Below are 57,671 nucleotides of genomic sequence, written 5' to 3' on the forward strand. Positions count from 1 at the left end.
GATTGGGGCTGGGCTTCTAATAAACTTTAACACTATAAAACTCACTGATGGTATAAAGCGATTTAATTTATAAACCATTGTTTTTTATTTATTTTTAAAAAGGAGGTTAAGAGTCCCCGGCTTTAGAGAAGTGAGCTAGTGATTAAGTAAATAGATCCTAATTACTGTTTTATTGTCTTCTCATTTACTCCTCATTTTCTTCTCTTTGTGCAAATGGTTTTAGTTAATTTTTCACAAAGAGGTTAAGAGACGCTCCGCTTTAGAGAAGTGATCTAATGATTTAAGAAGTAGACCGGTAATACCCCCATTTTTAATGGGTTCTCATTTACTCCTCTTTTTCTTCTCTTTGTACAATTGATCTTTTACTAAAAGCTGCGCTTTTAACGTGAGCAAGCTCTACGTCTACAATAAAGGCAATGCCGGGCTTTATTTGTGTTCTAGGTCGAATTCGGTGGTGTGGCCGTCGCCGTGGATAAGTTGATAGCGGGATAAGTCGCCGTTATCTAACGTTATTAGGCTTATTGCGGAGTCGCTTACTAAATACTTTTGGCCTTCACCTAGGGTTTGGTGTTTGTCTACTTCCATGTGCCAGCGTTTGGTGAAGAAGTTAAGCGGGCTTTTGGGGCCGTATAAAATAGAGTCCAGTTTGTCTAGTACATTTATTAACTTCCGCGGGAATTCGTTTTTTATCCCGCTTGCGGTGAGCTGCCATATTCTGTTTGGATGATCGCCAAAGCGCTTTTGCACCGAAAAACAAAACGAGTAATGAACATCGCCCGATAAAATAAGGGTTTCGTTTGGGGTGTCGGTGCGTCTAAAGGTGTCGAGTAGTTTTTTAGCCGAGCCTTCGTGGGCCATCCAGTTTTCTACATCAACCATCAGTGGCTGGCCGCATATATTAAAAGCCGCTTGAATGGCTTCTATTGATTTAACACCAAATACTGGAGCGGGCGATACTATAATGACTTTATCGTGACTGAGTAGGCTTTCTTCAAGCTCTGTAAGGCGTTCCCAATCGAGGAGGCCTGATGGCTCGTTAAAATTACTTTCGTTACGCCAGCGGTGTGTGCGGGTGTCGAGCACCACAACTTTAGGTGTTGTAGTTAACTCGTAATGCCAGTGGTTAAATTCGTTTAGGGGTTTATCAAACGCTTTAAATTGCCATTGGTTATTAGCGCTTAAGCTTTGTTTAAATGGCGGTATTAGCGTGCTTGTTTTTGTTAGCGCGTCGTTACCCATACCTTGAAACATCCAGTAACTAATAAGCCCATTATTAATTATACGTTTACTGCTTGGGTTTTGGTTAATGGCTTGCTCCCACCCTGCGGTGAGGTTCCAATCGTCGGTTACGTCGTGATCGTCAAACATCATTAACGTAGACACATTAGCAAATAATCTTTCTACTTCATTCAGCCCTTTAGCATAGCCAAGTAACGCCGATTTTTCGGCATTAAAAATACGCTGATGCTCTGGGTTTTGCCCGGTGTATTGCACGTTTTGTAAATCAACACATTGCCAGGCAGCGGCGCTTAAATTAAGTAAATAAAGCGCTATAAATTCTTCAAAGTGAATAAGGTGGTTAAATGCTTTTACGCTTGAAAAATGCGGCTCGTCTTTTTTAAGCCAATAACCCACACCCAGTTTTGAGCGCTTTTGCCACGGGGTTTTGGGTAAAAAATGGTGCCTGTTGTATAGCTGTTCATCAATTTTGTTAGGCAGAGGCAACGCCATAGGTTGCTCTTTATAAATACCTAGCTTTTCAATAAGCTGATGAATAACCAATAACATAGGCCCTGCTACATCGTCGGCGTAAACTTGGTCGCCGCTTAACAGCAATAATTGTGCGCCGGGCGTATTTTGGCTGCGCTGAGTGTTTTGCCATTGGCTTGAGGTGACTAGGCTGTCTTTTGCGGGATGATGCGCGTTTCGGCACGAGCCATGTAATATGCTATTTAGTTTATTGGGTATAACAAATGCTGGAGTTACTTGGTTGCTGTAAGCCCAAGCTGATAGGTCAACCTCATTGCCATTTATTATTAATTGATACGCTAGTAAAGTGTCGAGCGCAAAAGGTGTACTTGCCGGTTTTACAACTACAAAGTGTAAATAAAGGCGTTCGCCTAGTGTAATGGTTTGTTGCTCGCTGACACTTTGCGTATTGAGTATATTAATTTGGCTCTGTGCGGGGGTTGACGTTGCAAATACTATGCACACGCCTGTTTGCTCAGCGCGGCGCACCATTGGCCCCATAAGTAACATAGGAAGTTGCGCCGCGTGAGTTGTCATATTATTAGCCTTTAGCTGCTAATTTAAATAGCGAGTAAAAGTTATCGGTGGTGGCTTTAGCTAGCTCGTTAAAGCTAATGCCTTTTAACTCACTAATGTAATACGCAACATCTTGCACGTAAGCTGGCTGATTAGTTTGCCCACGGTGCGGTACGGGTGCTAAATACGGCGAATCGGTTTCTATTAGTAGTCGGTCGAGTGGGATTTTCTTTACCACGTCTTTAAGCTCTACTGCATTTTTAAACGTTACAATGCCTGAAATAGAAATATAAAAGCCCATATCGATGGCTTTTTTAGCCATGTCCCAGTCTTCTGTAAAACAATGCAGAACGCCGCCACAGTTTTCGGCATTGTGCTCGCGCATTAGGTTAATGGTGTCGGCACGGGCGTCGCGTGTATGAATAATTAGCGGCTTTTGTAGTTCGTTTGCTACGTCAATATGACCTACAAAACTGGCTTGCTGCACAGCATGTGTGTCTTTTGCGTAGTAGTAATCAAGCCCCGTTTCGCCTATGGCAACTACTTTATTGTGTGACGCTAAATCAATTAATTGCTGTTTGTTAAGTGCGTCTTTTTGATCGAGCGGATGTACGCCACACGAGGCCGATACATCGTCGTAGTGCTTAATTTTATCAAGCATACTTGGGAACTGGTCAAGCGTAACGCTTACACATAAAAAGTGTTCAACCTGTTTGGCGCGTGCTTGGTCTAGCACTTGGTCTAGGTTTAAATCGAGTTTATCAAAATCAAGACGGTCTAAATGGCAATGCGAATCTACAATCAAAATTGGGCCTGTTTTTTACTACATGGTGTAAGTTGGATTACCGGAGTTTAACATAGTCCCCAGTAGTTTTTCGATCTTGGCGTTTAGGTTTGTTTTGTCGTCTAAAAAGCTAATACCAATCCCTGGCGGGTTTGAGCTTTGTGCGCCCTGCGGGGTGATCCACGCAACCTTGCCAGTGACTATGTCGTCTTCTAGTGCGTCGGGAAGGGTTACACGTAACGCCAGCGAGTGCCCTACTTCGTAACGCATGTTAGTACGCACAAATAAGCCGCCTTTTTTTAAGTAAGGCATGTAACAGCGATATAACTCGTCTAGGTCGTCTATATCTACTAATAGCTCTTGCATGGTTAATCCTTTTATTTATTACGTAAAATGTACGCTAATCGCGATACGGCGAGCGGTAAATTAAGGCCGAGAATTTTGGTGTTATTTTGCAAAAATTCGCTGAGTGCTTGCTGCGCTTCTTGATACGCTTCAAAGCTCATACCTTGTAATAATTGCTGTTTTAATTGCTCGCTTAAAAATAAGGTAAATATACGAACCAGCTCCGGTTGTTTATTTATTATATCGACTAACGCTTTGAAATTATGGCTTTGTTTAAACTCAGTTGCAAACTTATAAAGGATATCTATATTTTGTAACTGGTTTTGCTCTTGCCACTGTTTTACTTGTAATGGCTGGCTATAAAAAAGCGGTAGCCAAGGGTAATTTTGTATTTGTAACGACTCAAGCCATTGCTGCGCTAGTTGTGTACTTGTTACCTTTACGTCGGTTTTAGCGCATCGGCTTAAAATAGTGGCTGGCAATTGCGCAGGTTGGCTTGTGGTTAATATTAAAAACCGGCTATTGCTTGGTTCTTCAAGCGTTTTTAACAAGGCGTTAGCCGCTGCCATGGTCATTTTTTCGCAGTTTTCTATTACCACTACTTTGTTGCCATTTTGCGCCGCTGAGTGGTTCATAAAATCGCTAATGGCGCGTATGTCGTCTACGCCAATGCTTTGGCCGTCTACCTGGGTTATGCGCTTGTCGGGGTGTGTACCCGCAAGGTTAAGGGAGCAGCTTTTACATTGCCCACATGGCGCTAAAATACTGTTTGGTGCGGCTGTTTGCTGGGTAATATTTTGGCATAACAAGGCATTGGCTAGCTCGTCACTTAAGGCAAACTTACCTACCCCCACAGGCCCACAAAACAATTGGGCATGATGAAAACGCTGACCACGAAAGCTTTGTGCTAAGTGTTGCTGTGTTTCATATAGCCAAGGTAGAGACATGTTATTTTAGCTCTTCAAAAAAAGTACGTAATACATTTGTGATATCGCGATGCACTTTATCAATTTCTTGATTGGCATCTACGGTTTTAATAGAGTTGTCGTCGCTTGCAAGCTCTAGGTAGCGCATGCGTGTACGCTGAAAAAACTCAATGGCCTCTTGCTCTATTCGATCAAGTTCACCTCGCCCTTTAGCACGTTCAAGGCCAATTACTGGGTCTATGTCGAGATAAATGGTTAAGTCGGGCTTTAGGCCTTTTAATACCATAGACGATAACGACGCTAGTGTATTTGAGCTAATACCGCGCCCGCCGCCTTGATACGCCTGCGACGATAAGTCGTGACGGTCGGCTAATATCCATTTACCTTTCTCAAGCGCAGGGTTTATTACGTTATGCATTAGCTGCGAACGTGCGGCGTACATAATAAGCAGCTCGGTTTCGAAGGCTATTTCTTCTTCGTGTTCGGCTTTTACTAATGTACGTAACGACTCGGCCAATGGCGTGCCGCCAGGTTCGCGTACGTTAATGTATTCTATTTGTTTTTTGTTTAAAAAGTCTTGGCAAAGTGAAATAGCGGTTGATTTACCCGCGCCTTCTAGGCCTTCTACTACTATAAATTTTGGTTTCATAAACACGTTAATTCTTTTTATTTAAAATATAGGTTTTAACTGCCGCGTTATGTTGTTTTAACGTGGTAGAAAATTGGTGGCTGCCATCGCCTTTTGCTACAAAGTAAACATAGTCGCTTTGTGGCGGGTTTACCGCAGCTAAAATAGCTTCTTTTGATGGCATAGCTATTGGCGTTGGCGGTAATCCATCAATACGGTAGGTATTGTATGGCGTGTGATTGCGTAAATCTTTGTATTTAATATCGCCGTCAAAGTTTTCACCCAGTCCATATATTACGGTTGGATCGGTTTGAAGGCGCATTTTTGTGTTTAACCGATTAACAAAAACCGAAGCAATTAACGGGCGCTCGCTGGCTACTGCGGTTTCTTTTTCAATAATTGAGGCCATTATTAGTGCCTCGTACGCGGTGTTGTAAGGTAAATTGTTAGCGCGTTTTTGCCATGCATCGCTTAGTGTTTGTTGCATGGTTTGTGCGGCGCGTTTTAATACACTGCTTGCGGTATCGTTATGCTGGTAGTGGTAAGTATCTGGAAATAACCAGCCTTCTAACAATGTATCTTCATTTATAATTTGCTTACCTAACTCGTCTAACTTTAGATCGTTATTTAAATTAGGCGCATTTTTAATATTTGCTAATACATCGCGCAGCGCTTGGCCTTCAATAATGGTAAAGCTAAAGCTGATTTGTTGACCTTGGTTTATTTTTTTATGTTATTAATAACACTGGTATTTGAAAGCTCGTAAAGCCCGGCTTTTAAATCGGTTAGTGTGGGGTCTAGCTTTGCAATAACTTGGTAACGCCAACAGCTTTCAACCCAGTTTTTTGCTTGCCATTGCTGGCATAATTTATTAAAACCGGTGCCCTTTTTTACCTCAAATTGCGTGCTTTCGCTTATATTTAGCGGGCTTTGTAGGGTTGCCTGCAATTGCTGATAGCCAATAGCTGTGCTAATGATCGCTAAAAAAGCGACTGATAAAATAACTTTTAACACTAAGCCTCCTTGGCTAATAAATTAGTTAGCAATGCGTTGCTGTGCGCTACATTAAAGCACTGTTGCTCTATGCGATTAACAGGTACTGCATGCATTAAGCTGTTGCATACAAATACAGCATCGGCCATGGTTAAATCGTTTACTGTAATGTGTTTAAACTCAACCGTTAATTTATCACATAACGCTTGCAGATAAACGCCCTTTATACCGCATTCATTGAGCTTTGGTGTAAATACTTTACCGTGTTTAATGGCAAATATATTAGCTGCTGAGGCTTCAATTACCTGGTTGTTGTAGTCGAGCACAAGTACGTCGTCGCAGTTTTGCGTTTGCATGGCTTTTTTAATGAGTACTTGTTCTAACCTATTTAGGGTTTTTAGCCCCGCAAGTAAAGGCTGCGCCGCTAATTTTATTGGGCTTATTCCAAGGCTAACACCCTGCTCTGCAAGCGCATTATAGTTTGCAGGGTATTCAAGCACGCTTACTACAATTGTTAAATTACATTCGCTCGGTAAGTTATATCCACGCCCGCCTTCACCGCGTGTTACGAGTATTTTTAACACGCCCGTTTGCTTTTGTTTTACTTGATTGTGTATGTGTTGCTCTAAAGGGCTAAAGTCGAGTTCAGGAAAGGCTAATCGCTCAGCACATTCAGCTAAGCGGGCTTTGTGGTAGTGCCAATATTCAACTTGCCCATTTACAATTTTTGCTGTTGTAAAAAAACCATCGCCATAGTTTAAGCCTCTGTCGGTTATGCTAACGGCGTTTGATTGGCTGGCATTTATGATTGTTTGCGTATTATTTATTATTTTTTGCATATAAAAAAAGCCCAGTTAAACAACTGAGCTCTTATAAAGTGGTTCGTTGTTAAAAAAGATTATACCTTTTTAAATAGCAACGAGCCATTAGTACCACCAAAGCCAAATGAGTTACACAGTGAATAATCTAGTTTTGCATCGCGTGCTGTATGCGCAATGTAATCTAGGTCACAGGCTTCATCTGGGTTATCAAGGTTGATAGTAGGCGACACTTTTTGATCTTTTAGCGACAATATCGACACGATTGATTCAACTGAGCCCGCTGCACCCAGTAAGTGACCCATCATCGATTTAGACGAGCCAACCATTACGTCTTTTGCAGCATCACCAAAAATAGATTTAACGGCGGCAGTTTCGGCTTTATCGCCAGCGTTGGTCGATGTACCGTGAGCGTTTATGTAGCCTACTTGCTCTGCATTTACTTGCGCATCTTTTAATGCGTTTTCCATTGCAAGGGCTGCGCCTGCACCGTCTTCTGGTGGAGATGTCATATGGAATGCATCGCCACTCATACCAAAACCAACTAGCTCGGCATAAATGTTTGCGCCACGTGCTTTTGCGTGTTCGTATTCTTCAACAACTACAACACCAGCACCATCAGAAAGTACAAAACCGTCACGGTCTTTATCCCACGGGCGCGACGCTGCTTGTGGGTCGTCGTTACGTGTTGATAATGCGCGTGCCGCGTTAAAGCCACCCATACCTATAGGTGTACACGCTTTTTCGGCACCGCCAGCAACCATTGCGTCGGCATCGCCGTAGGCAATCATACGTGCTGCATGGCCAATGTTATGTAAACCTGTCGTACACGCAGTTACAATTGAAATGTTAGGGCCACGTAGTCCGTACATTATTGATAAATGACCCGAGATCATATTAATAATGGTAGAAGGCACATAAAATGGAGATAGCTTACGTGGGCCACTGTTAAGTAACTTAACGTGGTTTTCTTCAATTAGCGTTAGGCCGCCAATACCAGAGCCAACAGCAACACCAATGCGCGTTGCGTTTTCTTCTGTGATTTCTAGGCCTGAATCTTTAAAGGCTTGAACACCCGCTGCTAAACCATATTGGATAAATAAATCCATTTTTTTTGCATCTTTTGGTGGCATATAAGCCGATGCATCAAAGTCGTTGATTAAACCAGCGAACTTTGTTCCAAATTTTGATGTGTCAAAGTGTGTTATTGTTTGTATACCACTTTTAGCATCTAATAAGCCTTGCCAGGTTGATTGAACATCATTGCCTAGCGGCGTCAACATTCCTAAGCCAGTTACGACGACACGACGTTTAGCCACGGTTTGCCTCCAATAAGGGATATTTATAATTTTATTAAAATTTTAACCATTTTAATTTTTAAATGGTTTTTTAATCCAATTAGATTCACAAGGGGATCATCATACCCAAGCAACCTCAAAGTGCGAGTCTCAAACTTGTTTGACAACACATAACGCAAACAAAATTAATGTTAGTTAAATTTGGGGAGTTAAGGTTTGATTTTTGAATCATGAACTTTGAGGTGGTTTGAATACATAGATTAAAGGCAGCGAATGCTGCCTTTAATATACAATTGATTACTCAGCGTGAGCTGTTACGTAATCGATTGCGCTTTGAACTGTAGTGATCTTTTCAGCTTCTTCATCTGGGATCTCAGTGTCAAACTCTTCTTCAAGAGCCATTACTAGTTCTACAGTATCAAGAGAATCTGCACCTAGGTCATCTACGAAAGAAGATTCGTTTTTAACTTCTTCTTCTTTAACACCTAGTTGTTCAATGATAATTTTTTTTACGCGTTCTTGGATATCGCTCATTCTTCTTTCCTTTATTAAAACGCCAATGCGTTATTTTCAGATTGCGGGGTAGTTTACGCCGCATAATTCTCTGATTCAATGATTTGACCGTAAATAATTGTCTGGTCAAACCTCTGAGTGTGTGTTTTCCCTGTTATCGCTTATTTTAATAGCAATTTCAAGTATGTTTAAAGCAAGTTCACAAATAATTCAATGTTTTTTAGTGAATTATGCCAACTTAATTTTACTTTTGTAATGGCTATATGGTTATTAAACCATATACATCGCGCCATTTACATGCAAAGTTTCACCTGATACATACGCAGCAGCGTCAGATGCTAAATAACACACTGCAGCTGCAATTTCGTCAGGCTGACCTAAACGACCCGCTGGCACATTGGCTAAAGTGGCTGCTTTTTGGTCATCGGTTAGCTCGTTGGTCATATCTGTTTGGATAAAACCCGGTGCAATTACGTTCACTGTAATACCGCGTGAGGCAACTTCGCGTGCTAATGATTTAGAAAAACCAATAACACCTGCTTTAGCCGCAGCGTAGTTAGCTTGCCCTGCATTACCCATAGTGCCTACTACCGAACCAATATTAATGATACGGCCGTTCTTTTTCTTCATCATTGGGCGTAACACTGCCTTAGACAAACGGAAAATAGAGCTTAGGTTGGTGTCGATAATATCGTCCCACTCGGCTTCTTTCATTCGCATAAGTAAATTGTCGCGCGTTATACCTGCGTTATTTACTAGTACGTCAATATCACCTAAGTCGGCTTTTATTGCTGCCAAAGTAGCCTCAATTGAAGCAGGATCGGTGACGTTTAATGCATAACCTTTACCGTTATCACCTAAATAGTCACTAATGTTAGCTGCACCTGACTCGCTTGTTGCTGTACCAGCAACTTTTGCGCCTTGTGCAACCAGCATAGTTGCAATTGCTTTACCAATACCACGGCTTGCGCCTGTAATTAGGACAACTTTGCCCTCTAAAGAAAATAAGTTAGACATTTTTTTACTCTTATTTAGCTGTATCAATTGAAGCGGCGTCGTTTACTGAGCCACATACCATTGCTTTATCAATTCGTTTTGCCAGGCCTGTTAATACTTTACCCGGACCAAATTCGTAGCTTTGCGTTACACCTTGCGCTACTAATGCTTGCACGGTTTCTGTCCAGCGTACTGGGCTGTATAATTGGCGTACAAGTGCATCTTTAATCGCGTTAGCTGAACTTTCTGCTTTTACATCTACATTATTGATTACATCACACTTAGGTGTATTAAATGTTAAAGCGGCTAAATCATTCGCCAGTTTTTCTGCTGCCGGCTTCATCAGTTCGCAGTGCGAAGGCACACTAACCGATAGCGGTAATGCGCGTTTTGCGCCCGCTTCTTTACAGGCTACTGAGGCTCTATCTACTGCCGCTTTATGCCCGGCTATTACAACTTGACCTGGTGAATTGTAGTTAACTGGCGATACAACTTCGCCTTGCGCCGATGCTGCACACGCCGCTTTAATTTCGTCGTCGCCTAAACCAATAATAGCCGCCATAGATCCCACACCTGCAGGTACGGCTTCTTGCATGTACAAGCCACGGTTTTCTACTAATTTTACAGCTTCGCTTAAACTAATTACGTTACTGCATACCAGTGCTGAATATTCACCTAAGCTGTGCCCGGCCATGACAACATCGGCGTCTGAGTTTTTAGCTAACCAGTCGCGATAAATCGCAACACTTGCGGTTAATAATGCAGGTTGAGTTCGGTGGGTTTCGTTTAGTTTTTCTTCTGGACCGTTAAGAACTAACGCTGCTAAGTCGTATCCCAATGCGGTTGATGCTTCTGCAAACGTTGATTTTACAATGTCGGAGGTTTCTAGGAGCGCTTGTAACATACCTACGCTTTGCGAACCTTGACCTGGGAATAGAAGTGCAATTTTTTGTGCCATACTTTGCTCTTTTTAATTAAACAAATAAATAATGAAATACACGGCACATCAATTTACTGATTGGCCACCGTGTCTTTAGAATGTGTTTTTTCGAAAATAGCGGCTATTTTAGTGGGAAGTTGGCGTTCAACTTCTTTTACCGCTTCATCGATTGCTGCTTGAAATGCTTTAGCTGAGGCATTTCCATGGCTTTTAACGACAATACCGCGCAATCCTACCAGAGAAGCACCGTTATACTGGTCGGGGTTCACCCTTTTATAGAGTTTTTTTATGATTGGGCTTAGCATAAACGCCATACATTTATATAAAAGGTGTTTTTCGAGGGCTTTTGAGAACTTATTCATGATAAGTTTGGCTATGCCTTCACAGGTTTTAAGGGCAACGTTGCCAACGAACCCTTCACATACGATAACGTCGGCCTTGCCTGTAAAAATATCGCTGCCTTCACTGTAGCCAATATAATTTATATGCGGACTTTGCTGCATTAATTGTGCGGCATGTTTTATGTCGTCGTGACCTTTTATGTCTTCGGCACCAATGTTTAGCAAACTTACCCGTGGGTTATCGCAGCCAAGCGCTTGGCCAGCAACCACTGAGCCCATTAAGCCAAATTGGTAGAGTATTTCGCTATCGCAATGTACGTTGGCGCCTAGGTCGAGCAAATAAACTGGATTTTTACGCTCTGTAGGTACCGATGAAATAAGTGCGGGACGTTTTACACCGGGTAACATTTTTAATACGTAATGCGCCATAAAAAATAATGCGCCAGTATTACCTGAACTTACACAGGCTTGAGCCTCGCCTGATTTAACTAAATCAAGGGCAACGCGCATTGAGGAATCTTTTTTAGAACGAACAGCAACAGCAGGTTCGCAGGCATTGGTGACTATTTCACTACAGTGACGAATTATGAGTCTTGGATGAGATAAAGAATCGAGGGATTCGAGTTCTTTAGATATAACTTGCTCGTTACCACACAGTATAAGTGTAAGGTTGGCGTGAGCGTTTACTGCACTAACAGCAGCAGGAATAGATGAACGGGGGCCGTAATCGCCCCCCATCATATCTAACGCTATGGTTAGATTATTCAGCATCAAAGCAATCTCTTAGTTAGAAATTACTTGAACGCCTTTGTAGTAACCGTCAGCAGTTACATGGTGACGACGATGAGTCTCACCTGAAGTTTGGTCAACTGTTAAAGTTGGACCGTTGATCGCATCGTGTGAACGGCGCATGCCGCGTCTTGCACGAGACTTTTTGCTTTTTTGTACAGCCATTAGTCTTCTCCTAAGAATCTTTCTTAAGTTGTTTCAAAATATCAAATGGATTTGGTTTATCATCTTCCGCTTTTAATACACCAAAGCTGGCAGGCTTTGACGAGTAATTGCACGAAGCTTCGTTGTGTGTAGGCACTAATGGCACCGCTAAAATTAGTTCGTCTTCGATTAACTCAAACACGTTAATTTCACCGTTTTCATCAAGCGCTACTTCATCGTAGTCTTCTGGAAGATCATCCGACTCAGCATCCAAACCAATTGGCGAATACATAAAGTCTTGATCCAAATCCAACCCTAAATCATCATTACAACGTTGACAAGTTACAGTAACGTGTGTGGACAAATTGCCGCTAATCACAACTAAACCTTGCTCATCGTTTTTGCACTGAATTTTTACCGCTATTTCACCTACTTCTTCCTGTACAACACCTCGTAAACGAGTCAGTTTTTCAAGCGGTACAATACCATCGTATGATAAACGGTGTTGCGCTGCTTTCCCAGGATGAAGAGTGAAGGGAATTTTTACCTTTTGCATAGGGGCTGCATCATATAGATAGTTAGTTTGTTAGTCAAAGTAAAAAACCATTTTTACTAGGTTTTTCACGTGTTTTACTCACGGATCTGATTTATCCTAACTCAATCTGATTTATCTTAGGAAAACCATTCATGAAGCACTCGCTTATTTTAGCCTCAAGCTCGCCTTTTAGGCAGTCTTTATTACAAAAATTTAATTTACCGTTTGAAACCTTTTCGCCCGATGTTGACGAATCAGCCCTTGAAAACGAAACACCCAATGAGTTAGTTAAGCGTTTAAGTGAACTTAAAGCTGCTGAAGCTATTAAACATTTTAACGAAGGTTTAGTTATTGGCTCTGATCAAGTGGCTGTGTTTAATGACCAAATTTTAGGTAAGCCGCACACTAAAGAAAACGCTGTAAAACAATTAAGCTTATTTAGTGGACAAACCGTAACTTTTTTAACGGGATTATGTGTTTTTGATATTCAAAGTGGGCAAAGCAAAAGTGTTGTTGAGCCATTTAATGTGACCTTTAAAACACTAACAACAGCACAAATTAGCGCATACTGCGATGCAGAACAGCCTTATAACTGTGCGGGTAGCTTTAAAAGTGAAGGACTCGGCATTTGTTTATTTGAAAAACTAAGCGGTGACGATCCTAATAGTTTAATTGGTTTACCACTCATTAAACTCAGCCAATTATTAGCTGAGTTTAATGTTGATGTATTGAGCCTACAAACTAAATACATTAATAAAAACAGTAAATAATTATTTAAAGTAACGTTGAAAAATTACCAACTCATACTTTACCGACCTTATTGTTGATGATAAGTTGATTTGAGTGAAAATTAAACAAAATGGAACAAAATAATGAAATGGATATTTATACTTTTTTCACTCACTTTTAGTAGCTTTAGCCTCGCTGCAACAGTAGACGTTTATGCTTGCGACTCTTGCGATTATGATAAAGCGGTTGTAATTGCTAAAAAACATCCCAAACTTCCTAATTGTCGTTGGGAACCTGTAAATGGAGAACAAATTGAATTCGGCAGTTCTTTCTTCATTTGTGATACCTCATCAACCGATTTAATAATTGCAAACGCAAGAACTAAAAACGCTTTTAAATTTAATGTAAAAACCACAAACATTTCATCTACAACACCTGATTACGGCTACAGATCAACAGTCAAAGACTTATCGCTGTCTTCTGCAGAAAGTGATTTATTACATGAGTTTTATACTATAGACCAAGATTTTAAAAATGCAGTATCAAGTGTGGGCACCACAACTTTTAACTCAACTCAACTATTTGCTCAATTAAATTTTAGTTCCAATGATAATAGCTGTACAAGCCATCCTACTGGTTACTTTGACAATCTTCGTACCAAAAATGAGATACATGATTGGTTAACTTCAAAAATAACAGAAAAATTAGCTGGGGCGGCTTGGTTTGACTTTTTTGAGGATGCTGATTTTACAGGCGGGGGGCTGACTCTAAGCAAAGGCGGTTTAGGATTCCAAATCAGTTTACAGCATAATGAAATTGGTAATTTTGTAACTAAAGTTTATGAAGACACTAACAACATGCTAAATTTTGAAGTCAAGTATCATGGTGAAATTGACTTAAATGGAGACCGTAAATTAGCGTTAAGTTATAAATTAAATCGTGGTGTATCAACGATTGATGGAATAAGGATGAATATGTTGTTCGCGCCAACTGTTGATTTATCAGGTACGTTAATTTCTAATTGTTTACGTGACTTCATAGAAAGAAACAGTGAAGGAGTAGAAATAATAACCCCTGGAGGTGGTACTGTCGGAGACCCCGGTGATTCATCAGGTGCTGGTATGTGTCTTAAAAAAGTAAAAACAACCGTTTGTTCAACAGATCACAATGGGGTTTCATGTACTAGGAGTATTATTAACATACCTTGCTAAAATGTGTTTTTATTTTGTGTATTGAGCATTATTTTTTAAAATTTAATGGAATGAGTCAAACGCGTAGATTTTTATTATATTAAAATTTACGCGTTTAAATTTTTACTTTTAAACGCCTATTATCGTCACTCTTTCTGTGCTCTAAGTTTTATTAAACAGCTTGATAGCGCTTTATCAAGGGGTGCCTCAACGCGCATGGTGGTTTCGTTTTTAGGGTGATAAAAACTTAAATCGTGGGCGTGTAAAAATAAGCGATTTAAACCTACTTTGCGCATTCCTGCGTCAAACGCTTGGTCACCATATTTATCGTCGCATGCAATTGGATGCCCTTTACATTGTGTGTGTACGCGAATTTGATGCGTTCGCCCTGTTACTGGCGACGCTTGTACTAATGAGCATTCGTTAAAACGCTCTAGTACTTTAAAACGAGTATGCGACGGTTTGCCTTCAACGTTGTCAACACGTACAACGCGCTCGCCCGATTTGAGTGTATTTTTGCGCAGGCCTTCGGTTACATTTTTAGTTTTACCATCCCACTGCCCGTCAACTAATGCCCAGTAGTTTTTTTCCATGGTTTTTTCACGAAGTTGCTCGTGCAACGATGTTAAAACAGATCGACGTTTTGAAATAAGTAAACACCCCGATGTATCGCGGTCAAGCCTGTGCACTAGCTCAAGGTTACGCTCTTCAGGGCGAAGTACGCGTAGCGCTTCTATTAAGCCATAACTTAAACCACTGCCGCCATGAACTGCCATGCCCGACGGTTTATTTATAACAATAAGGTATTTGTCTTCAAATAAAATATCGTCTTCAAGGCGCGTTACTTTATCTAGTTTTGAAGGTACAAACTCTTCGCGCTCAGCCACTTTTATAGGTGGGATACGAATAACGTCGTCTAACTGTAATTTATACACTGGCTTAATGCGTTTTTTATTTACACGCACCTCGCCTTTTCTAAGAATTTTGTAGATTGCGCTTTTAGGCACCCCTTTTAAATGGGTAATAAGAAAGTTATCAATTCGCTGACCTAAATGGTCTTCGTTGATCGTGACAAAAGATACTTGTAAGCCGGTTTTTTCTGACATTGCCTAATCACTGATTTAAGTAAAATAATTTAGTTGCTAACACTGTTATAATAGTGGGATAATCAGCAGCGCAAATATTTAGTATTTGCAAATAACAACGGTGCTTTTTAACTTAACACATTAAAACATTCGTGATGCACATTCTGGGTAGCCGATCATACAGATCCGAGTTAAGTTTTCCAAAGCTTTTATACATACCTAGTAAACACGTGCGGTCAACTAACAGCAATGCGCGTAATATATTGCAGGTTAAGTTTGAACATGAAGTGGTTTTTAATGCGATTGATAAAGCAATGAACAGATAATTTGTCTGATAGTGACGGTGTAAAAAAACGCCGTTCAGCAACTGCTCAATTATTGTAGTACCGTAAAGCAGCTTATTTAGAACTAAAAAAGTCTAATAAATAAGTATTCATTAACATCGGCAGCGAATTTTGCTCTTAAACCAGGATTTAGCGATACATCACACTGTATTGCTCACCCACTTAATGAGCCCTACGCGCCTAATATGAATGACATTTAATAAGATTGATATGACAGGCCGACTTCTGGGTAAAACTTGTAGACGTAGCTGAAAAGCCGACAGTTTTAACACCATTAAGAATTTAATAGCGTTTAGTACGCTATTGTTTGCCAGCATTTAAAAAATACTGCTTACGAAAATACAGAGCCGTTCCGTTAAAGACCCAGTCGTGAGGCTGCACATTCTAAAAATAGGAACAACTGAACAGGCGAGAAAACATCGTCATGTCAGCGACATAATTTAATAGAGTAACAATATGAAACGTATGCTAATCAATGCAACGCAGCAAGAAGAAATGCGCGTAGCACTGGTTGATGGCCAGCGCCTATATGATTTAGATATAGAAAGCCCAGGTCATGAACAGAAAAAAGCCAATATTTATAAAGGCAAAATCACACGCATTGAACCATCTTTAGAAGCAGCATTTGTTGATTACGGTGCTGATCGTCATGGTTTCCTTCCTTTAAAAGAAATTGCCCGCACTTACTTCCCTGCTGGTTACACCTTTAATGGTCGTCCGAATATTCGTGACGTGATCAAAGAAGGCCAAGAAGTAATAATTCAGGTTGATAAAGAAGAACGTGGCCAAAAAGGCGCAGCGTTAACAACTTTTATTAGTGTTGCTGGTAGTTACTTGGTACTTATGCCTAATAACCCTCGTGCTGGCGGTATTTCTCGCCGTATTGAAGGTGATGAGCGTACCGAACTTAAAGAAGCACTCAGCCGTTTAGAACTACCTAAAGGTATGGGCTTAATTGTGCGTACTGCGGGTGTTGGTAAATCGTTTGAAGAATTAAATTACGATTTAAAAGCGTTATTAGTTCACTGGGAAGCTATTAGACAAGCTGCCGACAGTGCTAAAGCGCCGTTTTTAATCCACCAAGAAAGCAACGTAATTTTCCGTGCGATTCGTGATTACTTACGTCGTGATATTGGCGAAATTTTAATTGATAAACCACGTGTTTTTGAAGAAGCTAAAGCGCACATTGAGCGTTTTCGTCCTGACTTTATGAGCCGCGTTAAGCTTTACCAAGGCGACACACCGTTATTTACACATTACCAAATTGAAAGCCAAATTGAGTCTGCGTTCCAACGTGAAGTGCGTTTACCATCAGGCGGTTCAATTGTTATTGACCCTACTGAAGCACTTACGTCTATCGATATCAACTCGTCTAAAGCAACAAAAGGCGGCGATATTGAAGAAACAGCACTTAATACTAACCTTGAAGCAGCTGACGAAATTGCACGCCAATTACGTTTACGCGACTTAGGTGGTTTGATTGTTATAGATTTCATCGATATGACACCGCCACGTCACCAGCGTGAAGTAGAAAACCGCTTAAAAGACGCTGCGCGCCCAGATCGTGCTCGTGTACAAATTGGTAAAATTTCTCGCTTTGGTTTACTTGAAATGTCGCGTCAGCGCCTACGCCCTTCATTAGGTGAAGCAAGCCAAGGTGTGTGTCCTCGTTGTAGTGGCCAAGGTACGGTTCGTTCTAACGAGTCTATTGCTCTGTCTATCCTTCGTTTAATTGAAGAAGAAGCAATTAAAGACAACACTTCTCAAGTAAATGCACAAGTACCTGTTGCTGTTGCCGCCTACTTGTTAAACGAACAACGCCGTAGTGTTCACCGTATTGAAAAGCATCACAAGTGTGATGTAGTGATTATTCCTAATCAACACATGGAAACACCACACTACGAAGTAATGCGCTTACGTAAAGACGAAACACTTGAAACAGTAAGTTACGAGCAAGTTGTTGCGCCTGAACCAGAAGCGTTTGAAATGTCAAAATCGCCTGCAGCACCTGTTCGTGAAGAGCCTATGCTAAAAGGTGTTGTTATGCCTTCAAGCCCTGCTCCACAAGCAGCGCCGGCTCCAGCAGCTAAACCTGCAGCGGTAGCCGCTAAAGAAGAAGCGGGATTATTTACTGCAATTGCTAACTGGTTTAAATCTATTTTTGCTAGCGAAACACCTGAGCAGAAAAAAGAAGCCGTTGAAAAGCAGCAAGAAGAAGCACGTAATAATAAACGTCGTGGAAACGATAATCGTCGTCGTAATAACAATCAACGTCGTCGCAATAACCCACGCTCTAAACAGCGCACAGAACGCAATACTGATGAAGTAGAAACAAAAACTAATTCACCGGTAGCAAACGAGAACCAAGAAAAGAACGAAAACCGCAACAAGCGTCGTCGTAATTCTAACTCTCGTAAGCGCCCTGAGCACAAAGCAGATAAAGATCAAGCTAAAGCAGCAGATGCGCCTGCAAAAGCAAATGCTGATACGAATGCTGAAGAAGCACCTAAAGAGCATAAGCCTAAGGTTCGTCGTCAACGTCGTAACGTTCGTAAGAAAGTACGTATTCAAGACGAAAACGCTGAGCAACTACAAGCAACTGAACAAACTCCGGTTGAAACAGCTGCAGTAGAAGAAAAGCCGCAGGTTCAAGCAAAGCCTGAAGCTCAAGAAAAGCCAGTAGCCGCTGAAAAGCCTGCACCTGTAAAAGAAGAAAAAGTAGAGACTGTTGAGTCGAAAGATGAAACTGTAGCAACTGAAGAAGAGCAAACGCGTACACGTTCGCGTCGTTCTCCTCGCCATCTTCGAGCATCAGGTCAGCGTCGTCGCCGCCCTGAAGGTGAAAGTGCTGAAACTAAATCTGATGAAGCGCCTGCTTTTGTTCCGGTTGCTGACCAAGCTGCTGCAGAGTACGAAGCAGAACTTAAGGCTAAATCTGAAGAAACGGCTGTTGACGCTTCTGAACAGGTTGAACAAGCCGTTGCTGTTGAAGATTTAGCTAAAGTTGAAGTTGCTCAAGAGCAAGTAAAAGCTGAAGAGCCAGTGCAAACTGAAGAGCCAGTGAAAGCTGAAGAACCAGTGCAAACTGAAGAACCAGTAAAAGCTGAAGAACCAGTTAAAGCTGAAGAACCAGTTAAAGCTGAAGAACCAGTTAAAGCTGAAGAGCCAGTGCAAGCTGAAGAGCCAGTTAAAGCTGAAGAACCAGTTAAAGCTGAAGAGCCAGTTAAAGCTGAAGAACCAGTTAAAGCTGAAGAGCCAGTTAAAGCTGAAGAACCAGCTTTAGAAGCTGAAGTGGTACCGGTTGAAACTACAGAGACGCCTGTGGAAGCTAAAGAAGCACCAGTAGTTGAAAAAGCGGCTGAGGCAACTTTAAATTCTAAAACAGTGATCACTAAAGGACACGCAAGTGCGCCAATGGCACAACCTGCTCCAGCAGCAGATAGTGAAGTAAAACATGTACCAGTGGCTATGGCTCACGATAAACGTGAACTTATCCCTGATAGTGGTTTACGCCCAGGTTCAATTAAACCTGCTGGTCGTGCAAGTTCTGCAATGACAAAAACGTTAAGCGCTGATTAGTAAATAAACGCTTAATTTAAAAGCCCCGCTATTTTAAATAGCGGGGCTTTTTTGTTTTAAATCAGTAATGCTTTCACTTAGAACAAAATACAGTAACAAGAAGCTGCGCTTCTAACGTGAGCAAGCTCTACGTTTACAAAACAAAGCCAAACTTTCCCCTTTGAACGCACTGTTTGCTAGTTTTTGAACACCGGGTTTTTATCCTGAAAAAAATATTCACAAAGAGGTTAAGAGACGCTGCGCTTTTAGAGAAGTGAAAATACGGCTTAAATTTGTTTGTCTACTCATTTGCTCCTCATTCTCTTCTCTTTGTGCAATTTGAATCTTTAATTTAATAAAAGGTGCGAAAAATTAGCAGATAGCTTTAAATTAACTATTGGCGTAACAGGCAATAAAAAAGCGCGATATAAATATCACGCTTTAAATCTCTTTATTGTGGGAATGCTTGGCTTATTCGCCTTCACTTTCCATAAAGCGTTGCAGTTGATCTTTAAGGTTTGGTGGAATACCTTTAATTACTAACGTATCTGTTGCTTCGTTGTAGGTTACACGCTCACCTAAATGCTTGCGCTCAAAGCTTACACTCACACCGCCGCCTAAGCCTGAAAATTTAACCATACTGGTCACGGTTTTTTTATCGACTGGGAACGTTTCTTCTAAATCGTAACTTTGGTCCTTGCAAAAGCTGTCAAACGGACTGTCATCGCCTTTTGAAATAGCCGCTGATAGTTCGGTTACGCTTGCTTCTTCACCGGTCGTTACACAATCGTTACAGTAATCAAAAACCTGCTTACGTAAATCGTCTTTTTCTGATTTATCAAACTGCTGCTCAGATAGGTAATCTTCTACTGCATTTAGCATAACTTGGCTTTGTTGTTTAGGATCAACACCTTCTTCACAGCCTAAAAAGTCTAAGAAAAAATCAGCAACTTTTCGCCCTGCTCTGCCTTTAATAAACGAAATATAACGATTATCCTCAGGTTGTGTATCCCAAGCCGTTAAATCTATACGTGCTGCTAATTGCATACGAGAAATGTCAAGATGACGCGATGCTGCTAAATCAAGCTCAGAGGTCATTGAGTAATGCTCTTTGATATTAATCATAGCAATTAACATGTAGTCCGTAGCCACGTACTGATAATGACAAAATACCAAGTAGCCTGTTTCGTTAAATGCGTATTTATCTAGCTCTTCTTTTAATACGGTAGATGCTTGCTCAGTTAAATGCCAAAAGCCCAGCTCGTTATTGCGGTAACTTTGCATTGATGACGCAACAATACTGTTTTTCTCGCCACTAAAGGCACAGTAACCTTTACCTGGCTTGCCCGTGAATGCATGGTGTAATTGTTCGATAAAAACAGCCACTTTATCATTAATGATCATTTCGTCATTGCGAAGGTGAATTTGCGTATCGTCATCTTTTTTGTCTACATAATGAACGACTAATTTTTTAACGTCTGTTGTCATCTTTGTTTTTCACGCCTCAAGTGTTAAAATACGGGAATATAACTATTTTATTGAACCAACTGATGCCAATCTTATCAAAATACTCTAATGAAGAAGTAGAACAAATCGTCGACCAGCTTATTGATGTGCTAACTCAACACAAAGCACCGGTTGATTTAAGTCTTATGTGTTTAGGAAATTCTATCACGCATATCCTAAAAGAGCATGTACCAACAGGGAAAAGACAAGCTGTAACTGAGAACTTTGCAAAAGCACTTTCACAGTCGGTTAAATAAACGCATGAATTTATCGCAGCACAATCAGTTTTCATCAAAAGCAAGTCAGTTGCTAAGTTGGGGGCATTGGTTTACCTTCGCCAACATAGGTTTAGCGCTACTAATTAGCTTAAGCTATTTATTTGCTGACTCGCCACCAACAAGCTTCATGGGCATTACATACATGCTAGTAACATGGCTTAGCCATACTAGCTTTATTGCCTTTTTGGCGTTTGTGCTGACGGTATTTCCTTTAAGTTTAGTGTTTCCTTACCCACGCCATATTCGTGGCATGGCCGCTGTTATTGCAACCTGTGGCGCGTCTTTATTAACGTTAGACGCCTATGTATATGTTAACTTGGGTTATCATTTAAACCCTTCAGCCCTGCCTGAAATTATTTCCTTACTTTGGAACCGCTTAACCACTTCTCCAGCGCTTACTACGTTTCTTGCGGGCGGTATTGTGCTATTGATTTTAGGTTTTCAATTAGTGGTAAGCAATTATACTTGGCACCATTTGGCACGCTTAAAACAGTTTAAATTTGCACGCTATGCAATTTCGTTTTTAGTGATCTGTTTTGCTTTTAGCCACAGCATTCATATTTGGGCAGACGCTAACTTAAAATTTGATATTACCAAGCAAGACAATGTGTTGCCGCTTTCGTACCCAACCACTGCGAAAAGCTTATTGGCTAAAAACGATTTACTAGATATAGAAACTTATAACCAAGCTCATAGCGTAAAAATTAATAACCAAAATATTAATTATCAGCCACCGGCTCCACTGCTAAAGTGTGATGACTTTACTCAGGCTAATGTAGACATATTTGTATTTGATACTGATGCACAACTAGTTGAGTTTGCAAATAACCACAAAGAGCTTCATAAAACGGAACTGTTTTTACAGCCTACTAACCATGACGATACGCTGTTTGGTTTAGTGTATGGTTTACCTTCATTTTACAAAGCCGCTATTTTACAAGAACAAATACTGCCTGCATGGCAAAGCCAGCGCCGTAGTATTGAAGTTATGGGTATTGATAGCCTTAGCTTTATTAATGATCAAGCTCACACCAATAATGCCATTAGAGTTATTAATGGTGCTGCCGAGCAAGCGCCACGAAACAACTCGCATGTTTTTGCCTTTAGTTTAGCAAGCGATAACGCTGAAGTAGTCACTACATCTACCTTATATACTTCTGAGAAGAATATTGCTGAAGTAAATGGGCTTATCCAACCTAGCGATTTAATTACAACAAGCGTTGGAAAATACTTAAATTGTAGCGCCATTGCTAAGCAAACAATGCTCGGTGTAAACTTATATAAGAAAAAAGATGACATGGGTGTTAACTACAGCCAAGGTGTTGTAATTGCATATAAAAAAGATAGAATCACTTTAATAGACTCAGATGGTAACTTTAAAAATATTTCTGCCGCTGAGGGGTTTTCTATTGAACAACGCTTAGATATCCCATTTTTAGTACAAAGTATTAAAAAGCTAAAAACCTTCTCTGAATAGTCATGATGTTAACCTAGCTTGCGATAATGCCAAGCTAGGTTATAGTTTTATAACACGTTAATTGCTTAGCAAAAAAATACGTTCATGGATGGCTATTATGACTAAACCTACTTACCTTTTTATTGTGCTTGGTATTCTTTTATTGAGTACACACAGCAACGCAACTACCTACTACAAATGCGTGACCGAAAAAGGCACAACCTTTTCTCAGTTCCCTTGCGATAACCAAGCGACAGCTTATAAAGTGACTACCGCTAATGTCACAGAGTCAGGGCCTGATATTGATTATTCAAAACAATTAAATGCACTTGAACGAGAACAACTTTTAAAAGGCTTAGAGGCAGAGCTGCGCAGTAATAACCATAAGCTTGCTATTCTCGACAGAAAAAAACAACGTAATGAATACAAGCAAAAAGAACGCCTAAATCATATTCTGGCTGACGACGATAAAAAGCGAATTGCAAAAGACATTACCAAAAAACTGAAGCTAATAAATAAAGAATATAAAAAAGAAGTATCTACAGTCACCAAACGAATTAAAAAACTTGAAGAAAAAAATCGAACGTTACAAAAAAAGTAATTAGCAAACATATTACTTAACTTACAATTTGCACTTTTAGTTTATCGATTAATTTAGCTTGGTTTTAAACTTAAAATAACATACCCTTAACAAAATAGAGTATAAACTCTAGTGTCAATTAAGGAGTGCTAATGCAGCCACGTAGTATTGCTGAATTAATTTTAACTGGCTTTAAAAAGCACTATCAGCTTTTTCAAAAAATAACCGCTCAAGCGCCCCTTGCCTTTGCCAAACAAGACTGGCAAGCAATTAATGATATTAGCCGTTTACGTATTAGTTATTACGATGAGCGTGTTAACGAAACAATACATACCTTAAAGCAAGACCATCCTTCGCACGAACTTGACGAAACCCTTTGGCTTGAAGTTAAAAAGCTATACCAAGAGTTCTTGTGCTTTCACCCTCAGGCTGAACTTGCTGAAACATTTTATAACTCGGTGTTTTGCAGGCTTTACCACAGACGCTATTTTCATAACGATTTTATATTTGTACAAGCCACCCTAAAAGATGCGCCATCGGTTCCTGTTGAGTCAGAATACCGAAGTTACTTTCCGGTTGTTGATGGCCTTAAACCCACAATTAAACGCATTATTAACCACTTTGACTTTAAAGCACCTTTTGTTGATTTAGAACGCGATATTCGTCTGCTAGTAAAAGCATTTTATAAGCAAGCCCCCGACACTCATCATCAACCCTGGAAAATGCGCTTTGATATTTTACATACCGCGTTTTATCGCAATAAAGCTGCTTACATAGTAGGACGGGTTGTGTCTGAAAGTGGTGTTCAGCCGTTTATAATTGCTGTTCTTCATCATGAAGATAAAGGCTTATATTTAGATGCCCTACTCACTAAATCATCACAGATGCGTGTTATTTTTGGTTTTGCTCGCGCTTACTTTATGGTTGAAACGCACGCGCCTTCTGCGCTGGTACGTTTTTTAAATGAGCTTATGCCCAATAAAACTATGGCAGAACTCTATAACGCTATAGGCTTTCATAAGCAGGGAAAAACCGAGTTTTATCGAGAATTTTTAAATCATTTAACGCATTCGAATGACGAATTTACCATTGCACCAGGTACTCCAGGTATGGTGATGATGGTGTTTACCCTGCCTTCTTTTGGTTATGTATTTAAAGTCATTAAAGACAAATTTGGTGAGAGTAAACCATTTGGCCGCGATACAGTTTTGAAAAGGTATCAACTCGTAAAAAGCCATGACCGAGTTGGCAGAATGGCCGATACAATAGAATATTCAAACGTCGTATTTCCTTTGGCGCGCTTTGATAGTAATTTACTTGAGCAACTGCACAAAACAATTGGCTCGTCGATGGTCATTGAAGGTGATTGGCTGATCATAAAACATTTGTATATTGAGCGCCGTATGACGCCACTGAACTTATTTTTGGAAAATGCTGACGACGAAAGCGCTGCAGATGCAATAGAGGAATACGGCCAAGCATTAAAAGAAATGATAGCGGTTAATATTTTTCCTGGTGATATGCTATTGAAAAACTTTGGCGTAAGTAAACATAAGCGCATAATTTTTTATGATTACGACGAAGTACAATATTTAACAGACATGAACTTTAGAGCTTTACCTAAAGCGAAAAGTTACGATGATTACTTAATGGATGAACAAACTTACTCTGTTGCCCCGCAAGACGTTTTTCCGGAGCAACTTTGCACATTTGTAACACCCAATCCAACATACAAACAGTTTTTAATAAGCACACACCCTGAACTGATTGATGTTAATTTTTGGAAGCAGGCCCAACAAAATATAAAAAATGGCCTAATAAATCATATTTACCCGTACCCGACAGCACAGCGTTTTATCCATCACTGGTAAGCGCAAGGACACACACATGAATATAAGCAAAATAGATTTAAATTTACTTGTATACCTCGATACTCTACTTCGAGAGTGCAACGTTACACGCGCAGCAAATCAACTTAGCATTACTCAACCGGCCATGAGTAACGGCCTAAAGCGCCTTCGAAACCTTTTTAATGACCCTATTTTAGTTCGTACCAGCGATGGTATGGTACCAACAGAGCGTGCCATAGAGTTACAGCCAGTTATTCGTGGCATACTTATGACACTTGAAGAAACACTTGCACCAAATAGAGAGTTTGAAGCCAGCCAAAGTAAACGTGTATTTAGGATAATGGCCAGTGACTATGCAGCAAGCACACTTGCACCAAAACTACTGAGCAAACTGCACGAAGAAGCCCCAGATACAACTTTAGATATACTTACGCCAAGTGACGTGACCTTTCATGATGTTGAAAATGGCAAAGTAGATATGGCAATCAACCGCTTTGAAAATCTGCCACAATCGTTTCACCACAAACGCATATGGAAAGACAGCTTTTGCTGCCTTGTAAAAGCAGACAACCCAATTATTGAAAGCTTCAGCCTTGATAGCTATCTAAAAGCGCGCCATATATGGGTGAGTAAAACGGGGTTTGGTGTGGGCGTTGGTATGGACCCTAAAGATGTGCAAAAGCTAGGTTGGGTTGATGAAGCTCTTGCCCACTTTGGGAAACACCGAAATATTGCCACATTTACGCGTAATTACCATGTAGCCATTCACTTGGCAAAAGAGCAAAATTTAGTGGCCACTTTGCCATCAAAAGCCGCTAATATTTATTTAGACGATGCCGGCCTTAAAATTTTAGAGCCGCCATTTCCTATTCCTCCTTTTGAGTTAGACATGATTTGGAGCCCACTGCTACACAGAGATGCAAGCCATATTTGGCTTCGTCAAAAAGTAGCTGAAGTGGCTGATGAGCTAAAATAAACTTATTACACGGTTATTTGTAAGATTTGCTAGGCGTAATATTGTTTTTTCGCCTAGCTATTTTTAATAATAAAAATATACCTATAAATATCAGCAACTTAAACCACCTTTTTAAAATGGAATGGCCCTTGCTTTAGTTATGATAAGTTTCATTCATAACATTAAAGAGGTCATTATGAACACCCTTCAAGGAACAGACGCTAATCATATTTCAGACATCATTCAAGTAATGAACAGCGGTATCGATTTTTACCAAAAAGCACAAGAAAATATTAAAGACCCTGCTATTGGAGCATTATTCCAGCGCATGATTGACGCACGCAGAGTCAGCGTTGAACGCCTGCAACCCTATGCTATTAACGAGCAAGGTGAGCGAGAGGAAGGCTCTTCATTTGCTGTAGAAGCGCGCAGAGCATACACCGCACTTCTTACTACATTTGGCTCAAACAACGACAGCACGTATGTAAGCGAGCTGGAAGAAGTTGAAGACAAAACACTAGCAGAAATTAAAGAAGCAATGGATAAGCCACAACCCGCAGATTGTGAAGCCGCGCTTGCTGCAACACTTCTTACAATGCAAAGCTGTCATGCTGAAATGAGCCGTATGCAAAAAAGCTAAATAACCTGAATTGTATTTTAGCTATTCAGTAAATTATTCCCCATACAAACCCAGCCATAGGCTGGGTTTTTTATTGCTTTAAAATCATTTAACCTGTTTGAGTAACATGTCAGAACATAGTTTATACAAATATTTAATGTTATTAGAATATTTATTTAACTGTATTATTTTTCAGCTGTGCTAGTTTTGTTAATAGGATCCTAAAAACCTCGCTGTGGCGCCGCAGCTTTAATTAAAATAGTAAGGTCCAATATGAAAAATAAAACAGCTAAACTGCAAAATAACGCCGACGTAGACATGACCCCAATGCTTGATATTGTGTTCATACTGCTCATATTTTTTATTGTTACTACGTCATTTGTTAAACCCGTCGCCATTGAAATAAATCGCCCATTAGACAAACCAAGTATTGAAAAACAAAGTAAAAATGCAGTTTTCAGTATTGATGCAAATAACGGTGTTTACTTTTCAGGAAGATTAATTGACTTGGAGCAAGTGTCGAACAACTTAGCCATGTTTGCAGCTAAATATAAAATAAGCTCTGTGCTTATAAAAGCAGATGAAAACAGCAAGCACAACACACTCATGACTGTGATGAACAGCATTAAAGAGTACGACAACTACGCTATTAGCTTGGTTTCTGACTAAAACCTGTTAGCTAATTAGCCTTAAATATAAACCCAAAAAAAGGGCCTTGCGGCCCTTTGAGTTAAATAACGAAAGGGAGAGTTATTTATTAAAAACGGTACTCTGCGCCTACATAGTAGTACGCGCCGTTAAAGCCAAAAGGTGCTGAACGACGAGAGTATTCAAACACACCGTTACTACTTACAACGGTATTGCCGTTAGCATCTACAATTGTGCCTGTACGAGAGTTGCCAATTTCATTTTTGTCTGGGTATACATCAAACAAATTATTAGCGCCTACATTCACAGATAGGTTTTCGTTAATGAAGTAATTAACTTTTACGTCTGTTAATATTTCGGCACCGTAAGTTTGACGACCACCATCTTCAACTGTGTATTCACCAAAGCGATTAAGCGACAGATTAACGGTCCAATCTTCGTTTTGGTAAAGCGCACTTAGGTTAATACGATCTTCTGGTTGCCACTCTTCAATAATCGAAATTTCTTGATCTGAAAACACACTTTCTACCGGCACAGTTTCAAGACCTGAGCCAGAAGGTGTGAATAACGAAACAACTTCAGTTTCTGTAAAGTTTGCAGCAAGGGTAAAATCAAGTGTGCCGCCAAACCCTTCAGTGTTATATGTTGCAACAAAATCTATACCGCTGGTTTCAGTGTCTGCGCCGTTCAAGAAAAACTGACCAGCACCTGCACCAGAGCTAACAAGCGCTGCGTCTAAACTAGTAGACAGCCCTTTACCTAAACGGTTACTAATAACAATTCGGTCATCAATATCGATTGAGTAGTAATCTACCGTTACGTTAATGCTGTCTGTAACGTTATATACAATACCTAAGCTACGGTTTTGAGACTTTTCTTCTTTAAGTTTTGGAATACCTAAACTTTGCGCCAGTGTTGAATCGTTTCTAAACGTGCCCACTTCTTCGGCTACTAATGTGCCATTTGGCCCTACAACAAACTGTGTGCTGATGTTGTTAAAGTAAAGCTGTTGCATAGATGGCGCTCTAAAACCTGAGCTTAATGCGCCACGTAATGAAATATCGTCTGTAATTGCCCAGTTACCTGCTAACTTAAAGTTAACCGTATCGCCAAAGCCTTTGTAGTTATCGTAACGAAGTGCGCCAGATAAAATAACGTCTTCAATAACATATGCTTCAGCGTCTAAGTAAAACGAAATTACATCGCGTGACTCATCTACTGAAGATGCAGGTGACGAACCACCAAAGCCTTGCGTGCCACCAGAAGCATTTTCGCTGCCAACACCGCCGCTTAGACCGCTGTAAATACTTACGCCATTATTTGTATCGTAGTCACGATATGCGTACTCATTACCGGCTAAAATGCGATACTCATCAGTACGCATCTCTGCACCCATCGCAAGTGAGTAGTCATCAAAGTTTTTAGTAAAATCTAAATTAATTGTTTGTAGCGATAGTTCCATACCGTATGCGTATGCTTCGCGCGGGATAGTAGTACGGATATCAGCAGCGCTTAAACCTTGTTCGTAACGCAAAAAGTTAGCGTATGACGCATTAATTGTATCGCTTGTTGTGTAGTCGATGCTGTTTTCACCGTAGGTGTACGATAAATCAAGGCTTGAATCGTTATCAAACTCTGTTTTGTAACCAAAATTGTAAGAAATATCATCAATGGTGGTATTTATTTTTGGTAAAAAACCAAGTGGGATTGTTGCATCGCCATCTTGCAATACTGGGTTACCACCCGCATTAGCATTATGACGGAAAAATGCGGCTGATTCGTTATCACGTGTTGAATACGTAATAAAACCATATAATTCGCCATCGCCTAACTCGTAGCCAGTATTTACCGTTAAGCCAAACTGTTGTGAATCAGCGTCACCGATTCTAAATGTGTTACGATCAGCTGTTAATTCACGCGGATCGCCGGCTAACAACGTACCATCGCTTAGTTCTTCACAGCCGTAAAACTGACATGAACCATGCAAGCCTGCACGATTAGTTGGCGCACGGTCACGGTAGTTAATCGTTGTGTTTAAGTAACCATTGTCACCTAGTGCAAACCCTTTGTTGAAGTCAACATTAACTGTTTCGCCGTCACCTTCAGAGTATTCACCATAGTTAATAGCTGCTTTGCCACCTTCACTACCATCTTTTAATACAATGTTGATAACACCAGCAATTGCATCAGACCCATATTGAGCAGCCGCACCGTCGCGAAGTACTTCAATACGCTTAATAGCAGATGCCGGTATAGCATTCATATCAGTACCGGCAGTACCACGACCAACCGAGGTATTAATATGGATAATACTAGCTTGATGGCGACGTTTACCGTTGATCAACACCAATGTTTGATCGGGACCTAAACCACGTAACGTTGCAGGTCTTAATGCATCGGTACCGTCGCTAATAGATGAACTTGAAAAGTTAAATGAAGGCGCAATTGCTTGTAGCATACGGCCCACTTCTGTTTGCCCTGTATTTTCAAGTGCTTCAGCACTTAAAATATCGACCGGAACGGGTAAATCTTCAACCGAACGCCCTGCTACACGGCTACCGACAATTGCAATTTTTTCGATTTTGTCTTGAGCAACGTCTTCTGCTGCATTTACACCTTGAGAATTTACCGCCAGTAATGCCGGTAATACTGCTGCACTGACTGCTGAAAGCTTCATCATGTTGTTATCATTCCTGTTGATTTGTTTGAGTTTTATACTCAGTAATCCATTTTGATCAACAACCGCATCGAGCTCAGTCCCCACCAATAATGCCTCCAGCGCATCTAGTTGGGTATAGAATCCATAGACAGAATTTGCTTCATACTCTTTAGCTAACTCGTATGAAAACACCACAGTTTGCTTGGTTTGTTTAGCAAATTCTATTAAGGCTTTGTCTGCTCGCTGCGCTTTTATATCAAATTGCACCATTTGCCCGGTAGTTTGACTTGCGGCTTGCACGCTTAGGCTAAACATAGCTGGTGCAAACACACATAAACCACTCAATAAATGCAATTGGTTACTGCGCACTGTATATAAACAGCTGGCAAACAAAAATCCTCTATGGTTTTGTTTCTTTTTTTTAATTCTTTTTTTTACGTGCAGGATTTAAAGATGCAACTTTATCTAACATATGTCTGATTTGCATAGCTGCTTCTTATGATTTTGTATTTTGCGTAAGCGTAACTGAGTGTTTACCTTGGCGTTCATGATTAATAGCAAAGTTAGTGTGTAAACTTTCTAGCAACCCAGCCACATCACCTGCTTTAAAAACACCCGCTACTTTAATAGACGCAAGTTCTTCAGACGATAATTTAAAACGTGTAGAAGTATAACGGCTCACTTCGTTTAAGGCATCGCTAAGCGGCTCACCATTAAAAACAAGCATGCCATTTTGCCATGCTAAGTCACGTTCAACATCATCAATAGAAAGCTGGGTAATTGGTTTGGTGATGCTTTTTTCTATAACGGCTTTTTCGCCAGATGTAACTATATTGGCGTTAATTTGGCGAATTTTATCTGCGTTTTTGTCAGCTGACTGGTATGCTTTAAAGTCACTGGCATCCACCGCCACACTCGGATCGGTGATCATTACTTTGCCTTCGGTTACCACCAGTTCTAAATCTGAAGATGTATTACGCTGAACATTAAACACAGTACCCAATGCTGTAAAACTCTTATTGCCAGCCATTACACTAAATGGACGAGATGCATCTTTAGCAACGTTAAAACGCCCTTCTCCTCTGTTGAGCAATAGCTGTCTGCGGCCTTTGCTATAGGCAACTTCTAATAAACTATTGGTGTTTAACTGCACAATAGTGCCGTCGGGTAATGCGTAAGTTGCTTGCTCGCCAACTTTAGTTTTATAAATTTTAGTGTAATTAACTTTTGCTAATTGTTGGCTGTAACCATTTTCTAAGTTGATTAATAGATAACTACACACCATAAGTGCTGCAAATAAACTTGCTGCAATAGACGTTGAAACCAGCCATTTTTTCTTGGGTTGCTTACTATTACGATGAGGGAATAAATTACTGAGCTCGTTTAAAACAGATATTTCATCCCATAAGTGGGCTAGCTCGTAAAGCGCATCTTGGTGGGCGTTGCTCTGCATCATCCACAATGTAAACTGCTCTTTTTCATCTTTTGATAAGCCACGGTCAATGGCGCTAATCCAGTTACAAGCTGTTTCTAATATTAAATCTTTTGAAGTAAATTGATGAACATTGCTCATTTTGCAACCCTCTTTACTGTTAACGGATGAAGAGAATTGTCGTGCTTAGTTTTTGCCACTTGGCTTTGATCGTGTTCGCGCATATAAAGCATGGTTTTTAATAACCCTTTAGCAATGTGTTTTTCAACAGTACTCTGACTAAGCTGCATCTCGCTTGCGATCTCTTTTTGGCTCATGCCATATACTTTTTTAAGTATAAAACATTTACGGGTTGATGGGCTTAACTGCTCAGTTGCTTTACAAAACAGTAAAAAACGTTCTTTTGACGTGTATTCATCTTCGAGCTGCATTGACTTTAGCAACACAGGTAATTCACTGTCGTCGTCTAGAGAATCATTAAATTTGTTGTCCCACTTAGCAACATGGTTTAATGCTAAATGTTTAGCGGTTTTTAACATGTAACTACGGGTATATTGAATATCTTGTTTTAAATCAGCCTCGTAGCTTTTAATAAATGTTTCTTGCACAATGTCGTCTACATCATCGGGCTGTACTATTCGTGAAACAAAGCGTTTAAGTTGGCTTGAAATATCAACAAATGTTGACGCAAATTTATTCTTTTTGGTCATCTTTAGTAAACACCTGTTGTTATTATTGTTAGCGTAAGATTACGAGTTTTGAATATAAAAAACTAGTTAAATGTAAATTTTTAGTTGTATAAATGTCATATTTTTTTATTAGGAGAATTAATGGGTAAAATTTTAGACTATATCCGACTGAGTTTTTTTGCTTGCGGGCTACTTTTAGGCGTACAAATACCCGCGTTTGTGAGTGATTTTGGCCAAGCATTAAACGCACAATTAGTGGAGGCAAATAATGCAATAGCGCCTTTTCAAAAAGACGCTAAAAAATACTTTAATAACGACCTGGCTAAGTTAATAAAGCACTATGAAAATTTAGGCGATGAAATTGTGGGAGAAGGTGCCAATCATATTCAAACTCTCAACCAACGTCAGCAAACTTTGGCGAGGGCTGTTGATGAATTTTCAAACTCGCCTTATCTGTTTACACTGCGTAGTGAGTTACACACTATAAAACAGCAAGTATGGCAACGTTTTGAAGGGCAAATAATTTTAAAAACAGACTCAATTACCGCAGCAATTATCACCGCAATAATCATTGCGTTTATTGCAGAGCTTACAGGCTTTTTGTTTATGGTTTTAATTAAACGCGTTTATATGCGATTAATCAGTGCGTGCGAATAACGATTTCATAAAGTCAAAAAACACATCTGTTTTTCGGGTTGTTAAGCTATTTTGTGGCCGTAAAAACCATACAGGGGCATCGCTTTGTGCAAGTACGTTAGGCATCACCTCTACTAATGTGCCATTTTTTAGCTCATCGTTTATTGCAAGCCTAGACTTTATAGCAATGCCGTGGCCCGCAATGGCAGCTTGCGTCATGTTGTCTGAATTTGAAATGGTAAAGCGCGTTTGTGCATTAAACGTGTGAATTTTTTGTTGGGCATCATAAAGCTTTAATTGGCGTTGCCATGGCAGACAGACCCAAAAATGTTTTTCTAACTCTGAGATGGTTGTTGGCATTGAATGCTTTTTTATATAACTAGGCGCAGCACATAATACACGACTGTTATTGACTATTTTACGAGAAAGCAAACCTGAATCATTTAATTGCCCTACACGAATAGCGACATCTTGCGCATCATCAACTACGTTTACAAACTGATCGGTTATTAAAAAGTCTAGTTTTAGATCTGGAAAAGCATGCTCAAATTCATTAAGCCTAGGCATTACATATTTAGAGAAAACCCAAGGTGGCATAGTTACTCTTAATAACCCACTTACCGATGAACTACGTGCGCCAATACTGTGCTCTGCATCACGTAATGCTTCAATTATGGCACCTATGCGGGTGTAAAATACTTCTCCCGCGGGTGATAAACGCACTCTTCTGCTATCTCTAAACACAAGCACTGTAGCGAGCTCTCGCTCTAATTTACTTAAGCGATGACTGACTGTTGCAGGTGATAAACGCTGTTCACGAGCGGCTGCCAGCACCCCTTTATTTTCAACCACGGCAATAAACGTTTCTAGGTCACTTAAACTGTACATAAAAACCCACAATGTCTTTTCAATGTTTAATATTTTCGAATGAAGCTTTCAGTTTTGCAATGTTTATTTAAATATTTAAAACCATATACTTTTGACCAAGTTTAATAATTGATGAGACTAAGCCATGAGTTTAAAAGCACAAATAGATGCATTTAATGTTCAAAAAGAAGCTAATTTACCCGCAGACGTTTTAGCATTAATGAATACAACAAACGAAGAATTAATTGCTCAGCACATACGAAATAATGCCTTACAGGTTGGCGATAAAATAGAAAACTTTATTTTGCCAAACCACCTAGGCAAAAATATAGAATTGGCCGATTTATTAGATAAAGGCCCTGTGGTTGTTAGTTTTTACCGTGGCGCATGGTGCCCTTATTGTAATTTAGAATTAAAAGCACTGAACGATTTTTTACCTCAATTTAAAACTAAGAGCGCTCAATTGGTGGCAATTTCTCCTCAGCTACCAGATCAAACCTTAACGACTGCCCAAAAAAATGAGCTCGAGTTTGATGTGCTCTCAGATGTTGGTAATAAGGTTGCACAGCAATTTGGCTTATTATTTACACTCGATAAACGTATTCAAGAATTATACACCGGGTTTGGTATTGATTTTGAACACACTTACGGCGATAAAACATACCAACTTCCCCTACCTGCCACTTACGTGATTAACCAAGAAGGTGTAATCACTTATGCATTTTTAAACGAAGACTACACACTTCGCGCTGAGCCAAGTGATGTAATGGCCGCACTTGATGGAGAAAATAAATAATGCCTTTATTAAAATCATTAAAGCTAATAAGTCTTACACTTGCCCTTGGCGCAAGCTTACTGAGTAGCTCAGTGAACGCTGAAGAAAGTAAAGAAAAACCAAAAGTACTTATTTTTGATGTAAACGAGACCCTGCTTGATCTAACAAGTATGCGCGCCTCGATTGGTAAAGCGTTGGGTGGCAGAGAAGATTTACTGCCTCTTTGGTTTTCAACCATGTTACATAACTCGTTAGTAGATACAGTGACCGGTGATTATCACGATTTTGGCCAAATTGGTGTGGCTTCGCTTGCTATGGTGGCAAATAATAACAATATTAAAATTACCAACGAGCAAGCTAAAACGGCTATTGTTACACCACTTTTATCATTACCTCCACATAGCGATGTGAAAGACGGACTGGCAAAACTAAAAGCGCAGGGCTATAAGTTAGTAAGCTTAACTAATTCGTCAAATAAAGGCGTTAAAACTCAATTTGAAAACGCAGGTTTATTGTCATATTTTGACGCGCGTTACAGCATTGAAGATATAAAAATATATAAACCTGATTTACGTGCCTACGAATGGGTACTTAAAAAGTTAAACGTAGCACCTAACGAGGCTATGATGATTGCTGCACATGGTTGGGATGTAGCGGGCGCTAAACAAGCGGGCTTACAAACAACTTTTATTGCACGCCCAGGTAAAGCGTTATATCCGCTTGCGAAAAAACCTGATCACGTTGTGAAAGATTTACATGAATTAGCCGCTCTACTTAAATAACGAGCGCAAATTATAAAATCAATACCCAAGCGGCCATTCTCAGGAAGAGTTTGACCGCTTTTTTATTGCTAAAAACCGCGTGTAAACAATGTATTTAGCCCTTTTAACTGCTAGCAATTTACCCCTCACAACGCTACTATTTAAAATAACACGTCGTGGAGATAATTATGAATAGTCAAAGATTAAGCGAGTTTGAAGAGTATTTTCAAATAAACGAGAGCATTAGGGTTAATTTGTTTGCTGTATCTAATGAGCAAGTACCTAAATCTCAGCTAGCACTTGACGATGATATCCCGCCTCTTTTTAGATTAGCTAATGAAGTGAGTGAGCTTGAACAAAGCTCGTTACGTCCACTTCGAAACTTAGGCGATGTAGCCCAAGAACTTGCTGCATTTTTGCAGGCACAATCGCGAAAAATAGATTTAATTATGAGCCATATTTTGGCCTCAGAACAAGCGCAAGAAAATGCTATACACTGCGATAGCTATGGCGGCGGAGGTATTAAGTTTACGTCGTCTGATGTGTATTCTATTGGCCAATCGTTTAGGACAAAACTTTTTTTGCATCATGAGGCATCGGCTGTTTACTGCTACACAGAAGTGGTTGCCATAGAAAAACAAGATAACGACCACTACCAATACACAGTGCTTTTTACATCTATCAGAAACACTGATCAAGAATTAATAGTAAGAGCAAGTTTACATGCGCAAACGCGCCAACTAAAAAAACGCCAAGAACTAGAGCAACCATTAGACGATTCAAGCTCTGAATAATTGGTTTTACAATACAGTTTATATGGCAAAGCAAACCTATTTTTCAAGTGACTTGGAAGTAGCACAACTGCTAAACTAGCGATATCTCTATTTGTATAAAAATGCCATGAACTTTAGACTTTTACCTGAATGGGCTGAGCAAGACGCTGTAATGCTAACTTGGCCACATAAACATACCGATTGGGCCGATAATCTAGCCCGTGTTGAGCCAGTCTATGTTGAGCTTGCAAAGCATATAACACACTACCAATTTTTAGTTGTTGTTGCTCACGACAAAGCCTTAAAAGCACATATCACTGCACTACTTAACCAAGCCAATATTAATTTAGAGCGTGTTCATTTTGTTGTAACACCCACTAATGACACCTGGGCGCGCGATCATGGCCCACTAACATGTGCAAATATTAATGATAAGACCAAATTAAAGGTCTATGATTTTACATTTAATGGTTGGGGCAACAAATTTGAAAGCGCACTCGACAACCAAATTAATAAAGCGGTTGTTGAACAGCTAAGCCATGCAAACAATGATTACCAAGCCCTAGATATGGTGCTTGAAGGTGGCGGTATTGAGATAAACGAGCACGGCGTATTGCTAACAACAAGCGAATGTTTGCTTAACAAAAACCGTAACCCTGACTTATCGAGCCAAGACATAGAAGCCTTATTAAAAACGCATTTAGGTGCCACCAATTTTTTATGGGTCGATCACGGTTATTTAGCTGGCGACGATACCGACAGCCACATTGATACCCTAGTACGATTTGCACCAAACAATACGCTTGTATATGTACAATGTGATGATGAAAATGACGAGCATTTCACCGCACTAAAAGCAATGGAAAACCAACTGAAAAGCTTTAAAACGGCAGGTAACACCCCATATAATTTAATTGAACTACCGTGGCCTAAGGCAGCGTATGACGATGAAAATTCACGCTTACCTGCAACCTATGCCAATTACTTAATTATTAACAATGCAGTGCTTGTGCCTACATACAACGATGTAAACGACGACCTTGCATTAGCACAGGTTCAAATAGCGTATCCGCAGCACACTATTATTGGCGTGAATTGCCAGCCTATAATTGAGCAATTTGGTAGCCTTCACTGTATTACAATGCAATTACCGCGTGGATTTTTAGCTGGAGCAGCACAATGACAAGCCCTGCAAAATTAACCGTTGCTTTAGTGCAACAAAGCAACAACGATAACGCCGATGAAAACATGGCTAAATCAATAAAAGCCATTCGTGAAGCTGCTCAAAAAGGGGCTCAGCTTGTTGTTTTACAAGAGCTTCATCGTAGCCTTTATTTTTGCCAAACCGAAGACGTTGATGTCTTTGACCTGGCAGAAACCATACCTGGGCCAAGCAGTAACACCTTAGGTGAACTCGCTAAAGAGCTCAATATTGTGGTTGTGGCGTCACTGTTTGAGAAGCGCGCAACAGGCTTGTACCATAATACTGCAGTGGTGCTTGAAAAAGACGGTAGTATTGCAGGTAAATATCGCAAAATGCACATACCTGATGACCCTGGTTTTTACGAAAAGTTTTACTTTACCCCAGGCGACTTGGGCTTTGAGCCTATTCAAACATCGGTAGGTAAATTAGGTGTGTTGGTATGCTGGGATCAGTGGTTTCCAGAAGCTGCGCGTTTAATGGCTATGGCTGGTGCTGAGCTATTAATTTACCCAACCGCTATTGGCTGGGATCCCAATGACGACCAAAATGAGCAAACACGTCAAAAAGATGCATGGGTTATTAGTCAACGTGCCCATGCGGTCGCAAATGGAGTACCGGTGATTAGCTGTAATCGTGTTGGCCACGAGAGCGACCCAAGCGGACATAGCAGCGGCATTCAATTTTGGGGTAACTCTTTTATTGCCGGCCCTCAGGGTGAGTTTTTAGCGCAAGCTAACAACATCGATGAACAAATATTAGTGGTAGAAGTTGATCAAAAACGCTCAGAAAACGTAAGACGTATCTGGCCGTTTTTGCGTGATCGCCGAATTGATCACTACAGCGACCTTACAAAAATATACCGCGACTAATTAAAAGAATGGCTCTTACCTGTTAAGGGCCAATCAAATGGAGTAATAAATGGCGTTTGAGCAATGGGCAGCCTTGCCTTGGGTAAAATCTCAAAAAGATAAAATTCAGTGGGGGCAGCTAAGCGGAAGTGGTTTAAGTATTGCCATTGCCGAAGGTGTTAAACAGCAAGAGAACTTAGTATTAATTGTTACACCCGACACCCCCAGCGCGCTGCGCCTTGAAACAGAGCTAGAATATTTATTACCTAACAATCCGGTAATGGTATTTCCTGATTGGGAAACCTTGCCTTACGATCATTTCTCTCCTCATCAAGATATTATTTCTGCGCGTTTAGCTACATTAAATACCCTAAAAAAAGAACAGCAAAGCGTATTAATTGTGCCTGTGTCTACGCTTATGCTGCGAACCGCTCCGGCCTCGTTTATTTATGGTTCGACAATAAACTTTAAAGTAGGCGATAAACTCGACACACATAATTTTAGGCAAAACTTAGAGCAAGCCGGTTACCTAAACGTGCAACAAGTCATGGGACATGGTGAGTACGCAATTCGTGGCTCAATCGTCGATTTATACCCAATGGGTAGTCCACATCCATTTAGGCTCGACTTTTTTGATGACGAATTAGACACCATTCGTCTATTTGATGTGGAAACGCAGCGCTCTGATGAAAAAGTAGATAAAATTGAACTGCTACCAGCGCATGAATTTCCAACAAATGAGTCAGATATTGAGCGTTTCAGGATTGGTTACCGTGAAAAGTTTGGTGCAAGTTCGGAGCAAGACTCTGTTTACATGCAAGTTAGTAAAGGAAACTGGCCAGCTGGTATTGAATACTACATGCCGTTATTTTTTGAAAGCCTAGCCACTATTTTTGACTACCTGCCTGATAATACCACCGTTATGCAGTTAGGCGATTTAGAACACGCTGCGGATAATTTTTGGCACGATGTTAATGTTCGTTACGAAAACCGTAAAGTGGATCCTCTGCGCCCACTACTTGAACCAAATGCCTTATATCAGCCAATTGAAGAGCTGTTTTCTAACTTAGGGCAATTTGCGCGTATTCGTTTATCGCTTGCCAAGCTGGGCACAAAAGCGGGTAATAAAAATTTATCCGTATGTGAATTACCTGCAATAAGAATAGATCATAAACAACACGAGCCCTATGCGGCATTTATAGACTACGTTACAGCACAAAAGAAGAAAAAAAGTCGCATATTACTGAGCGTTGAGTCGGATGGTCGACGTGAGTCTTTACTCAACATTTTGAAACCCAGCGGTTTAAAGTTTAAAGAGTTTGATACCTTTGAACAATTTACCCAAAGCGATAGTGATGTAGGCTTAATTGTAAGTCCGCTTGAGCAAAGCGTTGTGCTTGGCTCTAAACCTTCATTATCAATTATTACCGAACAAGAGCTGCTAGGTATTAAAGTCTCGCAGCGCAGACGCCGTAAACATAAGTACGAAGCAAGCCAAGACGCCCTAATTCGTAATTTAGCTGAGCTCAAAGAAGGTCAGCCTGTTGTGCATCTTGACCACGGTGTTGGCCGCTATCAAGGTTTACAAACTATTGATGCAGCAGGTGTAATTACAGAATTTGTGACCATAATATACGCCGGTGAGTCTAAATTGTATGTGCCTGTGTCGGCACTACATATGCTTAGCCGTTATTCAGGCGGCGAAGAAAGCAGTGCACCACTGCATAAGCTCGGCTCTGATGCATGGGAAAAGGCAAAAAAACGTGCTGCAGAAAAAGTCCGTGATGTAGCCGCAGAGTTACTTGATATATACGCACAGCGCCAAGCTAAACCAGGCAATAAATTTACTCTAGACGGACAAGCCTATCGCCAGTTTAGTGAAAGCTTTCCGTTTGAAGAAACCGACGACCAGCGTAATGCAATTGAAGCAGTATTAGGCGACATGCAATCAAAACAAGCGATGGATCGTTTAGTGTGCGGTGATGTAGGCTTTGGTAAAACCGAGGTCGCTATGCGTGCAGCTTTTGTTGCTGTTAACGATGGTAAACAAGTTGCCATTTTAGTGCCCACTACCCTGCTTGCGCAGCAACACTATGAGAATTTTAAAGACCGTTTTGCTGACTTCCCTATCGAAGTGGGTGTGCTTTCTCGTTTTAACTCAACCAAAGAGCAAAAAGACACGCTAGAAAATATGGCGAATGGCAAGCTAGACATTGTTATTGGTACCCATAAACTTATTCAGCAAGACATTAAATTTAACGATTTAGGGCTACTCATCGTAGATGAAGAGCATCGATTTGGGGTACGCCAAAAAGAAAAAATCAAAGCGCTACGTGCAGATGTCGATATTTTAACGCTTACCGCAACACCTATTCCTCGAACGCTCAATATGGCAATGAGTGGCATGCGCGACTTATCTATTATTGCTACACCACCGGCCAAACGCTTGGCGGTTAAAACCTTTGTTCGCCAACGTGATGTGGAGCTTATTCGCGAAGCCATTTTGCGTGAAATTAAACGTGGTGGCCAAGTGTACTTTTTGCACAATAACGTTGAAACAATTGAACGCGTGGCGCAAGAATTAAGTGAATGGGTACCTGAAGCAAATGTGATTACCGCTCATGGGCAAATGCGCGAGCAAGAGCTTGAGCAAATAATGACCCAGTTTTATCACCAAAAATACAATGTAATTGTGTGTACAACCATTATCGAAACCGGTATTGACGTACCCACAGCAAATACCATTATTATGGATAGAGCCGACAAACTAGGCTTAGCACAATTACACCAATTACGTGGTCGTGTAGGCCGAAGCCACCATCAGGCATATGCCTATTTGCTCACAGGCGACCCTAAAGCATTATCAAAAGATGCCAGCAAACGTCTACAAGCAATTGAATCATTGGAAGATTTAGGCGCTGGTTTTGCACTTGCTACACACGATTTAGAAATTCGTGGTGCAGGTGAGTTATTGGGTGACGATCAATCTGGGCAAATGCAAACTATTGGCTTTAGCTTGTATATGGAAATGCTTGAGCAAGCAGTAAATGCACTGCGTGAAGGTAAAGAACCCACTCTTGAAAACCTCTTACAAAAACAAACCGAAGTTGACTTAAAACTGCCTGCATTACTGCCTGATGATTATATACATGACGTAAATGCACGATTAGGTATGTACAAGCGTGTAGCTAGTTGTGCTAACCTAGGCGACATTGATGAGTTACAGGTAGAACTAATAGACCGATTTGGTTTATTACCTGATGCAGCTAAAAACTTATTTAGTTTGCAACAACTTAAAATGCAAGCCAGTAATTTAGGGATAACAAAAATAGAGGCAAACCCTAAAGGCGGCTACTTTGAATTTAGCCAAAACACCAAGGTTAATCCTAGCTTCATTATTGGGCTGATACAAAGTGCACCGCATATTTATAAAATGGAAGGCGCAAATAAATTGCGCTTCGCGATTAGTGAGGCAAATGCCCGCGAACGCTTAAAAATGGTCACTGCTATGATTGCAGATTTCGAAAAAAAGGTTAGCCATTAATGTTGCTAAAAAAATCGCTGGTAGTTTTATGTTGCTTATTTAGCAGCACTGCAGTTGCAGAGCGTTGGTTTGAAGCTGAGGTGCTGATATTTAAACAGCACCCTGCCCCCTATTTACAAGAAGACTTTAGTTTAAAACACGAGGCTATTGAAGATAAAAACACGCTTGATTTATTAACGCCACTTTATACCGAGCAAGCCATGCAAGCCTGTATTGATGGCGATACACGTTTTCAAAAGCGTTCATTTACGGATTCGCTCGTTAATGACAACCCACGCTCGGGTGTTTGCGATGCAAGCACCGACTATGTTCAAAGTTACGATACATTGCCTGTTACACCTGTGGCACCGGCACTTGATACCATGGAGCAACCCTACTTACTTGCCCCAGAGCAGTTACAATTTAAAACGCAGTTTGAGCAACTAGACCGTAAAGGCTTAACGCCTATTTTACATACTGGTTGGCGTTTTGAAGCAAAAAGTAAATCACGTGCGCCAAGCATGCACTTATTTGCCGGTGAGCTAATCAAAACACGCGTTTTTGATGTGCCGCGCTATTCAAATCCAGACTTTGTTAGTTTACTAGAGCCCCAGCCTAGCTTATTTAACGACCCCGATGAATCAACTAGTAAATGGGAATTAGAAGGGTTATTTAAAATTCACTTGCGTCACTATTTATTTATCACTGCAGATTTTGATATTAGCCAAAAACTACAAAGTGGTGATGTAGAGTCATCACGGTTTTCACAATTTAAACGTGTAATAAGTGGTGAAATTCATTACTTTGACCACCCTCGCATGGGCATGATTGTCCAAATTAGAAAATTTAAACATTAATACTTAATAGGATACAACAATGAAAAAACTCCTAATTATTGCAGCTACACTAAGCTTGGCTGCATGCTCTAAAGTAACAGTAGAAAACTACGAAAAAATTAAGATTGGTATGGATAAAGCTGAAGTAGAGGCTGTATTAGGTAGCGCTGACAACTGCGTAGAAAAAACACTTCATACTAACTGTGTTTGGGGCGACGAGTCTAAAAATATAGAGATTACACTCGTTTCAGACAAAGTGACTTTATACAGTAAGCACGGCTTAACTCAATAAAGTCGTGTATAAAAAAGGGGGATAGACTGTGGTCTACTTCCCCCTTTTTTATTTTTTAGAATAAATGAGCTCAATGTTGACTATTTTACTGCGATTTAAGGTAATTTTATAACGCTGATAAAGTGTTTTATCACCTTCTGTGTGCACCAATACCATATTTAATTGATAACGTCGCTCAACGGCTTGTTTTGATATTTTATTGCTATCTAAATGGTAAAGCTTACCTTCACCACGTTTTAAATAACGGGCAAATGGCGCTAGGTTAAATTGCAGTGTTTGCTGCAACGTATCGTATCCAGGTAGAAACTCTTTGGCCGACACGCGCGTTTCACTCGCAAAGTGCAGCCATTGCGCAGCCTGTTTGTTTTGCTGGCGACGTTTTGAAAAAATGGTTTGAACTTCTTTCGGTATTTTTTTAAAACGCGTGTACTCAAGCCAAATAAACTGGCTGGCTATTTTGTCTTTGGTAATACTATTTTTAAAGGTAAATCGCCATTTTGGCCGCCCTTGAACTATTGCGCGCCAAATTACACGGGTGATATCTTCTTTAAAAATTTCACGCAAACCATAAATTACACCCAGTATCAAAATAAGAGTCGCTGTTACCTCTGTAAAACTGGAACGCGCATTAAGAATTACCAGCATCACAAACGCCATAATAACCGCCGTTACCGTCCCCTTTACTAAGCGCTTTAGGTAACTATTTAAAAAGCGAGTATTGCGCTGAAGTATTACTCCATGCTCAATTAAACGTTGCAATAAACGCATTTTATTTGTGATTCGATTAGCGTCTTGAAGGGTTGTTTCAGAGTTATAGTTTTTATCTGCTCTGTACACGTTTTCGCTTTTACAAAATTGCAAAAGGTCGTTCCGCTCTTTAGCAAAATCGCTACTGCGCGGGCCTTCATCTAGTAATTTTAAAAATGATTGCTCAACGTGCCAACTCAGATAGTTATCTGCGTTTGTATAAAACGGCAGTAACTTTTCATCATCCGGCGTATAACGGCGTAGCTTTTTTAATAGGCCTTCACTTTGCTCAAATAATTCATTTGCACGATTATAAAACTCTTCTGCCTCGCTTAACTTAAGCGCATCCTTAATATCAGCATCGAGCGCTAAACGCACTTGGTAACAAAATAAGTTTAGATTTTGCCTGTAGTCTTGCTGTTCGCCTTTGTTTTTACTTACAAAACGGCTTCGTACTAATGGCAAGTGAATATTGTTAGCGTTGTAAGCTAAGTGAGATTTGAACTGATTGTTGAAGTAAGATTCTTCGCTCAGTGTTTTAGGGTTTATTCCCATTTCGTTAGGAATAGAAAAGTACAGATCAATACGCTGCTCTGAACGCGCATTTAACTCGGGCTCAATGACAAAAGATAAATTTTCGTCTTGTTTTAACAATCAACTCTCCTTTTTCTATTCGTTTTAGTTTACTTGCCTCCAGTAATTTGTTCAATAAAAAAGGCCCCGTAAACACGGAGCCTTGCGAGTTTAAATATTTAACTTAAACACTGGTTAACGTATTTGTTTGAAGTTAAAACTTATAGTTAATACTTGCGAATACTCGTGAACCAATTACGTCGTAAATCTCAGGTACGGTGCCCATGTCATTTCCGCCAAGTACTTCTTCTGGCTCTTTATCAAAAATATTATTCATACCACCTGTCACTTTCAGTGACTCATTTAGGTTGTACGTCATTGAAATATCGTGGTAAATAATATTGTCTGTGCTGAACGACTCGCCGTAGTAGTCGCCACTCATGCCACGAATAAAGCGTGCGTTATAAAGTACACTAAACGCATCAGACAAATCGTAGTTTACAGATAAGTTAGATTTGATTTTAGAATAGCCACCAATGTTACCGTCAATAGTCCCCGTGTAATCAATATCATCTTGCTCAAATTCAACCAAGTAGGTTGTATCTAAGTTAATACGGTAGTTGTCGGCGGTATAACCAATGTTCCAATCAATACCTGACGTTTTTTGAGAGCCAACATTGGTTAATGCTGAGCTTAAGTTTGATAAATCACCCGCTGGGGTAATATTTACCGAATCACACGACTGCGTGTCGCCCGCAAAACAGTTGTTCATTTCGTTTTGTACATCTAAACGCGTGATGGCGTTTGTAATGTCAAACTTCCAGTAGTCAAGTGTTGTAGATAAACCATCAACTACTTCCCACACCATACCAAATGTAAACGAACGGCTTTCTTCTGCTTGTAAGTCTGCATCACTGGTGTAATTTACCAAGATTTGTGCGTCTTGCTCGTTACCCCATGGATCGGCTAGGTAATCGTAAGAGCCCGAGTTGCCACCAAATAGTTCAGCAACATTTGGCGCTCTAAAGCCGGTGGCTAGAACAGAACGAACCATAAATGAATCTGTTACATCCCATGTAGCACCCAGTTTCCAGGTTGTTTCACCACCAAACGTAGAGTAATTATCGTAACGTGCAGCCCCTTCAAGTGTCACGACTTCTAATACCGGCATCGATGTTTCAAAGTAGATAGACTGTACCGAATAGTCACCTTCAGTAGGGTCTTGCTGTGCTGCTGTACTTTGACCCAATTGTGTAATTAAATCGGGTGTGTAAAAACCACTTTCAAAACGGTTCTCTATACCTATTGCGTAACCAATATCGTTATCGGTTAGTGCGCTGTAACCTGCAGATAAGATAAACTGCTCATTTCCACCTTCATTGCTTTCAGTGTAAATAGAATCGTTAGCAGTTAAAAAGTCACGGCTAAGTGCATCACCACTAAACCAAATTGCTTGGTTTGCGTAAATACTTTGCTCTACTTGGCTTGCATTGATCGAGTTTTGTACTTTATCTTTTGAGTCGTTTCTGCCGTATGTAGCACTTACATCCCAGCTTGCATCGTTATCTAAGACGCCTTGTAATGCCACTGATGCACGGTATGTGTCTGTTGTTTGCTCGTATATTCGCGGGCCAGCATCAACCATTCTTCTGCGATACTCTAGCGAATCGGCAAGCTCACCGTCGACAATAAACGCATTGGTGTATTCGTTATCAAGGTTTGCTGTCAGTAAATCTACACTGGCTGGTTGAGGTGCCAATTGTTGTGATGAATCACGGCGTGTATACATAAGGTCAACATTGAATGTGGTATCAGCGTCTAGCTCTTTATCAAAGCTTGTAAATAAACTGTACAGATCGTTTGGTGTTTGTGCATAACTCGATGTAGTAAAGTCGTACGACGTTGTTCTATCTGCAAACTCACCATTACCTTCGTATGTTTTACCGCCTAGCGTACCTTGTGGAATAAACGAAGACTGCCCTGCAGGCACAAAGCTACGATCTGATTGAATCACCTCGCCACGGCTTGAAAACTGTGCACCAACAACTAAGTTACCATCGGCAACCTGCATGCCGTGTAATAAGCTAGTACCGTAGTTGTTACCATCACCCTTAGTTGTGCGACTTCCTTCAACATTAAGCTCAGTACCTTCAAAATCTTTTTTAGTGATAATGTTAACAACACCAGCAATTGCATCAGATCCATACACCGCTGATGCACCATCCTTTAAGATTTCAATTGATTTGATCATTGCAACAGGAATGGTATTTAAATCAACTGAAGAGTCTGCACCGGTACCAGAAGAAACCATACGACGACCATTTAATAACACTAGGGTACGTTGTGACCCCATGCCACGTAAGTTAACAGTTGCAGAACCACCTGAACCATTATTACTTGAAGCACCAAGGCTTATACCCGCAGCAGATGGCTGAGTTGAGAGAATGTCGGCAACAGAAGTGAAACCACTTTTTGCAATAAAGTCATCGCCAATAACGGTAATTGGACTGGCTGTTTCCATATCAGTACGGTTGATACGTGAACCCGTGACCTGAATTTTTTCGATTGAATTTGCAGCTTCGTCTGCTGCTAGTACATGTACACTTGAAAACATTGGGATGGCTGCTATTACAGCTAGACCAAGAGTCGATTTAGTCATGAAAGAATCCTACTTGTTGGAATTTACCAAGATTGGTAATGCTCATTTGTTATAAGAAGAATGAGTCGGCAGGCAACTTAAGCGCACTTAACTGAACGAAAACTTAACGCTTGAGTGGTTTTTGACAAAGACAAAAAAGACCAACCTAAAAAAGGTACAAAGGTTACTACTTGTTTCATTGTTAATATAAAAATACAATTTAAAATTAATAAGTTAAAATAATTTTTATACAATTAAAGTACAGATGAAATCAAACACCTCTACTTTGTAATCAAATGTAATTACACCTGTTGTTTAGCAATGATTCAGGTATTAACAACTTAATCACACCCCATTATTAAAAAGGTAAAAGCACCTGAAAGTTGCTAACTCATAAGAAAAGCTTTTGGTTCATAGTGAATAATAAGTTCGCTTATTTTTCTTGGGTATAACTGCTCAAAATTTGGTCTACACTATATGAATAATGTGAGATGTTGATATTAACTATGGTTATAAATCAAATTAGTTGGCTGGAACAAATCCGGCATTTGCGAAAGCTTAACTTTGTGACTACGCACTTTTGACAGGACTAATTAAAAAATTAGTTTTAGATGTATTTTTTGAAATTTTAGCACTAATGACTGAAGGGTTAGTGCATTTAATTAATTACGTTTTGCTGCGCATTGGTATTACCGGTTCAAGTTTGAGCCTATCAAAAAGAAAAGTTTATAAGCTTAGGTAAACAACAAATTTGGGATAAAACGTGATCGGTTAACTGGTTAATTCGTAATATTATTAAAGCTCGTTAGTAGGTAACATAAAAGTAATAGTTAAGGGTATCTTCGGTTGAAGTGATTGTATTTATAACAGTTAATTCAAGGGTCCAAAGCATATTGTTTTCTGAGCAAATGCCAACCATGGTTTCGCTTTGCCACAAATCTCCTTGCTGTACAAACTGCTGCGGGATAAATCCCATGTACATAGTTATGCCTTTTAATTTTGCTTGGCTGATTTTTGTATTGTTGGGTAATTTGCTGAAAATTGTAAAAGGTGTTTCAGGTGAAAGAGATTGATCACTGAGCCACACTTTCACTTTATTTGGGAAGGTACATTCTTGATTAGGTTCGCAGTTTGAATTTTTATGTATTCTTGCGTCTTTTTGATTATCAAAATCACAGGCGGTCAACAATAAAAGTAGCAAAAACACATAACATAATTGGGTTGCTTTCATAAAAATTCGCTCCGAATAAAAGCAGATACTAATAATCAAGCTTATAAATGACAAGCATGGCCCACTAAATAATCAAATTTAGGCACTCAGCTAATCAAAAAATAGACAACAAAGCCACAAAGTTTGATTGATGTCATAATATTACGTAATTGACCTATCTTTTTTAGGCCAAAAAATTTATTATTTCCCTCGCAAAAATTAGGGTTTCTCGAGTTTGTTTTCTGAAGCATTCATGCTTTGAACGTTTTAGGTAACATGCTTGTGAAGTAATAGTAGGCCCCACTTTTTAAGTGGGTAATTCATTTCTAAACGCATTTATTGCAGCGGAAGCCAGAAAATGAGCCAAACAGTAGCATCACAAACTGAGTATAACTATAAAGTTGTACGCCAATTCGCTATTATGACAGTGATTTGGGGCATCGTTGGCATGAGTATTGGGGTTCTGATTGCTGCCCAATTAGCTTGGCCAGCACTTAACTTTGATACACCATGGTTAACTTACTCTCGACTACGTCCGTTACACACGAACGCAGTAATTTTCGCATTTGGTACAAGTGCACTTTTTGCGACGTCTTATTACGTCGTACAACGTACTTGTCAAACGCGCCTTTTCTCAGACAAACTTGCCGCAATTTCATTTTGGGGCTGGCAGCTAGTTATCGTATTAGCAGTAATTACTTTACCATTAGGTATTACAAGCTCTAAAGAATACGCTGAACTAGAATGGCCAATCGATATTCTAATCGCTGTTGTTTGGATTATTTATGCAGTTGTATTTTTTGGTACTTTAATTAAACGTAAGGTATCGCATATCTACGTTGCTAACTGGTTCTATGCTGGCTTTATCATCACTGTTGCAGTACTGCACATTGTGAACAGCATGGCAGTGCCTGTATCGTTAACTAAATCATACTCTATCTATGCAGGTGCAGTAGATGCGATGGTTCAATGGTGGTACGGTCATAACGCTGTAGGTTTCTTATTAACCGCTGGTTTCTTAGGTATGATGTACTACTTTGTACCTAAACAAGCAGGTCGCCCTGTATACTCTTACCGTTTATCGGTCGTTCACTTTTGGGCGCTTGTATCTCTATACATTTGGGCTGGTCCTCATCACCTTCACTACACTGCACTTCCAGATTGGACGCAAAGTTTAGGTATGGTTATGTCAATTATCTTATTCGTTCCATCTTGGGGCGGTATGATTAACGGTATAATGACCTTATCGGGTGCGTGGCATAAACTGCGTACTGACCCAGTACTTCGTTTCTTAGTTGTATCATTATCTTTCTACGGTATGTCTACGTTTGAAGGCCCAATGATGGCAATTAAATCTGTGAACGCGTTATCTCATTACACAGATTGGACTGTAGGCCACGTTCACTCAGGTGCACTTGGTTGGGTAGCTATGATTTCTATTGGTGCTATTTATCACCTTATCCCTGCACTATTTGCACAAGGTCGTATGTACAGCATTAAGCTTGTTAACACACACTTCTGGTTACACACTGTTGGTGTTGTTTTATACATTGTTGCAATGTGGATTTCAGGTGTAATGCAAGGTCTTATGTGGCGTGCAGTAAATGCTGACGGTACATTAATGTATAGCTTTGTTCAGTCTTTAGAAGCATCACATCCTTTCTACATAATGCGTTTTGTTGGCGGTGTATTCATCGTAACAGGTATGTTAGTTATGGCTTATAACGTTTTCCGTACAATTTCAGCTGAAAAAGAATCACTGAAGTTAGACGCGCAAGCACAATTAGCATAACGGAGTGAGATGATGAGCAATAAAAATTCACAAAACAAACACGAAATAGTAGAAAAAAACGTTGGTCTTATGGCCATACTGACTGTTTTTGCTATTAGCTTTGGTGCATTAGTTGAAATTACTCCACTTATGTTCCAAGACGACACAACAAAACCAGTAGATGGCTTACGTCCTCTAAATGCGTTAGAAATGGAAGGTCGCGATATTTACGTGCGTGAAGGTTGTTATAACTGTCACTCGCAAATGATTCGCCCTTTTCGTGACGAAGTTGAACGTTACGGCCACTACTCTGTAGCAGGCGAGTCAGTATGGGATCACCCTTTCCAATGGGGTTCTAAACGTACTGGACCTGACCTTGCTCGTGTTGGTAAACGTTACTCGGACGATTGGCATTATGCTCACTTAGTGAACCCGCGGGATGTGGTTCCTGAGTCTAATATGCCAGGTTTCCCTTGGTTAGCAGAGAACACCGTTGATACCAGCTTAACTCTGAAAAAACTACAAATTTTCCGTGATACATTCGCTATTAACCCAGAAAACCCAAAACATCCGGGTTTAGGTTACGGTAGCGATGAAGAACTAATAGCTGACGTTGCCAAAGTTGATGCAATGAATGACGGTAAAGGTGCAACAGAAATGCAAGCCCTTATCGCTTATTTGCAACAGCTTGGCACGCACTTGAAGTAATTATTATGGATTACGGAACATACAGAGGCATTTTAACTCTGGTAATTTTAGTATTGTTTATTGTGATTGTTGTATGGGCATACAGCAAGCGTACCAAAAATCGTTTTGACGACGCTGCTAATGCCATTTTTGAAGATGAAAAAAAACATAACAACACACTCTCTAACGAGGAAAAGGAGTCTGAAAAATGACTAGCTTTTGGAGTATTTGGGTTATTGTTTTAACCCTAGCATGCTTACTTATTATCTTTGGCCTATTAGTGTGGAACTTAAAAAACTACGCTGGTGTTGAAGAAGGTGAAGATTGTGGGCATGAGTATGACGGTATTACCGAACTGAACAATCCGCTACCTAAGTGGTGGACTTACATGTTCTTCGCAACGTTTATTTGGTCTGTTTATTACCTAGCAGCATACCCAGGTTTAGGTAACTGGGAAGGGTTAGGTAAATGGACAAGCTCTAATCAGGGTATTACCTCTTTAGCGGAATCGAAAGAAGCCGTTAAGTTAGCAGCTGAAGAAGGCCGTTTTGTAAAACTTGATAAAGAGTATGAAGCAGCAGAAGAGCGTTTTGGTCCTATTTTTAACCGACTTGCAAAAGTACCTGTTTTAGATTTAGTTCAATCTAAAATTGATGGTGATGCAGCGCAGCAGCTAGCTCTTGAAAATGGCACAGAGCATGAGCAAACAGATGGTCAATTAGCGCTAGAAATTGGTCAGCGTTTATTCTCTCAAAACTGTGCACAATGTCACGGGTCTGACGCGCGTGGTGGTATTGGCTTCCCTAACCTAACTGATAAAGACTGGTTATATGGTGGCACACCAGACAAAATTAGAGAAACACTCCTAATTGGTCGTGTTGCAGCTATGCCTCCTTGGGGTGCAGCATTAGGTGAGCAAGGTATAAAAGAAATGACAGCACACGTGTTGAGCCTTTCTGGTCGTACAGTTAACCAAAAAGATGCAGCCGCTGGTGCAGCTAAGTTTGCTATGTGTGCAGCGTGTCACGGTGCTGACGGCAAAGGGTCAGTTGCTCATAACCTACCGTTTGGCGCACCAAACTTAACCGATAACATATGGTTATACGGTGGTTCTCAACGTGCCGTTGAAGAAACACTGCTTAACGGTCGTGCCGGTGTAATGCCAGCGTGGAAAGACATTTTAGGTGAAGATAAAATCCACCTTTTAACTGCGTACGTTTACAACTTATCGCAAGATAAATAAGCACGCTGTTAATAGAATGTTTATAAATTAATTTATTAAATTCAATAGATTAATCCAGATCAAAAAAGCCTCCACTTGGAGGCTTTTTTTTAGTCTTTTACGTACAATTACTATAAAATAACCTCTTCAAAACTAATATTAGAGTCACTATGCAACCTACTCCGTGGTATAAAAACTTTTGGCCTTGGTTTTTAATTTTTTCCCGCTAGCAGCTATTGTTGGCTGTATTACTTTACTAATAACGGCAATTGGCAATGGCCCAGATATGGTCGTTGATGATTACTATAAAAAAGGTAAAGCAATTAATTTAGAGCTCAGTAAGTTCGAGAAAGCAAAAGCACTTTACTTACATGGTGAATTAGCCGTAACTAACGACCGAGTGAGTTTTAAATTTACCAAAGGCGATAGCAGTAATGTATCGGCTTTAAAAGTGTCGTTTTACCACCGTACAATCAAAGCACACGACTTTGAAGCAACACTTACAGCTAATGCAAACAAAGAATTCACCGCACTTCTTGAAAATTACACTGAAGGTGCCTATTCCATTTTTGTTGAACCTATCGATAAAACATGGAAACTAAAAGAAAACATTACCCTACCTACGGTTGAAACCGTTTTAGTTACGCCTAACTATAAGTAGTTATTATTATGTCTAATTCTTGCTTTCATTGCCTTGAAAGTGTGCCAAAGGGATTTAGCGCCACAGTAACAATAGACGATACCCCTCAGCCAATGTGTTGCATTGGCTGCCAGGCCGTAGCGCAAAATATTGTTGAGCAAGGAATGACTGATTACTACAAATACCGCACAGTCAGTGCGGGTAAAGTAGAGCAACTTGTTCCTGAGCAATTGGCATTTATTAAAAGTTACGACAACGAAGATATTCAAGGTGAATTTATAGCCACAAGTAACAATATTTCAGAGGTATTACTGAGTGTTGAAGGCATTACGTGCGCCGCATGTGCGTGGCTTATAGAAAAGCAATTATTGAGTTTAAACACTGTAAAACGGGTAGATGTAAATACCTCAACTAACCGTGCGATGATCCAATGGGACAAAACAGCAACTCCCCTGAGTGATGTTATTACCGCCTTGGCTAAAATAGGCTACAAAGCATATCCATTTCAGGCCGATACCGAAGCACAACAAAAACAACAAACTAGCAAAAGCATACATTCGCCGCTTGGGTGTGGCAGGCCTAATGACAATGCAAGTAATGATGTTTGCATTTGCCATGTATTTTGGCATGTTTTCAGGTATGGATAGTAATTTTGAACAGTACTTTAGATGGATAAGCCTTGTATTAGCTTCTCCTGTTATTTTGTATAGTGCGCTGCCCTTCTTAACCAACGCAATTAACGGCTTAAAAGCTAAACAGCTTAATATGGATTTACCTGTTTCTTTAGCAATTTTTGGCGCCTACGGAGCCAGTTGTTATGCAACTGTTATGCAAGTTGGTGAGGTATATTTTGAATCTATTTGCATGTTTACCTTTTTATTATTATTAGGTAAATATTTAGAATTTAGAGCGCGTTTAAAAGCGAGTGAATACACAGCAAACCTTCAAAAGCTATTACCTCTAACAGCTCGCACGCTTACAGATAGTGGTGAAGAGCTAATTATTGCGGCTAAAAAGCTTAAACTTAATGATGTTGTACTTATTAAAGCAGGTGAAACCATTCCCGCCGACGGCGAACTCATTAAAGGTAAAACGACGGTTGATGAATCAATGATGACCGGCGAACACCAACCGGTTAACAAATTCATAGGCCATAATGTGTATGCCGGCTGTGTAAACCACGATGGTGTTATTGAAATTAAAATAAATAAAATAGGTCAAAACACCCTTTTAAATCAAATTATTCGTCTGCAGCACAATGCGCTCACAAAGCGGCCTAAGCTGGTCGAAATAACCGATAAAGTAGCACAAGGGTTTGTAGCTTGCTTATTGGTATTTGCCTCGTTGACTGCCATTGGTTGGTATCAAATTGATCCCGAGCATGCTTTTTGGATTACTATTTCAGTATTAGTCGCAACCTGCCCTTGCGCTTTAAGCCTAGCAATACCGACAGCTCTAACCTGTGCAATTGCCAGCCTAACCAAAAAGGGGATTTTAATTAAACAAGCCCATGTACTTGAAACCCTTTCAAAACTAACCTTATTTGCGTTTGATAAAACAGGCACACTCACACAAGGTAAATTTAGCCTTGATGAAGTAGATATTATCGACAACAGCTACTCAAAAGATGATGTAATGGCTATTGCAGCAATGTTGGAGCGCTTTTCTGAGCACCCGATTGCAAGTGCATTTGACGGCTACACTCCAGCAAAGCATAGTCTTCATAACATTGAAGTGCACGCAGGTTTAGGGATTAGTGCAAAAGATGAAACCACCCACTACGCTATAGGTAAAAGTGGTTGGTTTGACAGTAAAAAAACAAACGCGCAAGCCAGTTTGTATATAAACAAACACGTTGTGGCACGTTTTTATTTTGTCGATAAAGTAAAGCACGATGCTCAAAGTTTAATTAAATCGTTACATGGGCAGCAATTAACTTGCCACATGCTTACTGGCGATGCGTCAGATGCGGGCAAAAAAGTAGCTAAGCAATTAAACTTAGACAGCGTGCAATCTGGTTGCTCACCACAAGATAAACAAACAGCCGTAGAGGCATTTTCATCTCAAAATGAGGTGGTCGCTATGGTGGGTGATGGCATAAACGATAGCCCTGTATTTGCAAGTGCCCATTTGTCTATTGCAATGGAAACTGGCGCTGATATATCAAAAAACAGCGCCGATGTTGTACTGCTAAATAGCGATTTAGCGTCTATTGATCACTTACTCAATATAGCTAAACAGACTCGGCGTATTATTAAACAAAACCTAACATTGTCTTTATTATATAATGGTTCAATATTACCGCTTGCAGCACTTGGGTTAGTTGCTCCATGGATGGCCGTCATTGGTATGTCTGCCAGCTCAATTATTGTGATTTGTAATTCACTAAGGCTATTAAAGTTATGAGCATAATTTATATTTTGATCCCCATTGCCATATTGTTTGTGCTTATTGCCATTGGTGTATTTTTTTGGGCGGTAAGAAGCGAGCAGTTTTCTGATTTGAACAAACAAGGCCACAGTATTTTGTTTGAAGATGACAAAGAGCAGCATAACAAAAGTAATGATTGACCCTTTATACATTAGCGCATTTTTAATGGGTTTGATTGGCAGCGGCCACTGCATAGCAATGTGTGGAGGAATTGCCAGCTCTTTACAATTAGCCAGCGACAAACGTAAAACACTTACCTATTCATTTGCTTATAATATAGGGCGAGCAATAAGTTACATGCTTGCAGGCTCACTCGTTGCGGGTATAAGCAGCCAATTTGCTAAACAAAACACATCATTTTCTATAACGCTTTCATTTATTGCAGCAATTTTTATGCTGTTGGTAGGCGTTTACATAATGCGCTTAGGACCTACACTTCAATGGCTTGAAAAAGTGGGTAAAACACTTATTTGGCGGCATATTGTTAAGCTTAACAAATATTTAATGCCGGTTGACTCAACAGTTAAAGCCATAGGCTACGGGGCTTTATGGGGCTGGCTTCCGTGCGGTTTGGTTTATTCAGCGCTAACCTGGGCAATGACGAGCCCCACAGCATTTGATGGCGCAATGGTTATGCTATGTTTTGCACTAGGTACATTTCCTGCCATGATCACAGTAGGGATCACTGCGCAAAAACTCAATAGCATTATAAATCATCCTTGGACCCGAATAGTATTAGGCAGTGTTATAATTTGGTATGGTATCTACTTATTGATTATTGCAACCGACAAGTTAGTACATTAATGTTAAAATGTATTAACCTTTTCAGGTTTATTTCCCTCTGTATATAAAAACTAAAACGGATAAAATTATGGATTTCACTCAAAGTCGCGCTAAAGGTAATTGTGCTATTAGCTGTAATAACTGCAGCATAAGCCAGTTGTGCTTACCGTTTTCGTTAAATGGCCAAGAAATGGATAAGCTTGACGAAATTATTGAGCGAAAAAAACCATTACACAAAGGTGACTATTTATTTGAATCGGGTGCACCATTAAAAGCGATTTATGCTGTACGCTCTGGCTCATTTAAATCATACACCTTGTCTGAGCAAGGTGATGAGCAAATTACAGGCTTTCATTTAGCAGGTGATTTAGTTGGTTTTGATGCCATTAGTAAAATGGCACATCAGAGCTTTTCTCAAGCCCTAGAAACCTCAATGATTTGCGAAATTCCCTTCGACACTCTTGACGAGCTTGCAGGTAAATTACCTAAACTACGCCAGCAAATAATGCGTTTAATGAGCAGTGAAATTACCTACGATCAAGAAATGCTTTTACTGCTTAACAAAAAATCGGCAGAAGAACGCCTAGCTAGTTTTATTTATAACTTGTCTGAGCGATTTGGTGAGCGTGGTTTTTCGCGTAAAGAGTTTAGGTTTACTATGACCCGTGGTGAAATAGGTAATTACTTAGGCCTTACAGTAGAAACCATTAGCCGTTTATTAAGTCGCTTTCAAAAAGCCGATTTAATTAAAGTAGAAGGCAAGTTTATTACTATTTTAGATAATGATGCACTCGCTAAAGCAGCAGCCATTGTTAAATAGGTATACATTGATATAGAACAACAATTTATGTGCTAAGCCTTTAACTGTTTTGTATTTGAGTTACACTAAAAGTACACCAGTTAGATAAATGGAGTAGCACATGAACACAATTAAACGCATTCTCGCGGTTATTGACCCTACCAAAGACGATCAACATGGTTTAGCGCGCTCAGTCGAACTGGCAAAAAAATCTGGCGCAACAATTACAGCATTCATGACGGTCTATGACTTCTCTTATGAAATGACAACGATGCTTTCAGGCGATGAGCGTGAAGCGATGCGCGAAGCCGTTTTAAAAGACCGCGAACTCTGGCTCAACGATTTAGTTTCACCTTACAATAACTTAAATATTGAAACATTAGTTGTTTGGCATAACCGCCCTTACGAAGCCATTATTGAAACAGTTATCGATCAAAATTACGATTTAGTCATTAAAAGCACTCATCAACATGGTGCACTAAAATCAGTGATATTTACCCCTACAGATTGGCATTTGGTACGTAAATGCCCTACTCCAGTATTATTTGTAAAAGAAATGGCATGGCCTGAAAATGGCAATATTTTAGCTGCTGTTAACGCAGTGAGCGAAAATGATCAGCATATAGCGTTAAACAAACGAATAATTAAAGACGCGCAATTTTTATGTGAGCTTGCTAATGCAAAACTTAACTTAGTCAATGCATATCCTGCCACCCCTATTAATATAGCTATTGAAATACCAGAGTTTAATCCAAGTCTTTACAACGAATCAGTTAAAAAACACCATATAGAATCAACTAATGCACTGGCTACTGAATTTACATTAACTACTGAGCAATGCTTTATTGAAGAAGGCTTACCAGAAGGTGTAATTCCTGATATTGCAAATCGTTTGAATAGTGAATTAGTGGTTATTGGAACTGTTGGACGTACAGGGTTAAGTGCTGCGCTAGTTGGCAATACTGCAGAGCATGTAATAGATAGCCTAGACTGCGATGTATTAGCACTAAAACCAGACGGCTACGTTAGCCCACTGGCAAAAGATTAATAAATTTTGCTGTAGCTCCCGATATGCTAATAACATATAATACGCCCCTTTATTTCTAGCAAGTAATTTGCTGCATTGTTTACTAAGGGGGCGTAGTGTCTAACTCAGCTCAAGCCAAAGCTCAATATAACTTTAATAAGTTACAAAAGCGTTTACGCCGTTTAACTGGCCAAGCGGTTATGGACTTTAACATGATTGAAGAAGGTGACCGTATAATGGTTTGCCTCTCTGGTGGTAAAGATAGCTATACAATGCTTGAAATGCTGCAGCACCTTAAACGTGTTGCCCCCATTAAATTTGATCTTGTAGTTGTTAATTTAGACCAAAAGCAGCCCGGCTTCCCTGAACATGTATTGCCAGAGTACCTAGATAAACTCGATGTAGAGTACAAAATTGTAGAAGAAGATACCTACAGTATTGTAACCGACATAATTCCTGAAGGTAAAACCACCTGCTCGCTGTGTTCTCGCTTACGCCGTGGTATTTTATACCGCACAGCTAAAGAGCTTGGTGCAACTAAAATTGCTCTTGGTCATCACCGTGACGACATGATTGAAACACTGTTTTTAAACATGTTTTATGGTGGAAAACTAAAAAGTATGCCTGCTAAATTAATGAGCGACAACGGCGAGCATATGGTTATCCGCCCGCTTGCCTACTGTAAAGAAGCAGACATTAGCAAATACGCGTTTACTCAAGGCTATCCTATCATTCC

Annotated in this window: 50 protein-coding genes and 3 pseudogenes (1 of these 53 running past the window's edge); 30 read left to right on the plus strand and 23 right to left on the minus strand. The window is 40.1% G+C overall.

Going from position 1 to position 57,671, the window contains the following annotated elements; genetic code table 11:
• Positions 1-426: 426 nt before the first annotated feature.
• The 14 genes and pseudogenes from P20480_RS17095 to yceD all read right to left on the minus strand — a co-directional run bounded on the left by P20480_RS17095 (position 427) and on the right by yceD (position 12,336).
• Positions 427-2,286, minus strand: coding sequence for an alkaline phosphatase D family protein (locus tag P20480_RS17095; protein ID WP_008126309.1), 1,860 nt, complete (start codon positions 2,284-2,286; stop codon positions 427-429).
• 4 nt (positions 2,287-2,290) lie between these two features.
• A complete protein-coding gene (locus tag P20480_RS17090; RefSeq protein ID WP_008126310.1) occupies positions 2,291-3,070 on the minus strand; it encodes a TatD family hydrolase in 780 nt (259 codons plus the stop codon).
• Between the two features lie 18 nt (positions 3,071-3,088).
• Positions 3,089-3,415, minus strand: a complete 327-nt coding sequence (locus P20480_RS17085) for a PilZ domain-containing protein (RefSeq protein WP_006792298.1) — start codon at positions 3,413-3,415, stop codon at positions 3,089-3,091.
• Between the two features lie 11 nt (positions 3,416-3,426).
• Positions 3,427-4,341 (minus strand): DNA polymerase III subunit, encoded by a 915-nt coding sequence (locus P20480_RS17080; RefSeq protein WP_008126316.1) that lies wholly within the window; start codon positions 4,339-4,341, stop codon positions 3,427-3,429.
• Position 4,342: 1 nt separating this feature from the next.
• The gene (gene tmk, locus P20480_RS17075) at positions 4,343-4,969 is read right to left on the minus strand and encodes a dTMP kinase (protein WP_008126318.1); all 627 of its coding nucleotides are present in this window, start codon (positions 4,967-4,969) and stop codon (positions 4,343-4,345) included.
• A 7-nt stretch (positions 4,970-4,976) separates the two neighbouring features.
• Positions 4,977-5,962, minus strand: a pseudogene (gene mltG / locus P20480_RS17430) (endolytic transglycosylase MltG).
• Positions 5,962-6,780, minus strand: coding sequence for an aminodeoxychorismate lyase (gene pabC, locus P20480_RS17070; protein WP_008126324.1), 819 nt, complete (start codon positions 6,778-6,780; stop codon positions 5,962-5,964). Before pabC ends, mltG begins: the two are co-directional and overlap by 1 nt.
• 59 nt (positions 6,781-6,839) lie before the next feature.
• Positions 6,840-8,078: a beta-ketoacyl-ACP synthase II gene (gene fabF, locus P20480_RS17065; protein ID WP_008126328.1), complete on the minus strand. Its 1,239-nt coding sequence runs from the start codon at positions 8,076-8,078 to the stop codon at positions 6,840-6,842.
• Between the two features lie 276 nt (positions 8,079-8,354).
• On the minus strand, positions 8,355-8,591 hold the full coding sequence (gene acpP / locus P20480_RS17060) for an acyl carrier protein (protein WP_006792304.1): 237 nt from the start codon (positions 8,589-8,591) through the stop codon (positions 8,355-8,357).
• A 249-nt stretch (positions 8,592-8,840) separates the two neighbouring features.
• Positions 8,841-9,587 carry a 3-oxoacyl-ACP reductase FabG gene (gene fabG / locus P20480_RS17055; protein ID WP_006792305.1) on the minus strand — a complete coding sequence of 249 codons (747 nt, stop codon included), beginning with the start codon at positions 9,585-9,587 and terminating at the stop codon, positions 8,841-8,843.
• A gap of 10 nt (positions 9,588-9,597) precedes the next feature.
• Entirely contained in the window at positions 9,598-10,524 is a 927-nt protein-coding gene (fabD, locus tag P20480_RS17050) for an ACP S-malonyltransferase (RefSeq protein ID WP_008126332.1), read from the minus strand.
• 53 nt (positions 10,525-10,577) lie between these two features.
• Positions 10,578-11,618, minus strand: a complete 1,041-nt coding sequence (gene plsX / locus P20480_RS17045) for a phosphate acyltransferase PlsX (protein ID WP_006792307.1) — start codon at positions 11,616-11,618, stop codon at positions 10,578-10,580.
• Positions 11,619-11,630: 12 nt separating this feature from the next.
• On the minus strand, positions 11,631-11,801 hold the full coding sequence (gene rpmF, locus P20480_RS17040; RefSeq protein ID WP_004587686.1) for a 50S ribosomal protein L32: 171 nt from the start codon (positions 11,799-11,801) through the stop codon (positions 11,631-11,633).
• 10 nt (positions 11,802-11,811) lie between these two features.
• Positions 11,812-12,336, minus strand: a complete 525-nt coding sequence (gene yceD / locus P20480_RS17035; protein ID WP_008126337.1) for a 23S rRNA accumulation protein YceD — start codon at positions 12,334-12,336, stop codon at positions 11,812-11,814.
• 131 nt (positions 12,337-12,467) lie between these two features.
• Here yceD and P20480_RS17030 point away from each other — a divergent pair, with 131 nt between their 5' ends.
• Both P20480_RS17030 and P20480_RS17025 read left to right on the plus strand, forming a co-directional pair.
• Positions 12,468-13,085: a Maf family protein gene (locus P20480_RS17030; RefSeq protein WP_008126339.1), complete on the plus strand. Its 618-nt coding sequence runs from the start codon at positions 12,468-12,470 to the stop codon at positions 13,083-13,085.
• Positions 13,086-13,187: 102 nt separating this feature from the next.
• Entirely contained in the window at positions 13,188-14,255 is a 1,068-nt protein-coding gene (locus tag P20480_RS17025) for a hypothetical protein (protein WP_008126341.1), read from the plus strand.
• A gap of 125 nt (positions 14,256-14,380) precedes the next feature.
• On the opposite strand, the gene rluC is transcribed toward P20480_RS17025, so the two are convergent.
• Positions 14,381-15,340 (minus strand): 23S rRNA pseudouridine(955/2504/2580) synthase RluC, encoded by a 960-nt coding sequence (gene rluC / locus P20480_RS17020; RefSeq protein ID WP_008126342.1) that lies wholly within the window; start codon positions 15,338-15,340, stop codon positions 14,381-14,383.
• A gap of 779 nt (positions 15,341-16,119) precedes the next feature.
• Between rluC and rne the strand changes: the two genes are divergently transcribed.
• Complete coding sequence (rne, locus tag P20480_RS17015; RefSeq protein ID WP_008126344.1) at positions 16,120-19,242, plus strand: ribonuclease E; 3,123 nt, start codon at positions 16,120-16,122, stop codon at positions 19,240-19,242.
• A 450-nt stretch (positions 19,243-19,692) separates the two neighbouring features.
• Here the strand turns inward: rne and yejK are convergent, their stop codons facing one another.
• Positions 19,693-20,709 (minus strand): nucleoid-associated protein YejK, encoded by a 1,017-nt coding sequence (gene yejK / locus P20480_RS17010; RefSeq protein ID WP_006794655.1) that lies wholly within the window; start codon positions 20,707-20,709, stop codon positions 19,693-19,695.
• Between the two features lie 62 nt (positions 20,710-20,771).
• On the opposite strand from yejK, the gene P20480_RS17005 reads away from it, so the two are divergent.
• The 7 genes from P20480_RS17005 to P20480_RS16975 all read left to right on the plus strand — a co-directional run bounded on the left by P20480_RS17005 (position 20,772) and on the right by P20480_RS16975 (position 27,134).
• Entirely contained in the window at positions 20,772-20,984 is a 213-nt protein-coding gene (locus P20480_RS17005) for a YejL family protein (RefSeq protein ID WP_006794656.1), read from the plus strand.
• A 4-nt stretch (positions 20,985-20,988) separates the two neighbouring features.
• Positions 20,989-22,482, plus strand: coding sequence for a DUF3413 domain-containing protein (locus P20480_RS17000; protein WP_008126352.1), 1,494 nt, complete (start codon positions 20,989-20,991; stop codon positions 22,480-22,482).
• A 97-nt stretch (positions 22,483-22,579) separates the two neighbouring features.
• A complete protein-coding gene (locus tag P20480_RS16995; RefSeq protein ID WP_008126361.1) occupies positions 22,580-23,062 on the plus strand; it encodes a DUF4124 domain-containing protein in 483 nt (160 codons plus the stop codon).
• A gap of 131 nt (positions 23,063-23,193) precedes the next feature.
• Positions 23,194-24,912, plus strand: a complete 1,719-nt coding sequence (gene aceK, locus P20480_RS16990) for a bifunctional isocitrate dehydrogenase kinase/phosphatase (RefSeq protein ID WP_008126363.1) — start codon at positions 23,194-23,196, stop codon at positions 24,910-24,912.
• Positions 24,913-24,928: 16 nt separating this feature from the next.
• Positions 24,929-25,867, plus strand: coding sequence for a LysR family transcriptional regulator (locus P20480_RS16985; protein ID WP_008126365.1), 939 nt, complete (start codon positions 24,929-24,931; stop codon positions 25,865-25,867).
• 175 nt (positions 25,868-26,042) lie between these two features.
• Positions 26,043-26,486, plus strand: a complete 444-nt coding sequence (locus tag P20480_RS16980) for a ferritin-like domain-containing protein (RefSeq protein WP_008126367.1) — start codon at positions 26,043-26,045, stop codon at positions 26,484-26,486.
• A 252-nt stretch (positions 26,487-26,738) separates the two neighbouring features.
• Positions 26,739-27,134 (plus strand): ExbD/TolR family protein, encoded by a 396-nt coding sequence (locus P20480_RS16975; protein WP_008126369.1) that lies wholly within the window; start codon positions 26,739-26,741, stop codon positions 27,132-27,134.
• 88 nt (positions 27,135-27,222) lie between these two features.
• Here P20480_RS16975 and P20480_RS16970 read toward each other — a convergent pair whose 3' ends face one another.
• From P20480_RS16970 to P20480_RS16960, 3 genes are all read right to left on the minus strand, one after another.
• The gene (locus P20480_RS16970; RefSeq protein ID WP_008126372.1) at positions 27,223-30,141 is read right to left on the minus strand and encodes a TonB-dependent receptor plug domain-containing protein; all 2,919 of its coding nucleotides are present in this window, start codon (positions 30,139-30,141) and stop codon (positions 27,223-27,225) included.
• A gap of 127 nt (positions 30,142-30,268) precedes the next feature.
• Complete coding sequence (locus P20480_RS16965) at positions 30,269-31,345, minus strand: FecR family protein (protein ID WP_008126375.1); 1,077 nt, start codon at positions 31,343-31,345, stop codon at positions 30,269-30,271.
• On the minus strand, positions 31,342-31,914 hold the full coding sequence (locus tag P20480_RS16960) for an RNA polymerase sigma factor (RefSeq protein WP_006794666.1): 573 nt from the start codon (positions 31,912-31,914) through the stop codon (positions 31,342-31,344). The genes P20480_RS16965 and P20480_RS16960 overlap by 4 nt, the downstream gene beginning before the upstream one ends.
• Positions 31,915-32,034: 120 nt before the next feature.
• Here P20480_RS16960 and P20480_RS16955 point away from each other — a divergent pair, with 120 nt between their 5' ends.
• The gene (locus P20480_RS16955; protein WP_008126381.1) at positions 32,035-32,550 is read left to right on the plus strand and encodes a DUF2937 family protein; all 516 of its coding nucleotides are present in this window, start codon (positions 32,035-32,037) and stop codon (positions 32,548-32,550) included.
• Here the strand turns inward: P20480_RS16955 and P20480_RS16950 are convergent.
• Positions 32,530-33,417 carry a LysR family transcriptional regulator gene (locus tag P20480_RS16950; protein WP_006794668.1) on the minus strand — a complete coding sequence of 296 codons (888 nt, stop codon included), beginning with the start codon at positions 33,415-33,417 and terminating at the stop codon, positions 32,530-32,532. The genes P20480_RS16955 and P20480_RS16950 overlap by 21 nt on opposite strands.
• Positions 33,418-33,541: 124 nt before the next feature.
• Between P20480_RS16950 and P20480_RS16945 the strand changes: the two genes are divergently transcribed.
• From P20480_RS16945 to P20480_RS16910, 8 genes are all read left to right on the plus strand, one after another.
• Positions 33,542-34,192: a peroxiredoxin-like family protein gene (locus P20480_RS16945; protein WP_008126385.1), complete on the plus strand. Its 651-nt coding sequence runs from the start codon at positions 33,542-33,544 to the stop codon at positions 34,190-34,192.
• Positions 34,192-34,953 (plus strand): haloacid dehalogenase type II, encoded by a 762-nt coding sequence (locus tag P20480_RS16940; protein WP_008126386.1) that lies wholly within the window; start codon positions 34,192-34,194, stop codon positions 34,951-34,953. The genes P20480_RS16945 and P20480_RS16940 overlap by 1 nt, the downstream gene beginning before the upstream one ends.
• A 167-nt stretch (positions 34,954-35,120) precedes the next feature.
• A complete protein-coding gene (locus P20480_RS16935; protein WP_006794671.1) occupies positions 35,121-35,726 on the plus strand; it encodes a PilZ domain-containing protein in 606 nt (201 codons plus the stop codon).
• A gap of 106 nt (positions 35,727-35,832) precedes the next feature.
• Positions 35,833-36,888: an agmatine deiminase family protein gene (locus tag P20480_RS16930; protein WP_008126390.1), complete on the plus strand. Its 1,056-nt coding sequence runs from the start codon at positions 35,833-35,835 to the stop codon at positions 36,886-36,888.
• Entirely contained in the window at positions 36,885-37,778 is an 894-nt protein-coding gene (locus tag P20480_RS16925) for a carbon-nitrogen hydrolase (protein ID WP_008126391.1), read from the plus strand. Before P20480_RS16930 ends, P20480_RS16925 begins: the two co-directional genes overlap by 4 nt.
• Before the next feature lie 49 nt (positions 37,779-37,827).
• Positions 37,828-41,301: a transcription-repair coupling factor gene (gene mfd, locus P20480_RS16920; RefSeq protein WP_008126393.1), complete on the plus strand. Its 3,474-nt coding sequence runs from the start codon at positions 37,828-37,830 to the stop codon at positions 41,299-41,301.
• On the plus strand, positions 41,301-42,137 hold the full coding sequence (locus tag P20480_RS16915; RefSeq protein WP_008126395.1) for a peptidoglycan binding protein CsiV: 837 nt from the start codon (positions 41,301-41,303) through the stop codon (positions 42,135-42,137). Before mfd ends, P20480_RS16915 begins: the two co-directional genes overlap by 1 nt.
• A gap of 19 nt (positions 42,138-42,156) precedes the next feature.
• Complete coding sequence (locus P20480_RS16910) at positions 42,157-42,408, plus strand: hypothetical protein (protein ID WP_008126398.1); 252 nt, start codon at positions 42,157-42,159, stop codon at positions 42,406-42,408.
• A gap of 48 nt (positions 42,409-42,456) precedes the next feature.
• On the opposite strand, the gene P20480_RS16905 is transcribed toward P20480_RS16910, so the two are convergent.
• The 3 genes from P20480_RS16905 to P20480_RS16895 form a co-directional block, all read right to left on the minus strand.
• Positions 42,457-43,809 (minus strand): hypothetical protein, encoded by a 1,353-nt coding sequence (locus tag P20480_RS16905; protein WP_008126399.1) that lies wholly within the window; start codon positions 43,807-43,809, stop codon positions 42,457-42,459.
• A gap of 133 nt (positions 43,810-43,942) precedes the next feature.
• Positions 43,943-46,387: a TonB-dependent receptor gene (locus P20480_RS16900; RefSeq protein WP_008126401.1), complete on the minus strand. Its 2,445-nt coding sequence runs from the start codon at positions 46,385-46,387 to the stop codon at positions 43,943-43,945.
• Positions 46,388-47,171: 784 nt separating this feature from the next.
• Positions 47,172-47,597 (minus strand): hypothetical protein, encoded by a 426-nt coding sequence (locus tag P20480_RS16895; RefSeq protein WP_008126407.1) that lies wholly within the window; start codon positions 47,595-47,597, stop codon positions 47,172-47,174.
• 337 nt (positions 47,598-47,934) lie between these two features.
• Here P20480_RS16895 and ccoN point away from each other — a divergent pair, with 337 nt between their 5' ends.
• From ccoN to ttcA, 11 genes and pseudogenes are all read left to right on the plus strand, one after another.
• A complete protein-coding gene (ccoN, locus tag P20480_RS16890) occupies positions 47,935-49,368 on the plus strand; it encodes a cytochrome-c oxidase, cbb3-type subunit I (RefSeq protein WP_006794295.1) in 1,434 nt (477 codons plus the stop codon).
• Between the two features lie 12 nt (positions 49,369-49,380).
• Positions 49,381-50,055 (plus strand): cytochrome-c oxidase, cbb3-type subunit II, encoded by a 675-nt coding sequence (gene ccoO / locus P20480_RS16885; protein WP_006794296.1) that lies wholly within the window; start codon positions 49,381-49,383, stop codon positions 50,053-50,055.
• A gap of 5 nt (positions 50,056-50,060) precedes the next feature.
• Positions 50,061-50,246 (plus strand): CcoQ/FixQ family Cbb3-type cytochrome c oxidase assembly chaperone, encoded by a 186-nt coding sequence (locus P20480_RS16880; protein WP_006794297.1) that lies wholly within the window; start codon positions 50,061-50,063, stop codon positions 50,244-50,246.
• Positions 50,243-51,277 carry a c-type cytochrome gene (locus tag P20480_RS16875; RefSeq protein WP_008126414.1) on the plus strand — a complete coding sequence of 345 codons (1,035 nt, stop codon included), beginning with the start codon at positions 50,243-50,245 and terminating at the stop codon, positions 51,275-51,277. Before P20480_RS16880 ends, P20480_RS16875 begins: the two co-directional genes overlap by 4 nt.
• Positions 51,278-51,426: 149 nt before the next feature.
• A pseudogene (locus P20480_RS16870) lies at positions 51,427-51,917 on the plus strand (FixH family protein).
• Positions 51,918-51,925: 8 nt separating this feature from the next.
• Positions 51,926-54,302, plus strand: a pseudogene (locus P20480_RS17435) (heavy metal translocating P-type ATPase).
• Positions 54,299-54,466 (plus strand): cbb3-type cytochrome oxidase assembly protein CcoS, encoded by a 168-nt coding sequence (gene ccoS / locus P20480_RS16865; protein WP_006794301.1) that lies wholly within the window; start codon positions 54,299-54,301, stop codon positions 54,464-54,466. The pseudogene P20480_RS17435 and the gene ccoS overlap by 4 nt, the downstream one beginning before the upstream one ends.
• Positions 54,459-55,130, plus strand: coding sequence for a sulfite exporter TauE/SafE family protein (locus tag P20480_RS16860; RefSeq protein WP_008126423.1), 672 nt, complete (start codon positions 54,459-54,461; stop codon positions 55,128-55,130). The genes ccoS and P20480_RS16860 overlap by 8 nt, the downstream gene beginning before the upstream one ends.
• 67 nt (positions 55,131-55,197) lie before the next feature.
• Positions 55,198-55,929 (plus strand): FNR family transcription factor, encoded by a 732-nt coding sequence (locus tag P20480_RS16855; protein ID WP_006794303.1) that lies wholly within the window; start codon positions 55,198-55,200, stop codon positions 55,927-55,929.
• A gap of 100 nt (positions 55,930-56,029) precedes the next feature.
• Entirely contained in the window at positions 56,030-56,956 is a 927-nt protein-coding gene (gene uspE / locus P20480_RS16850) for a universal stress protein UspE (protein ID WP_008126425.1), read from the plus strand.
• A 95-nt stretch (positions 56,957-57,051) separates the two neighbouring features.
• Positions 57,052-57,671 carry the 5' portion of a tRNA 2-thiocytidine(32) synthetase TtcA gene (gene ttcA / locus P20480_RS16845; protein WP_008126427.1) on the plus strand. 292 nt of this gene lie beyond the right edge of the window, so the window shows 620 of its 912 coding nt (coding positions 1-620); the start codon lies at positions 57,052-57,054; its stop codon lies beyond the right edge, outside the window.

This window comes from Pseudoalteromonas sp. BSi20480 (genome assembly GCF_000241365.1).
Lineage (GTDB): Bacteria > Pseudomonadota > Gammaproteobacteria > Enterobacterales > Alteromonadaceae > Pseudoalteromonas > Pseudoalteromonas marina.

Coding starts and splice junctions, on each gene's coding strand:
- yejK (WP_006794655.1), bottom strand. CDS start 20,709: ATGACAACAGACGTTAAAAAATTAGTCGTTCATTATGTAGACAAAAAA.
- plsX (WP_006792307.1), bottom strand. CDS start 11,618: ATGCTGAATAATCTAACCATAGCGTTAGATATGATGGGGGGCGATTAC.
- mfd (WP_008126393.1), top strand. CDS start 37,828: ATGGCGTTTGAGCAATGGGCAGCCTTGCCTTGGGTAAAATCTCAAAAA.
- fabG (WP_006792305.1), bottom strand. CDS start 9,587: ATGTCTAACTTATTTTCTTTAGAGGGCAAAGTTGTCCTAATTACAGGC.
- P20480_RS16910 (WP_008126398.1), top strand. CDS start 42,157: ATGAAAAAACTCCTAATTATTGCAGCTACACTAAGCTTGGCTGCATGC.
- P20480_RS16860 (WP_008126423.1), top strand. CDS start 54,459: ATGATTGACCCTTTATACATTAGCGCATTTTTAATGGGTTTGATTGGC.
- rpmF (WP_004587686.1), bottom strand. CDS start 11,801: ATGGCTGTACAAAAAAGCAAAAAGTCTCGTGCAAGACGCGGCATGCGC.
- P20480_RS17005 (WP_006794656.1), top strand. CDS start 20,772: ATGCCAATCTTATCAAAATACTCTAATGAAGAAGTAGAACAAATCGTC.
- rne (WP_008126344.1), top strand. CDS start 16,120: ATGAAACGTATGCTAATCAATGCAACGCAGCAAGAAGAAATGCGCGTA.
- P20480_RS16925 (WP_008126391.1), top strand. CDS start 36,885: ATGACAAGCCCTGCAAAATTAACCGTTGCTTTAGTGCAACAAAGCAAC.
- P20480_RS17085 (WP_006792298.1), bottom strand. CDS start 3,415: ATGCAAGAGCTATTAGTAGATATAGACGACCTAGACGAGTTATATCGC.
- uspE (WP_008126425.1), top strand. CDS start 56,030: ATGAACACAATTAAACGCATTCTCGCGGTTATTGACCCTACCAAAGAC.
- P20480_RS16985 (WP_008126365.1), top strand. CDS start 24,929: ATGAATATAAGCAAAATAGATTTAAATTTACTTGTATACCTCGATACT.
- ccoN (WP_006794295.1), top strand. CDS start 47,935: ATGAGCCAAACAGTAGCATCACAAACTGAGTATAACTATAAAGTTGTA.
- fabD (WP_008126332.1), bottom strand. CDS start 10,524: ATGGCACAAAAAATTGCACTTCTATTCCCAGGTCAAGGTTCGCAAAGC.
- P20480_RS16945 (WP_008126385.1), top strand. CDS start 33,542: ATGAGTTTAAAAGCACAAATAGATGCATTTAATGTTCAAAAAGAAGCT.
- rluC (WP_008126342.1), bottom strand. CDS start 15,340: ATGTCAGAAAAAACCGGCTTACAAGTATCTTTTGTCACGATCAACGAA.
- acpP (WP_006792304.1), bottom strand. CDS start 8,591: ATGAGCGATATCCAAGAACGCGTAAAAAAAATTATCATTGAACAACTA.
- P20480_RS16900 (WP_008126401.1), bottom strand. CDS start 46,387: ATGACTAAATCGACTCTTGGTCTAGCTGTAATAGCAGCCATCCCAATG.
- P20480_RS16915 (WP_008126395.1), top strand. CDS start 41,301: ATGTTGCTAAAAAAATCGCTGGTAGTTTTATGTTGCTTATTTAGCAGC.
- P20480_RS16935 (WP_006794671.1), top strand. CDS start 35,121: ATGAATAGTCAAAGATTAAGCGAGTTTGAAGAGTATTTTCAAATAAAC.
- P20480_RS16975 (WP_008126369.1), top strand. CDS start 26,739: ATGAAAAATAAAACAGCTAAACTGCAAAATAACGCCGACGTAGACATG.
- P20480_RS16895 (WP_008126407.1), bottom strand. CDS start 47,597: ATGAAAGCAACCCAATTATGTTATGTGTTTTTGCTACTTTTATTGTTG.
- P20480_RS16960 (WP_006794666.1), bottom strand. CDS start 31,914: ATGACCAAAAAGAATAAATTTGCGTCAACATTTGTTGATATTTCAAGC.
- P20480_RS16940 (WP_008126386.1), top strand. CDS start 34,192: ATGCCTTTATTAAAATCATTAAAGCTAATAAGTCTTACACTTGCCCTT.
- tmk (WP_008126318.1), bottom strand. CDS start 4,969: ATGAAACCAAAATTTATAGTAGTAGAAGGCCTAGAAGGCGCGGGTAAA.
- ccoS (WP_006794301.1), top strand. CDS start 54,299: ATGAGCATAATTTATATTTTGATCCCCATTGCCATATTGTTTGTGCTT.
- P20480_RS16930 (WP_008126390.1), top strand. CDS start 35,833: ATGAACTTTAGACTTTTACCTGAATGGGCTGAGCAAGACGCTGTAATG.
- ccoO (WP_006794296.1), top strand. CDS start 49,381: ATGAGCAATAAAAATTCACAAAACAAACACGAAATAGTAGAAAAAAAC.
- P20480_RS17000 (WP_008126352.1), top strand. CDS start 20,989: ATGAATTTATCGCAGCACAATCAGTTTTCATCAAAAGCAAGTCAGTTG.
- pabC (WP_008126324.1), bottom strand. CDS start 6,780: ATGCAAAAAATAATAAATAATACGCAAACAATCATAAATGCCAGCCAA.
- P20480_RS16875 (WP_008126414.1), top strand. CDS start 50,243: ATGACTAGCTTTTGGAGTATTTGGGTTATTGTTTTAACCCTAGCATGC.
- P20480_RS17080 (WP_008126316.1), bottom strand. CDS start 4,341: ATGTCTCTACCTTGGCTATATGAAACACAGCAACACTTAGCACAAAGC.
- P20480_RS16880 (WP_006794297.1), top strand. CDS start 50,061: ATGGATTACGGAACATACAGAGGCATTTTAACTCTGGTAATTTTAGTA.
- aceK (WP_008126363.1), top strand. CDS start 23,194: ATGCAGCCACGTAGTATTGCTGAATTAATTTTAACTGGCTTTAAAAAG.
- P20480_RS17030 (WP_008126339.1), top strand. CDS start 12,468: ATGAAGCACTCGCTTATTTTAGCCTCAAGCTCGCCTTTTAGGCAGTCT.
- P20480_RS16995 (WP_008126361.1), top strand. CDS start 22,580: ATGACTAAACCTACTTACCTTTTTATTGTGCTTGGTATTCTTTTATTG.
- P20480_RS16980 (WP_008126367.1), top strand. CDS start 26,043: ATGAACACCCTTCAAGGAACAGACGCTAATCATATTTCAGACATCATT.
- P20480_RS16955 (WP_008126381.1), top strand. CDS start 32,035: ATGGGTAAAATTTTAGACTATATCCGACTGAGTTTTTTTGCTTGCGGG.
- P20480_RS16965 (WP_008126375.1), bottom strand. CDS start 31,345: ATGAGCAATGTTCATCAATTTACTTCAAAAGATTTAATATTAGAAACA.
- P20480_RS17095 (WP_008126309.1), bottom strand. CDS start 2,286: ATGACAACTCACGCGGCGCAACTTCCTATGTTACTTATGGGGCCAATG.
- P20480_RS16950 (WP_006794668.1), bottom strand. CDS start 33,417: ATGTACAGTTTAAGTGACCTAGAAACGTTTATTGCCGTGGTTGAAAAT.
- P20480_RS16855 (WP_006794303.1), top strand. CDS start 55,198: ATGGATTTCACTCAAAGTCGCGCTAAAGGTAATTGTGCTATTAGCTGT.
- yceD (WP_008126337.1), bottom strand. CDS start 12,336: ATGCAAAAGGTAAAAATTCCCTTCACTCTTCATCCTGGGAAAGCAGCG.
- P20480_RS17025 (WP_008126341.1), top strand. CDS start 13,188: ATGAAATGGATATTTATACTTTTTTCACTCACTTTTAGTAGCTTTAGC.